This is a genomic window from Nocardia flavorosea, from assembly GCF_015477805.1.
GTDB classification, from domain to species: Bacteria; Actinomycetota; Actinomycetes; order Mycobacteriales; family Mycobacteriaceae; genus Nocardia; species Nocardia flavorosea_A.
The window spans coordinates 860,912-918,582 of the sequence record NZ_JADLQL010000002.1; the positions used below are offsets into that span (position 1 = coordinate 860,912).

The 57,671-nt window shown below is 67.6% G+C and carries 50 protein-coding genes, 4 tRNA genes, 1 other RNA gene and 1 pseudogene (2 of these 56 running past the window's edge); 27 read left to right on the plus strand and 29 right to left on the minus strand.

The features are described 5' to 3' along the window. From IU448_RS12895 to IU448_RS28915, 3 genes are all read right to left on the minus strand, one after another. On the minus strand, window positions 1-1,795 hold the 5' portion of the coding sequence (locus IU448_RS12895; protein ID WP_324188610.1) for a 3-hydroxyacyl-CoA dehydrogenase NAD-binding domain-containing protein. 356 nt of this gene lie to the left of the window's left edge; the window shows 1,795 of its 2,151 coding nt (coding positions 1-1,795); it begins with the start codon at window positions 1,793-1,795; its stop codon lies off the left edge, out of view. A gap of 35 nt (window positions 1,796-1,830) precedes the next feature. Continuing rightward, window positions 1,831-3,042 carry an acetyl-CoA C-acetyltransferase gene (locus IU448_RS12900; RefSeq protein ID WP_195055767.1) on the minus strand — a complete coding sequence of 404 codons (1,212 nt, stop codon included), beginning with the start codon at window positions 3,040-3,042 and terminating at the stop codon, window positions 1,831-1,833. 300 nt (window positions 3,043-3,342) lie between these two features. Beyond that, entirely contained in the window at window positions 3,343-6,426 is a 3,084-nt protein-coding gene (locus IU448_RS28915; protein WP_324188581.1) for a DNA polymerase III subunit gamma and tau, read from the minus strand. 117 nt (window positions 6,427-6,543) lie between these two features. On the opposite strand from IU448_RS28915, the gene IU448_RS12910 reads away from it, so the two are divergent. Both IU448_RS12910 and IU448_RS12915 read left to right on the plus strand, forming a co-directional pair. Further along, on the plus strand, window positions 6,544-8,892 hold the full coding sequence (locus IU448_RS12910; protein ID WP_195055768.1) for an MMPL family transporter: 2,349 nt from the start codon (window positions 6,544-6,546) through the stop codon (window positions 8,890-8,892). After that, entirely contained in the window at window positions 8,889-9,584 is a 696-nt protein-coding gene (locus tag IU448_RS12915) for a TetR/AcrR family transcriptional regulator (RefSeq protein WP_195055769.1), read from the plus strand. The genes IU448_RS12910 and IU448_RS12915 overlap by 4 nt, the downstream gene beginning before the upstream one ends. Before the next feature lies 1 nt (window position 9,585). Here IU448_RS12915 and IU448_RS12920 read toward each other — a convergent pair whose 3' ends face one another. Further along, window positions 9,586-10,416, minus strand: coding sequence for a neutral zinc metallopeptidase (locus tag IU448_RS12920; protein ID WP_228813043.1), 831 nt, complete (start codon window positions 10,414-10,416; stop codon window positions 9,586-9,588). A 401-nt stretch (window positions 10,417-10,817) separates the two neighbouring features. Between IU448_RS12920 and IU448_RS12925 the strand changes: the two genes are divergently transcribed. Beyond that, the gene (locus tag IU448_RS12925) at window positions 10,818-12,416 is read left to right on the plus strand and encodes a DUF2207 family protein (RefSeq protein ID WP_195055770.1); all 1,599 of its coding nucleotides are present in this window, start codon (window positions 10,818-10,820) and stop codon (window positions 12,414-12,416) included. Window positions 12,417-12,542: 126 nt separating this feature from the next. Here the strand turns inward: IU448_RS12925 and IU448_RS12930 are convergent, their stop codons facing one another. Continuing rightward, window positions 12,543-13,823 carry an ROK family protein gene (locus IU448_RS12930; RefSeq protein ID WP_195055771.1) on the minus strand — a complete coding sequence of 427 codons (1,281 nt, stop codon included), beginning with the start codon at window positions 13,821-13,823 and terminating at the stop codon, window positions 12,543-12,545. 663 nt (window positions 13,824-14,486) lie between these two features. Between IU448_RS12930 and IU448_RS12935 the strand changes: the two genes are divergently transcribed. The 3 genes from IU448_RS12935 to IU448_RS12945 all read left to right on the plus strand — a co-directional run bounded on the left by IU448_RS12935 (window position 14,487) and on the right by IU448_RS12945 (window position 17,487). Next, window positions 14,487-14,876, plus strand: coding sequence for a hypothetical protein (locus tag IU448_RS12935; protein ID WP_195055772.1), 390 nt, complete (start codon window positions 14,487-14,489; stop codon window positions 14,874-14,876). Between the two features lie 89 nt (window positions 14,877-14,965). After that, complete coding sequence (locus IU448_RS12940) at window positions 14,966-16,771, plus strand: WXG100 family type VII secretion target (RefSeq protein WP_195055773.1); 1,806 nt, start codon at window positions 14,966-14,968, stop codon at window positions 16,769-16,771. Beyond that, complete coding sequence (locus tag IU448_RS12945; RefSeq protein WP_195055774.1) at window positions 16,771-17,487, plus strand: ESX secretion-associated protein EspG; 717 nt, start codon at window positions 16,771-16,773, stop codon at window positions 17,485-17,487. Before IU448_RS12940 ends, IU448_RS12945 begins: the two co-directional genes overlap by 1 nt. Window positions 17,488-17,499: 12 nt before the next feature. Here the strand turns inward: IU448_RS12945 and IU448_RS12950 are convergent, their stop codons facing one another. Continuing rightward, the gene (locus IU448_RS12950) at window positions 17,500-18,072 is read right to left on the minus strand and encodes an HhH-GPD-type base excision DNA repair protein (protein ID WP_195055775.1); all 573 of its coding nucleotides are present in this window, start codon (window positions 18,070-18,072) and stop codon (window positions 17,500-17,502) included. Between the two features lie 125 nt (window positions 18,073-18,197). Here IU448_RS12950 and IU448_RS12955 point away from each other — a divergent pair, with 125 nt between their 5' ends. Beyond that, window positions 18,198-19,004, plus strand: coding sequence for a methyltransferase domain-containing protein (locus tag IU448_RS12955; RefSeq protein WP_195055776.1), 807 nt, complete (start codon window positions 18,198-18,200; stop codon window positions 19,002-19,004). 4 nt (window positions 19,005-19,008) lie between these two features. On the opposite strand, the gene IU448_RS12960 is transcribed toward IU448_RS12955, so the two are convergent. The 3 genes from IU448_RS12960 to IU448_RS12970 form a co-directional block, all read right to left on the minus strand. Beyond that, a complete protein-coding gene (locus IU448_RS12960) occupies window positions 19,009-20,295 on the minus strand; it encodes an aminotransferase class I/II-fold pyridoxal phosphate-dependent enzyme (protein WP_195055777.1) in 1,287 nt (428 codons plus the stop codon). 312 nt (window positions 20,296-20,607) lie between these two features. Next, window positions 20,608-20,702: signal recognition particle sRNA small type (gene ffs, locus IU448_RS12965), an RNA gene on the minus strand. Window positions 20,703-20,834: 132 nt separating this feature from the next. Further along, window positions 20,835-20,920 (minus strand) — tRNA-Ser (locus IU448_RS12970). Window positions 20,921-21,076: 156 nt separating this feature from the next. Between IU448_RS12970 and IU448_RS12975 the strand changes: the two genes are divergently transcribed. Next, a complete protein-coding gene (locus IU448_RS12975; protein ID WP_195055778.1) occupies window positions 21,077-21,814 on the plus strand; it encodes a hypothetical protein in 738 nt (245 codons plus the stop codon). A 417-nt stretch (window positions 21,815-22,231) separates the two neighbouring features. Here IU448_RS12975 and IU448_RS12980 read toward each other — a convergent pair whose 3' ends face one another. Together IU448_RS12980 and IU448_RS12985 are read right to left on the minus strand one after the other, a co-directional pair. Continuing rightward, window positions 22,232-23,779, minus strand: a complete 1,548-nt coding sequence (locus IU448_RS12980; protein ID WP_195055779.1) for a wax ester/triacylglycerol synthase domain-containing protein — start codon at window positions 23,777-23,779, stop codon at window positions 22,232-22,234. Between the two features lie 96 nt (window positions 23,780-23,875). After that, window positions 23,876-24,154: a DUF397 domain-containing protein gene (locus IU448_RS12985; RefSeq protein WP_324188582.1), complete on the minus strand. Its 279-nt coding sequence runs from the start codon at window positions 24,152-24,154 to the stop codon at window positions 23,876-23,878. 396 nt (window positions 24,155-24,550) lie between these two features. On the opposite strand from IU448_RS12985, the gene IU448_RS12990 reads away from it, so the two are divergent. From IU448_RS12990 to IU448_RS13000, 3 genes are read left to right on the plus strand one after another with little or no spacing between them, the layout of a single operon-like run. Further along, window positions 24,551-25,084, plus strand: a complete 534-nt coding sequence (locus tag IU448_RS12990) for a DUF309 domain-containing protein (protein ID WP_195055781.1) — start codon at window positions 24,551-24,553, stop codon at window positions 25,082-25,084. Next, window positions 25,081-26,031 carry a tRNA glutamyl-Q(34) synthetase GluQRS gene (gene gluQRS, locus IU448_RS12995; RefSeq protein ID WP_195055782.1) on the plus strand — a complete coding sequence of 317 codons (951 nt, stop codon included), beginning with the start codon at window positions 25,081-25,083 and terminating at the stop codon, window positions 26,029-26,031. Before IU448_RS12990 ends, gluQRS begins: the two co-directional genes overlap by 4 nt. Window positions 26,032-26,079: 48 nt before the next feature. Continuing rightward, window positions 26,080-26,769, plus strand: a complete 690-nt coding sequence (locus IU448_RS13000) for an RDD family protein (RefSeq protein WP_195055783.1) — start codon at window positions 26,080-26,082, stop codon at window positions 26,767-26,769. A gap of 12 nt (window positions 26,770-26,781) precedes the next feature. On the opposite strand, the gene IU448_RS13005 is transcribed toward IU448_RS13000, so the two are convergent. Further along, window positions 26,782-27,312, minus strand: a complete 531-nt coding sequence (locus IU448_RS13005) for a DUF4190 domain-containing protein (protein ID WP_195055784.1) — start codon at window positions 27,310-27,312, stop codon at window positions 26,782-26,784. 37 nt (window positions 27,313-27,349) lie between these two features. Here IU448_RS13005 and IU448_RS13010 point away from each other — a divergent pair, with 37 nt between their 5' ends. Then, window positions 27,350-28,123: a queuosine precursor transporter gene (locus tag IU448_RS13010; RefSeq protein WP_195055785.1), complete on the plus strand. Its 774-nt coding sequence runs from the start codon at window positions 27,350-27,352 to the stop codon at window positions 28,121-28,123. 51 nt (window positions 28,124-28,174) lie between these two features. Here IU448_RS13010 and tgt read toward each other — a convergent pair whose 3' ends face one another. From tgt to IU448_RS13035, 5 genes are all read right to left on the minus strand, one after another. Then, a complete protein-coding gene (gene tgt, locus IU448_RS13015) occupies window positions 28,175-29,428 on the minus strand; it encodes a tRNA guanosine(34) transglycosylase Tgt (RefSeq protein WP_195055786.1) in 1,254 nt (417 codons plus the stop codon). 142 nt (window positions 29,429-29,570) lie between these two features. Further along, window positions 29,571-31,478, minus strand: coding sequence for an ABC transporter ATP-binding protein (locus tag IU448_RS13020; protein WP_195055787.1), 1,908 nt, complete (start codon window positions 31,476-31,478; stop codon window positions 29,571-29,573). Then, on the minus strand, window positions 31,475-33,208 hold the full coding sequence (locus IU448_RS13025) for an ABC transporter ATP-binding protein (protein WP_195055788.1): 1,734 nt from the start codon (window positions 33,206-33,208) through the stop codon (window positions 31,475-31,477). The genes IU448_RS13020 and IU448_RS13025 overlap by 4 nt, the downstream gene beginning before the upstream one ends. Next, window positions 33,202-33,744, minus strand: a complete 543-nt coding sequence (locus tag IU448_RS13030; protein ID WP_195055789.1) for an RrF2 family transcriptional regulator — start codon at window positions 33,742-33,744, stop codon at window positions 33,202-33,204. The genes IU448_RS13025 and IU448_RS13030 overlap by 7 nt, the downstream gene beginning before the upstream one ends. Window positions 33,745-33,757: 13 nt before the next feature. Next, window positions 33,758-34,342, minus strand: a complete 585-nt coding sequence (locus IU448_RS13035) for a TetR/AcrR family transcriptional regulator (protein ID WP_195055790.1) — start codon at window positions 34,340-34,342, stop codon at window positions 33,758-33,760. A 265-nt stretch (window positions 34,343-34,607) separates the two neighbouring features. Here IU448_RS13035 and IU448_RS13040 point away from each other — a divergent pair, with 265 nt between their 5' ends. Continuing rightward, window positions 34,608-36,992 carry an MMPL family transporter gene (locus tag IU448_RS13040; protein ID WP_195055791.1) on the plus strand — a complete coding sequence of 795 codons (2,385 nt, stop codon included), beginning with the start codon at window positions 34,608-34,610 and terminating at the stop codon, window positions 36,990-36,992. A gap of 344 nt (window positions 36,993-37,336) precedes the next feature. On the opposite strand, the gene IU448_RS13045 is transcribed toward IU448_RS13040, so the two are convergent. From IU448_RS13045 to IU448_RS13055, 3 genes are read right to left on the minus strand one after another with little or no spacing between them, the layout of a single operon-like run. Beyond that, a complete protein-coding gene (locus IU448_RS13045; RefSeq protein ID WP_280459321.1) occupies window positions 37,337-38,056 on the minus strand; it encodes a maleylpyruvate isomerase family mycothiol-dependent enzyme in 720 nt (239 codons plus the stop codon). Window positions 38,057-38,108: 52 nt separating this feature from the next. Further along, complete coding sequence (locus IU448_RS13050) at window positions 38,109-38,540, minus strand: very short patch repair endonuclease (RefSeq protein ID WP_195055792.1); 432 nt, start codon at window positions 38,538-38,540, stop codon at window positions 38,109-38,111. Then, window positions 38,537-39,670: a DNA cytosine methyltransferase gene (locus IU448_RS13055; RefSeq protein ID WP_195056289.1), complete on the minus strand. Its 1,134-nt coding sequence runs from the start codon at window positions 39,668-39,670 to the stop codon at window positions 38,537-38,539. Before IU448_RS13055 ends, IU448_RS13050 begins: the two co-directional genes overlap by 4 nt. A 279-nt stretch (window positions 39,671-39,949) precedes the next feature. On the opposite strand from IU448_RS13055, the gene IU448_RS13060 reads away from it, so the two are divergent. Then, the gene (locus IU448_RS13060; RefSeq protein WP_195055793.1) at window positions 39,950-41,014 is read left to right on the plus strand and encodes an alpha/beta hydrolase; all 1,065 of its coding nucleotides are present in this window, start codon (window positions 39,950-39,952) and stop codon (window positions 41,012-41,014) included. An 82-nt stretch (window positions 41,015-41,096) separates the two neighbouring features. On the opposite strand, the gene hisC is transcribed toward IU448_RS13060, so the two are convergent. Continuing rightward, window positions 41,097-42,173, minus strand: coding sequence for a histidinol-phosphate transaminase (gene hisC / locus IU448_RS13065; protein ID WP_195055794.1), 1,077 nt, complete (start codon window positions 42,171-42,173; stop codon window positions 41,097-41,099). Window positions 42,174-42,267: 94 nt separating this feature from the next. Between hisC and IU448_RS13070 the strand changes: the two genes are divergently transcribed. The 9 genes from IU448_RS13070 to IU448_RS13110 all read left to right on the plus strand — a co-directional run bounded on the left by IU448_RS13070 (window position 42,268) and on the right by IU448_RS13110 (window position 48,547). After that, window positions 42,268-43,008 (plus strand): dienelactone hydrolase family protein, encoded by a 741-nt coding sequence (locus IU448_RS13070; protein ID WP_195055795.1) that lies wholly within the window; start codon window positions 42,268-42,270, stop codon window positions 43,006-43,008. Between the two features lie 92 nt (window positions 43,009-43,100). Beyond that, a tRNA-Ser gene (locus IU448_RS13075) sits at window positions 43,101-43,190 on the plus strand. 37 nt (window positions 43,191-43,227) lie between these two features. Then, window positions 43,228-43,300, plus strand: a tRNA-Arg gene (locus IU448_RS13080). 248 nt (window positions 43,301-43,548) lie between these two features. Further along, window positions 43,549-43,902 carry a type II toxin-antitoxin system RelE/ParE family toxin gene (locus tag IU448_RS13085; protein WP_324188583.1) on the plus strand — a complete coding sequence of 118 codons (354 nt, stop codon included), beginning with the start codon at window positions 43,549-43,551 and terminating at the stop codon, window positions 43,900-43,902. Then, a complete protein-coding gene (locus IU448_RS13090) occupies window positions 43,899-44,198 on the plus strand; it encodes a helix-turn-helix transcriptional regulator (protein WP_324188584.1) in 300 nt (99 codons plus the stop codon). Before IU448_RS13085 ends, IU448_RS13090 begins: the two co-directional genes overlap by 4 nt. A 257-nt stretch (window positions 44,199-44,455) precedes the next feature. Beyond that, complete coding sequence (locus IU448_RS13095) at window positions 44,456-44,695, plus strand: antitoxin (protein WP_195055796.1); 240 nt, start codon at window positions 44,456-44,458, stop codon at window positions 44,693-44,695. Further along, entirely contained in the window at window positions 44,695-45,009 is a 315-nt protein-coding gene (locus IU448_RS13100) for a type II toxin-antitoxin system PemK/MazF family toxin (protein WP_195055797.1), read from the plus strand. The genes IU448_RS13095 and IU448_RS13100 overlap by 1 nt, the downstream gene beginning before the upstream one ends. Window positions 45,010-45,816: 807 nt before the next feature. Further along, entirely contained in the window at window positions 45,817-47,961 is a 2,145-nt protein-coding gene (locus IU448_RS13105) for an MMPL family transporter (RefSeq protein WP_324188585.1), read from the plus strand. Window positions 47,962-47,965: 4 nt separating this feature from the next. Next, the gene (locus IU448_RS13110; protein WP_195055799.1) at window positions 47,966-48,547 is read left to right on the plus strand and encodes a TetR/AcrR family transcriptional regulator; all 582 of its coding nucleotides are present in this window, start codon (window positions 47,966-47,968) and stop codon (window positions 48,545-48,547) included. 67 nt (window positions 48,548-48,614) lie between these two features. Here IU448_RS13110 and IU448_RS13115 read toward each other — a convergent pair whose 3' ends face one another. Both IU448_RS13115 and IU448_RS13120 read right to left on the minus strand, forming a co-directional pair. Next, entirely contained in the window at window positions 48,615-49,985 is a 1,371-nt protein-coding gene (locus IU448_RS13115; protein ID WP_195055800.1) for an MFS transporter, read from the minus strand. A 193-nt stretch (window positions 49,986-50,178) separates the two neighbouring features. Then, the gene (locus IU448_RS13120) at window positions 50,179-50,898 is read right to left on the minus strand and encodes a TetR/AcrR family transcriptional regulator (RefSeq protein ID WP_195055801.1); all 720 of its coding nucleotides are present in this window, start codon (window positions 50,896-50,898) and stop codon (window positions 50,179-50,181) included. A 231-nt stretch (window positions 50,899-51,129) separates the two neighbouring features. On the opposite strand from IU448_RS13120, the gene IU448_RS13125 reads away from it, so the two are divergent. Together IU448_RS13125 and IU448_RS13130 are read left to right on the plus strand one after the other, a co-directional pair. Beyond that, window positions 51,130-52,257, plus strand: a complete 1,128-nt coding sequence (locus tag IU448_RS13125; protein WP_195055802.1) for an FAD-dependent monooxygenase — start codon at window positions 51,130-51,132, stop codon at window positions 52,255-52,257. Continuing rightward, window positions 52,254-52,718 (plus strand): DUF6640 family protein, encoded by a 465-nt coding sequence (locus tag IU448_RS13130; protein ID WP_280457422.1) that lies wholly within the window; start codon window positions 52,254-52,256, stop codon window positions 52,716-52,718. Before IU448_RS13125 ends, IU448_RS13130 begins: the two co-directional genes overlap by 4 nt. A gap of 181 nt (window positions 52,719-52,899) precedes the next feature. Here the strand turns inward: IU448_RS13130 and IU448_RS13135 are convergent. Further along, window positions 52,900-53,175: pseudogene (locus tag IU448_RS13135) on the minus strand (SDR family oxidoreductase); the annotation flags it as partial. A gap of 312 nt (window positions 53,176-53,487) precedes the next feature. Next, window positions 53,488-54,093: a TetR/AcrR family transcriptional regulator gene (locus tag IU448_RS13140; RefSeq protein WP_195055804.1), complete on the minus strand. Its 606-nt coding sequence runs from the start codon at window positions 54,091-54,093 to the stop codon at window positions 53,488-53,490. Between the two features lie 196 nt (window positions 54,094-54,289). Here IU448_RS13140 and IU448_RS13145 point away from each other — a divergent pair, with 196 nt between their 5' ends. After that, on the plus strand, window positions 54,290-55,078 hold the full coding sequence (locus tag IU448_RS13145) for a ferredoxin reductase (protein ID WP_195055805.1): 789 nt from the start codon (window positions 54,290-54,292) through the stop codon (window positions 55,076-55,078). 27 nt (window positions 55,079-55,105) lie between these two features. Here the strand turns inward: IU448_RS13145 and IU448_RS13150 are convergent. From IU448_RS13150 to IU448_RS13160, 3 genes are all read right to left on the minus strand, one after another. Continuing rightward, window positions 55,106-55,193 (minus strand) — tRNA-Ser (locus tag IU448_RS13150). Between the two features lie 68 nt (window positions 55,194-55,261). After that, window positions 55,262-55,696 carry a nucleoside deaminase gene (locus IU448_RS13155; RefSeq protein WP_195056291.1) on the minus strand — a complete coding sequence of 145 codons (435 nt, stop codon included), beginning with the start codon at window positions 55,694-55,696 and terminating at the stop codon, window positions 55,262-55,264. A gap of 28 nt (window positions 55,697-55,724) precedes the next feature. Next, entirely contained in the window at window positions 55,725-56,264 is a 540-nt protein-coding gene (locus IU448_RS13160) for a tRNA adenosine deaminase-associated protein (protein ID WP_195055806.1), read from the minus strand. 58 nt (window positions 56,265-56,322) lie between these two features. Here IU448_RS13160 and IU448_RS13165 point away from each other — a divergent pair, with 58 nt between their 5' ends. Next, window positions 56,323-57,291, plus strand: coding sequence for a prephenate dehydrogenase (locus tag IU448_RS13165; protein ID WP_280457421.1), 969 nt, complete (start codon window positions 56,323-56,325; stop codon window positions 57,289-57,291). A gap of 93 nt (window positions 57,292-57,384) precedes the next feature. On the opposite strand, the gene IU448_RS13170 is transcribed toward IU448_RS13165, so the two are convergent. Next, on the minus strand, window positions 57,385-57,671 hold the 3' end of the coding sequence (locus IU448_RS13170; protein ID WP_280457420.1) for a putative glycolipid-binding domain-containing protein. 328 nt of this gene lie beyond the right edge of the window; only the last 287 of its 615 coding nucleotides appear in the window; its start codon lies beyond the right edge, outside the window; it ends in the stop codon at window positions 57,385-57,387.

Here is a 57,671-nt window from a genome sequence, read left to right on the forward strand (position 1 = left end):
TCTCCAGACGACCCGGGCGACCCTGCTCGACCATGTAGTCGACCACGTCGATGGCCGGGTGCCGCTCTTTGCCCATGGCGGCATCGCCGGCCTTGGCAGCCTCTTCGGTCTCCCGGGCGATCTTCTGCATGAGCTTCATGTTCAGCTCATCGGTCAGCTGCAGCGGCGGGGCCGGGTAGCCGGCCTGCGAACCGGCCTGTTCGATGGTGGCGGGCTCGATGCCCTCACCCAGCATGGCGATCGCTTCGTTGACGAAGGTTCCGATCACGCGGGAGGTGAAGAAGCCGCGGCTGTCGTTGACGACGATCGGGGTCTTCTTGATGGCGAGGGTGTAGTCGAACACCCGGGCCAGAGCCTCGTCGGAGGTCTTCTCACCCTTGATGATCTCGACCAGCGGCATCTTGTCGACCGGCGAGAAGAAGTGGATTCCGATGAAGTCCTGTTCGCGCTTGACACCCTTGGCCAGGCCGGTGATCGGCAGGGTGGAGGTGTTGGAGCCCAGCAGCGCGTCCGGGGTGACGATGTCCTCGATCTCCTGGAACACCTTGTGCTTGAGCTCGGTGCTCTCGAAGACGGCCTCGATCACGAAGTCGACGCCGTCGAAATCGGCGACGTCGGCGGTCGGCTTGATCCGGTCGAGCAGCGCCTTGGACTTCTCCTCGGTGGTCTTGCCCCGGGACAGCGCCTTGGCCTCGATCTTCTCCGAGTAGCCCTTACCGCGCTCGGCCGCCTCGATGGTGACGTCCTTGAGCACGACCTCGTAGCCGGCCTTGGCGGAGACGTAGGCGATACCGGCGCCCATCATGCCCGCGCCGAGCACGCCGACCTTCTTGATCTCGCGCTTGGGCACATCCTTCGGCCGCGAACCACCGTTGTTGATGGTCTGCAGGTCGAAGAAGAACGCCTGGATCATGTTCTTCGCGACCGGCCCGGTGAGCAGGTGCACGAAGTAGCGGGACTCGATCAGCGAGGCATCGTCGATGCCGACCTGCGAGCCCTCCACCGCCGCCGCCATGATGGCGCGCGGGGCCGGCATATTGGCACCCTTGAGCTGCTTGCGCAGGTTGGCCGGGAAGGCCGGGAGCTGGGCGGCGAACGCCGGGCTGGCGGGGGTGCCACCCGGGATCTTGAAGCCCTTCTTGTCCCACGGCTGCACGCCGCCTTCAGGATTGGCCTTGATCCATGCCTTGGCGGCCGGCACCAGTTCGTCGATCGAGCCGACCAGCTCGTCGACCAGGCCGATCTCCTTGGCCTTGGCCGGCTTGTTGCGCTGGCCCTGCAGCAGCACCTGCATCAGCGCGTTCTGCAGACCGAGCATGCGCACGGTGCGGATGATGCCGCCACCGGCGGGCAGCAGGCCGAGGGTCGACTCCGGCAGGCCGATCACGACGCCGGGGATATCGGCCGCGATCCGGTGATGGGTCGCCAGCGCGATTTCCAGGCCGCCGCCGAGCGCGGCGCCGTTGATGGCGGCCACGACGGGCTTGCCGAGGGTCTCCAGCCGGCGCAGCGCCGACTTGATCTCGCCCAGCTCTTCCATCAGTTCCGGACCGTTGTCCGGGCCGACCTGCATCATGTTCTTCAGATCGCCGCCGGCGAAGAAGGTCTTCTTCGCGGAGGTGAGCACGACGCCGGCGATATCGTCCTTCTCGGCCTCGAGCCGGTCGACGGTCGCCTTCATCGACTTCTTGTACAGGTCGTTCATCGTGTTGGCGCCCTGGTTCGGGTCGTCCATCGTCAGCACGACGATGCCGTCCGAATCCTTCTCCCAACCGATCATGTTGGCTTCGCTCACGGTTTTTCTTTCTCCTTGAATCCGAGTCGGGAGGGTCAGACGCGCTCGATGATGGTGGCCACACCCATGCCGCCGCCGATGCACAGCGTGACGAGGGCGCGACGGGCGCCGCGGCGCTCCAGTTCGTCGACCATGGTGCCGGTGATCATGGCACCGGTGGCACCCAGCGGGTGGCCCATGGCGATGGCGCCGCCGTTGACGTTCAGCTTCTCGTCCGGGATCTGCAGATCCTTCTGGAACTTCAGCGCGACCGAGGCGAAGGCCTCGTTGATCTCGAACAGATCGATATCGTCGACGGTCAGACCGGCCTTGGCCAGTGCCTTATGGGCAGCCGGCGTGGGCCCGGTGAGCATGATGGTGCTGTCGGCACCGCTGGTGGCGGTGGTCACGATGCGGGCACGCGGGGTCAGGCCCGAGGCCTTGCCCGCCTCTTCGGTGCCGACCAGCACGAGCGCGGCACCGTCGACGATGCCGGAGCTGTTACCGCCGTGGTGGACGTGGTTGATCTTCTCGACGAAGTGGTACTTCTGCAGCGCCACGGCGTCGAAGCCGCCCATTTCACCGATACCGGCGAACGACGGGTTCAGCTTGGCCAGATCCTCGAGGGTGGTGCCGGGACGCATATGCTCGTCGCGATCCAGCACGGTCAGGCCGTTCATGTCCTTGACCGGGACGATGGACTTGGCGAAGTAGCCGCCGGTGGTCGCCTTGGCGGCCAGTTCCTGCGAGCGCACCGCGTAGGCGTCGACGTCTTCCCGGGAGAAGCCCTCGATGCTGGCGATCAGGTCGGCGCTGATGCCCTGTGGCACAAGGTAGGTGTCGTAGTTGGTGGCCGGGTCGAGCATCCAGGCGCCACCGTCGGAGCCCATGGGGACGCGCGACATGGACTCGACACCGCCGGCCAGCACCAGATCGTCGAATCCGGAGCGCACCTTCTGGGCGGCCATGTTGACAGCTTCCAGACCGGAGGCGCAGAAGCGGTTGATCTGCACGCCGCCGACGGTGTCGGGCAGCCCCGCAGCGAGCACAGTGGTGCGGGCGATATCGCCGCCCTGGTCAGCGACCGGGGAGACGACGCCGAGGATCAGGTCCGAGATCCGGTCCTCGTCCAGGTTCGGGAAGCGGTTGCGCAGCTCCTGCACCAGGCCGGTGGTGAGATCGATCGGCTTGACCGAATGCAGCGACCCCTTCTTGTTGCGGCCGCGCGGGGTGCGAATGGCCTCGTAGATGTAGGCCTCTGTGGTCATATCGGAGTGTTTCCTTCCTAGGAATACGCCCGCCCGCACCTGGCGGAGCAGACGCGAGTTACCTCGCCGACCGGCCGTTCGACCGACCGTCCGTATTCAGTTGGCATAGCGTCGGCGGGCCGGAGAACCCGCGCGGGCATACGCTGTACAAACCACGGCACGAACCAGCGGACGGGTATCCGGCGGCCCGCTCGTCACGGCCCACCATAGAACCTTGCCTCGCGGAAGTCCGCAGCCACCCGCCCATAGTACCGCCGGATGCGAACTCCGGTTAACTTAACGTGGTCGAAGCGGTGCTTGTCAACCATTCAACGGGGTGGCGCCCAGCTCACTCGCCAGCAATTCCAGAGCGACCTCGTCCGGATCGCGCCGCTGCGCCGGATCGACCGGCTGCGCGGCATCGGCAAGCATCTCCTGCTCCTCTTCCGGAGTAGAGGGCGGAACAGCACCGGATCCGTAACCGTAATCGTCGGGACCGGGGTCGTCCGGGAGGTCCGGATAGTCGGGCGGCGGTATGTCGTCATAGGGATTCCCGCCCGCGGCCGGGCCCGAATTCCCGGCCCCTGCCGCGCCGGGGTCACCGGCGGCCGCACCGGCGCCCCGGGCCTGGCTGGGCCGGGAGAATCGGGGGGCCGCGGCCCGCCGGCCGGACGCCCCCACCGCCCGGTTCGGCCCGCCCTCACCGCTGCCGGTTCCAGCTTGTGTTGCTACCGCGGGCCCGGCGGCCTCCGGGCCGCGGGACTCGCCCGGGCCGGTATCGCCGTCACCGGCTCCGGGCCGGGCGTTCCACGTGCGACGCGGCCCGCCTCGACGTCCCGCTTCGGAATCGCCGGAATCGGAATCGCCGGACCGCCGCCCGCCGCGTTCCCGGCCGCCGGGCCCACGCGAGACCTGCTGACCGGCGACCACCCACCGCACCGGACGTTCGTGCCCGAGCACCGCCGCGACCGCCGACCGGACCGCCCCCATCGGCTGCGGCTGCGACAACCGCTGTACCAGCGCCGCATGGTGGGCGAGAACGATCTCGCCCTGCTCGACCCCGGCGACCGATGCGCCCGAGGTGAGCATGGCGCCGATGGTCGGCCCGAATTCCCGGACCTTCACCTTGATATCGGCCCAGGCGGCCTCCACGGCCGCCAGCAACTCGGCGTCGGATTCCACACCCGCGGGCCGGCCGGGCCCGGTCGATCCGGCAGCGCGCGGTTGGGCGTCATCCGCCGCGGGCCGGTCCGCGTCTGCGCCCGTTGCCGCACCTTCTCGATCGCCCACCCCACCGGACGCCGGCGCCCCCGGGCGGTTCCGCTCGGCTACGCCGGGATCCACATGGTCGCCGGACGCTACGTGGGACAGCGGACGATCATGTGCGCCGGTACCCGCCGCCGGACGATTCCGGTCACCAGCAGACGCTCGAACGCCCGCCTCGGACCCACTGTCCATGCGGTCACTGCCGGGAGTCGCCGCCTGAACGTCCGCATCGGATCCGATACCCGTACGGTCACCGCCGGCCGTCGCGGCCTGCTCACCCGCGCGACCTTCCTCGCCGGCTCCGGCGGGCCGATGATCCTGCTCGCCGGTGCACGCCCGCGGCCCCGCGGCCGCCGTCTGCTCGCTCGCCGGTGCACGATCACGATCATCAGCGGACGCCCGGGCTCCCTGCCGGTTTTCCGCACCGGCACCGGCACTCGAACGGTTCCGCTCGTCCGGCGCTGCCTGCGCGACAGCGCGGGTGCCCGGGCCGGCTTCTCCGGGCGAACGAGTTCCGTTGTCCACACCGGTCGCCGCCCGTGTATCCGCACTGCCCGCGTCGCCCGGGCCGGCTGCCGGGCTGTTGTCCCCGGCTTCCGAAACGCCTTGCGACAGTCCGGAGCTGCCGGATTCGGCACTATCGACCCCCAGCGCACCCGTCGGCCGCGATCGGTCCGGGGGCGGACCGGCCGCCGGCGCCGGGCGAGGTTCACTCCCGGCCGGCGCATCGGCCGACTCCTGCGCCGCAGCGGTTGTTTCGTGCCGAGGATCGGATTCCGCCTGCCGCGGAGAAGGGCCCGCAGTATGGGCGCTCGGCGAGGTGCCGGCGGCGGACGCGCCGGATGTGTGGGCCTTGGATTCGCGCAGCGCAGCCAGGGCCTCGGCCCCGCGCCGGCGGGACGGGTCCGCAGCCGGCCGGGCGGGGGCCGGCGGCACACCGCCCGAAGGCGCCGCGGCAGCGTCGGCCGGGGCCACCGCAGCCCCCGAAGACACCCGCCGCTCCAGCTGTTCCAGCCGCTGCAGGGTCGCGGCGGCGGAGGTATCGGCGGCGGGCAGCAGCATGCGCGAACATACGACTTCGAGCAGTAACCGCGGCGCGGTGGCACCACGCATCTCACCCAGACCGGCATGCAGGAGTTCGGCGCATCGGGTGAGCGTCGCAGGACCCAGACGGGCGGCCTGCGCACGCATCCGGTCCAGCAGATCGCCGGGGGCCGCGACCAGACCGCGCTCGGTGGCATCCGGTACGGCCTGCATCAGGATCAGGTCGCGCAGCCGTTCGAGTAGATCCACCGCGAAACGACGCGGGTCGTGCCCGGCCTCCATCACCCGGTCCACCGTGCCGAACAGCGCGGCACCGTCGCCGGCCGCCAGCGCGTCGATCGCGTCGTCGATCAACGCCACATCGGTCACCCCCAGCAGTGCGACGGCGCGCGCATAGGTGACGCCGTCACTACCGGCGCCCGCGAGCAACTGGTCGAGAACGCTCAGACTATCCCGCGGGGAACCCCCGCCGGCCCGGATGACCAGCGGATACACCGCCTCCTCCACCGGCACGTGCTCCTGCGCGCAGATATCGCCGAGCAGACCCCGCATCGTGGCGGGCGGCAGCAGCCGGAACGGGTAGTGATGGGTGCGCGACCGAATGGTCGGCAGCACCTTCTCGGGCTCGGTGGTGGCGAATACGAAGATCAGATGCGCCGGTGGTTCCTCGACGATCTTGAGCAGCGCGTTGAATCCCGCGGTGGTGACCATATGCGCCTCGTCCACGATGAACACGCGGTAGCGGGACTCGGCGGGCGCATAGAACGCGCGATCACGCAGTTCGCGGGTGTCGTCCACACCGCCGTGGCTCGCCGCGTCCAGTTCGATCACATCGAGGTTCCCGCCACCGCCCGGAGCGAGGGAGACACAGGACGCGCAGGTACCGCACGGGGTCGAGGTGGGGCCGTCCACACAGTTCAGCGATCGCGCCAGGATCCGGGCGGACGAGGTCTTCCCGCAACCACGCGGACCGGAGAACAGGTACGCATGACTGATCCGACCGGTATCGAGCGCAGTACACAGCGGATCGGTGACATGCTCCTGGCCCACTACGTCAGCGAACGTTGCCGGTCGGTACTTCCGGTACAGAGCCACGCGGAGAGTCTAGGACGGACCTACGACGTATGCGGCCGGGCCCTTCGAGGTCCTTCCATCCATGAGTTAACAGCGTTACGCTAACGCCATTAACCTATCGAGTCGGGGGCCCAGCTCATGTTGATCCGCATCGCACAACTCGTTACGAGATTTCCGCGGGCGATACTCGTCGGCGCACTGGCCGTCGCACTGCTGTGCGCCGTCTTCGGCGCCACCGCCGCATCGGGCCTCAAATCGGGTGGCTTCGTCTCCTCGGACGCCGAATCGACGCAGGCCGGGGAATTGCTCGCGGACAATTTCGAAGGCGCCGCACCCAACTACATCCTGCTGGTCGATTCGGCGCAGGGCGTTGATTCGCCAACCGTACGGGCCCGGGCGCAGGCGACCGTCGATACGGTCCGCGCGCACCCCGGCACCACCAGCGTCCAGTCGTACTGGACCGCGCCCTCGCCCGCGGTAGCCGCGGCCCTACGCAGCACCGACGGGAAATCCGGACTGATAGCGGTGCACCTCGACGGTGACGAAACCCAGATGCAGGAAGCCGCGGGCGAGCTCAATGCCCAGGTGACCGGGACAATCGACGGGGTCACGGTCCGGGCGGGCGGCGCGGCCGCGACCTTCCACGAGGTCAACGAGCAGATCACCCACGATCTGGCGGTCGCCGAGGCTGCGGCCATACCGCTGACCCTGATCGTGCTGGTTCTGGTGTTCGGCAGCCTGATCGCGGCGTCGCTGCCCCTATTGGTCGGCTTGTTCGCAATCGCCGCCACCCTGGCGATCCTGCGGCTGTTCACACTGTTCACCGATGTATCCATCTACGCGATGAACCTCACCACCGCACTCGGGCTGGCACTGGCGATCGACTACAGCCTGTTCATCGTGAGCCGGTTCCGGGAGGAACTCGCCGGCGGCCTGGACCCCCGTGCCGCGACCGTGCGCGCCTTGCAGACAGCCGGGCGCACCGTGCTGTTCTCCGCCCTCACCGTGGCGCTGTCGCTTTCGGCGATGCTGGTGTTCGACCTGTACTTCCTGCGCTCGTTCGCCTACTCGGGAGTGGCGGTCGTGGTGGCCGCGGCGGCGGCCTCGGTGATCGTGCTGCCGGCGGCGCTCGTTCTGCTCGGGCACCGGGTGAACGCGCTGGACCTGCGCGCACCGCTGCTGCGCTTGTTCGGACGCGAGCCGGCGCCGCTGGGTGCCATGGTGCCGGAACAGACGGGCTGGTACCGGCTGGTCCTGCGGGTGATGCGATTCGCCGTCCCGGTATCCGTGGTGATCGTGGCGCTACTGCTGGCGCTGGGATCTCCATTCCTGTCCGTGAAGTTCGGCTACCCCGACGAGCGGGTGCTCCCGGAGACAGCCGCCAGCCGGCAGGTCGGCGACGAGGTACGCGCGGAATTCCCACGGGCCGATCCGGGCGGCAACACCACGATCGTGTTGGACGGCTACCGGGACGAACAGGGCATCGGCGCCTACGCTGCCCGGTTGTCCGAGGTCGACGATGTCACGGGAGTGTTGTCCAGCGCGGGTGTGTACGTCTCCGGCAACCGGCTCGCGCCCACCCCGCCGGGGATGGTCAACGACACCGGAACCTATCTGACCGTGAACACCTCCCTCGACCCGTTCTCCCCCGCCGGCGGCGATCAACTGACGCAACTGCGGGCAGTGCCGGCCCCGGCGGCCCCGCTGTTCTCCGGCGCCGCCGCGATGAACGAGGATTCCCTCGATGCACTCGCCGACCGGCTTCCCCTGGCGGCGATCCTCATCGTCCTGGCAACTTTCGTCGTACTGTTCCTGTTCACCGGCAGCGTGATCCTGCCGTTGAAAGCATTGCTGCTGAACACCCTTTCACTGACCGCGGCATTCGGCGCCATGGTGTGGATATTCCAGGACGGCCACCTCGAGGGCCTGCTCGGGTTCACCGCCGTCGGCTATCTGGTGCCGACCATGCCGATCCTCATGTTCTGCCTGGCCTTCGGCCTGTCCATGGACTACGAGGTTTTCCTGCTGTCCCGGATCCGGGAAGAATGGCTGCGGCGCAGTGCCTATCGCGCGCGAGCGGGAGCCCTGCGTGGTGACGCTTCGCTACCGCCTTCGGGCCTGACCCGCGCACGCAGGGCCCATCGCACCGGCAGCGACTTCGCGGCGGAAGACAACACCGCTTCCGTCGCCGTCGGGGTGGCCCGCACCGGCCGGATCTTCACCGCCGCCGCCGTGTTGATGGCCATCGTGATCGGCGCATTGGCCACCTCACAGGTTTCGTTCATCCAGCTGATGGGATTGGGGCTGACATTGACGGTGCTGGCCGACGCCACCATCATCCGGGCACTCCTGGTGCCGGCGCTGATGCGGTTGATGGGTCCGCTCAACTGGTGGGCGCCGAAACCGCTGGCCCGCCTGCACCACCGGATCGGCCTCGCTGAAGAAACCGAGGTCCGACCGGCCGCCGAACCACCGGTGCGGGTATGACCGGGCGGCCGCGGTCACCGCGCGGGCACGGTGGCCGCTTACGCGCGGAAATCATCGCCGCGACCCGGGAACTGCTCGAACGGAAGGGCAGTGTGGAAGCGGTCTCGATCCGCGCTGTCGCGGGGATGGTGGGGGTCAGCGCCCCGTCGATCTACCGGCATTTCGCCGATAAGGACGCGCTGATCGAAGCGGCGGTGGCCGAGGTTTTCGAGGCGTTGAATATCGCCATGCAGGCCGCGGTGGACCCGGCCGACCCCCCGGCGCTACGGTTGCGCCGACTCGGTCTCGCCTATGTCCGCTTCGCCCTGGACCATCCCGAGCAGTACCGGCTGGCCACCATCCCCACGCCCACGCACGGCGCGGTGGATCTCGTCCTCACCAGTGGCGCCTTCCGATTTTTCGCGACCACGCTCGAGGAAGCCATGGCCGACGGGTTGATCGACCGCGGTGACCCCACCCCGATCGTCCTCGAACTATGGGCGACCGCGCACGGTATCGCCTCACTGCTGCTGGCGAAACCGTTTCTGCCGTGGGGCGATCCGATGGCCGTGGCCGCCCGCGTGCTGGATGCGGCCTGCGCTGGACACGTCGTCACGGAATTGATCGGCCCGCAGGCGTCCCCAGCGGATATGACGGACTGGCTCACGCAATTGCGGAACCGCGTGCGCGGAACCGGAACAGCCCGGGACTGATTCAGCTCACCGCATCGTCCGGCGCGGTGAAGGTATTGCACTGGGCCGTCCGGTTGTGTTCGACACCCAGTCCGAACCAGCGCCCGCCGTTCTCCGGTGTGCCGTGATCGCGCATATCGCCGCGCTGATCACCACGGTTGTCGGCGTCGGTCCGCGCCTGCGACATCTGCTCGCCGGTCAGCGAACCGCCGTCTGCCGAGGAAGCCAGATACATGCCATCGAAACAGTTGGCCTGTAGTTCGACCCGGCGCGACAGTTCCAGCCCGTCCGGGCTCTGCACCCCCACATCGACACGTTCGCTGTTGGCCGCGAGCAGGATGCCGGACAGGTTCTGGATGTGGTGGCCGTACTCGTGCGCGAACACCGACAGGTAGACCACCCAGTTGTCGCCGTAGTAATCGGTTTGCAGCTGGCTGATCGGCATGTAGACGGTGCGATTCGCGGGGCAGTAGAAGGCGGCGAAGTTGCTGGTCGAGCCGGTGCAGGGAGTGGAGATGCCCTCGGTGGTGGCAGAGACCTCCACAGTCGGCGGCTCGAAGGGCAGTCCCGCGGCTTCCAGAACCGGCTGCCATGCCGCCTCCAGGCATTTTTCGGCACTCCGGAAAAAGGCGCGAGCCGTCTCCTCATCGGTCGACCACTCGGTGTAGGGGCAATCGGCGGGAACGAGGGTCGCGTCGGTGTCGACGAGCAACGGATTGGTTCCGGTCTCGGCAGGCCCTGTCTCGCCGGAGTCGTAACCGCGGTCGGGTTGCGGGCCGAGCACGCTCAGCCCGTCCGAATCCAGCGCTCCCCGAACCAGTGCCGCCACCACGATCGCGACGACCGCCAGCAAGATCGCGAGCGTCCGGCCGCCGCCGCGCCTAGGTCCGGCCCGGCCGCCACGCGGCGGCCGTTGCGGAACGGGCGGCGGCATCGGCGGGGCCACGATCGGCCGATAACCGGGTATGGGACCGCGCTGCGGCGGCGGGCCGGGCCGCGGCGGATAGCCGGGACGCTGCGGCGGATAGCCCCGTGCGGCCGGGTATCCCGGGCGGGCACCGTGCGACGGTGGCTGCCGCGGCCGTCCGGGCGGAGGACCGTAGGGCGGTCGACCGTGTGGTGGAATCGGCTGTCTACCAGGAGGAACCGGTCCACGTTCATAAGGTGGTCGAGTCACTCCCCCGGTCCCTCTCGAATATTCGGAACACCAACAGCCGCTGACGCAGGATAGCAAGCTGTCTAAGGTTACGAACCATGCTCACTTCTCGGGGGGGCGCCGCGGCGCTACTACTCGCACTGACCGGATTGCTCGCCCTGTTCATGCCCACCGCCCGGGCGCAGGAGCCCGCCGGGGTGATTCTGAACGTGGATATGACCCTGAGTCGTGAAGGCGTCCTCGAAGTGACCGAGCGGGTGGCCGTGCCGCCCGGCGAACAATTCACCATGTCCCTACCGCTGCGGGTGCAGATCAGCGAGGATTCCGAACGCCGGTTCGCGGTCACCGATATCGAAACGACCGGCCCCGGCACCGCGGAGGTGGCCGATGACCTGTTCACCATCGAGGCGGGGCCGGGCGAATCGACTTTCCGTTACTCGGTGCAGAACACGGTCAGCGATGCCGAGGGCAGCCAGGTGTTCCGCTGGTTCGGGGTGCTCAACGTCGATATCGCCGAAATCCACGCGACACTGATCAGTCCCAGTTTCGAAATGGGCATCGTGGAATGCCTGCTGGGCCCCATCGGCAACACCCGGCCCTGCGCCGAGGTCCACATCGAACCGGACGGGGTGCTGTACCTGGACCAGACGAACCTGCACAAGGGCGAATCGGTGGATCTGACCCTGCAGATACCGCCCGGCACCGTGCCGTCGAACGCCGATATCAGCGGACCCGGTAGCTCACCGTTCGCAATCACCGGTCCGGTAATCATCGCCTTCGCGCTCCTGCTGGCCGCCGCGGCCGCGCTCGCCGGCTACCTCCTCTGGGCACGCCGGCAGACCGGCGCCGCCGAACCGATACCGCCGCTGGCCCATGCCGAGGGCCGCACCCAGTTCAGCTCCCCCGCGGGCATCCTGCCCGGTGAAGCAGGAGTACTGCTCGACGGGAACGCCGACACCACCGATATCGCCGCCACCGTCGTCGATCTGGCGGTGCGCAACTACCTCTGGATCGGCCGCATCGGTGAAACCCAGTGGCGGATGGTCCGGGTCAACCCGGCCGACGAACAATTGCGGCCGTACGAGCGAGCGGTTTACGACGCCCTGCTTCCAGCGGGCACCGACGAGGTCACGGTCGCCGATCTGGCTGCCCCGGGCCGGTTGCCGGCCGAGCCGCTGCGCCGGACGATGCTCACCGACGCGGTCGAACGCGGCGCGTTCATCGACCCCGGCCGCCGCCGCGTACCGCTCTGGCTCGGCGCAGCCCTGATCGTGCTCGGCGCCGGAGTGACCGTCGCCGCCGCGCTGCTTTCCGGCCACGCGCTGGTAGGGGTCGCCATCGCAGTCGCCGGCGCCGGATTGCTCGCGGTCCAGCGTTTCCTGCCGGCCCGCACCGCCTACGGGCGTACGCTCACCGGCCAGGTCCGCGGACTGCAGCAGGGCCTGGAACAGGTGAACAGTGCGCAGATCCCCGCCGGCGACCGGGAACTGGTGTTCTCCCGCGGCCTGCCCTACATGATCGTCTGGAGCCGCGCCGACAACTGGGTGCGCACGTTCCGCGATATCGACCCCTCCGCCGACGACGATCCGGGCCTGTACTGGTTCGGCGGTTTCGAGGGCGACCGTGATCTGCACCGGTTCGCGGGCCATTTCCCCTATTTCATCACCGCGGTGGAGGGTGTGCTCTCGGCCCGCTGAGGTGCGGAGCCGGCCCTTGGTCCGCACGCCGGCGCGCCGCCACCTGCAGACGAAGTGCAGACGCCCGCTGCTTCACCGAGGGGAGCCGTCCGCTACGCGGCCGGGCTTGCACGCTGCGTTTCACGGTCAAGCCTGGCTACGGCGCAGCGCGGCGACGGGGTCGGCGTAGAGGGCGCTCAGCGAAGTGACCACGGCCGCGAACTCCTGCACCTTCGACGAGTAGCCGGTGACACGGATATCGGTGGGCGGCAGCACGGTCGCCTCGTTGAACGATCGCGCCACATGCGCCAGGCCGGGGCGATAGGTGGTGAATGCCTGTCCGCCGAGCACCACCCGGTCCGGGTTGAGCATATCCCGCACCAGGGCGACGGTCCGCCCGAGCACGGTGGCGCGGTCGGCGAGCAGTTCGCGGGCCGGTTCCGAACCACCCACCGCGGCACGATAGAGATCACCGATGGTCGAGCTGGCTTTTCCGTTGTGGGCGGGAACGATTCCGCGGCCCACCGCGCGTGCGTGCAGCGCGCGATCACCGACGGTGGCCTCCAGGCAGCCGCGCCGGCCGCATTGGCATTCGACCTCCGATCCGGTCGGCAGATGCGCGATCGAACCCGGGCCGTTGCTCGGGGTGTGCACACGACCGTCCAGCGTCACCGAGATCCCCGCTGTTTCACGGACGTAGAAGTACAGGCTGCTCCCGTGCACGTGCGCCGGCTCGGGAACGTCCGCCGGATCCGGCTGCACGCCGGGTAACAACAACTCCGCGGCCGCCATCGCCTCGACATGCGGCGCCACCGAGATCGGAAGGCCGAGCACCTCGCTGAACACCGCCCCTACCGGGGCCTCTCGCCAGCCGAGCTTCGGATGGTCGACCACACCGGTACCCGGGTCGACCCGGCCACCGATCGCCACCCCGACCCACAGCGGGGTGCGCCGATACCAGCGCTGCAGAAAGGATTTCGCACTGTGCGCCACGGTCTTGACCGCGAATTCCTGGCCTGTTTGCGGAGTGGCGATGGTGAGACCACCGAGGATACGCCCACGAAGGTCGGCGACCACGATACGAGTGGAGGTGGAGCCGATATGAACGCCCAGCGTGCCGAAGTTGTCGATATCCACCTCGAACGGGACGCGCGGCCGGCCCACCGCGCCGGAGGCGGTGAGGTCGGCACGTTCGCGCAGCAGCCCGGCGGTGAGCAGCGCGGACACTTGCCGATTGACGGTCGCGATACTCAACCCGGTGACGCGGGCGGTGTTGTCCCGGAACACCGGCCCGGTAGTGGCCGACCGCAGCACGGCGGCGGCGGGATTATCGGAGATCCGCAGGTCCGGGGGGACCACGGGGCGGGGAGCGCGGGTACGGGTGGTGGAAGCCTGCGACGCGATGCGTTCGGCGGTGCGGACAGCCATATGATTTCCTCGATTATTCCGGCCGGCGCCGGTATATGCCTACAAATGCTGCAGCGAGGCGGCGAGTGGATCGGAATCGCTCAACCGCGGCGGCGGGAGCAACACAACTCGCGGGTGAGCGGCAAGCGCAGACCGAGCGCTGCGGTCACATATGTGACCGGCTTCGGTGCGGTGCCGCTGGTAGACATAACAAATAAATTAACACCGGGTACGGCGCCACACCAAGAGGTTCGTCCGCGGCGCACCCCAAGTCCGGGCGTTTCCCCAGCTCGGGGCCGCATTCTCCGGCGATTCCCCGAAGCGCGCCAACACGCGGTCCGCCCGGACCGGCAACGAAAAGCATTCGAGACGGATGCCTGTTCGAGAGGCCGAACCAGTCGTCGTGCCCGGCGACCGCGAACACGTGGTGAATCGCGGACGCCGCACCCGAAATCATTTCCCGCAAATTGCCGGAGAATTATCGTCCGGGATCGATATCGAGTAATTGTCCGGAATTATGCGGAGAATACCGTTCCCGGCCGTACGGGGGATCGGCGCGCATACGCGGACCGGAGTCACCCGAACTCGGTGACTTTCCCCGCACCGCATACATCGCCCCTGGTCCGGGATCTTTTCCGCTGCTATGCTCCGACCACGAGGCGGGGAGTCCGAAGGGGGAAGGCGATGTCCGTACCAGATCTGGGGCAGCAAGCGGGGATTCGGTTGTACGAAGCCGCGCGGGCGGGAGAATTCCATATGTCGGCGGATGTCGCCCGGGAACTCGCCTCCTCCTGCGATCGGCTCGTGGAACGAGTGCAACAGGCCAGAACCGGCGCCGCGGACCTCACCCACGTAACCGGGTTCCCGGATCTACCCTCGGGCCGCGCGCTCGCAGCGGGATTCGGCGCGAAGGGCCGGCAATACCTCGAGGTACTCGACGCATTCGAGCAGGCCACCCTCCGGCACAAGGCGGCCTACCTGGCCGCTGCGGCTCTGTTCGAGGAGGCCGACGCGGCGAACAGCGCCGCTCTGGCCGCTGCGCTGGCGGATACCCCGTGGGATACGGCATCATGACGAAATACGCAGGGGTGCAAGCTAATTGAAACCATCCGGTCCGTACCGCATATCCCGCGGCCACGGGCCGACAGGCAAGGGGGCCGACCGTGACATATCAGGGGCAGGCCGGTACGACCGATACCGGCACCGATCCGGCCTACGTACCGGATCGTGAAGTGTTCGATGCCTATACCCATCAACAGATCTGGGACCTCGCCCACGAACGGCTGGCCCCGGCCGAGCTACTCCGGGCAGCCGATGCGTGGGGTCACGCCGCCGACACCTTGGAATCGGCGTTCGACGACCACGCCCGCGCAATCGGCCGGCTGTCCGGCGAATGGTCCGGTAGCGCGGCGGCCGCCGCCGCGCATGCCGCGACCGCGCTGGTACTCGCCGGCAGCGATACGGCCGGAGTCTGCCGGGTGCTCCGCCGGCTCATGACGGCGAATTCCGACGCCGCCGAATCGGTCCGGGCGGCCATCCCACCACCGCCGCAACCGTACCGGCCGGATCCGGACCCCGCCGTCGAAGCAGCAACGGGAGCACCGCGCCGCACGGCATACAACGCCGCGGCGGCCACAGCTACGGCAGCCGCCCAGGACGCCATGACCTTCGGTTACAACCCGACCATCGCGGCGAGCGGCGACAGCGTTCCCCGGTTCCCCGTCGTGGTCGCCGCGGCGCCGCAACAGCCGGGTGGTTCGGGGGGTCCGGGCCCACGTGAAACCACGGCGCCACCGAATACAGAGCCCGGGGGCACCGCCGGATCACGCCCCGGGACAACCGCGGGCACGGAACCCGAATCATCGCAGACCGATTCGCCGGGATCCCCGGCTTCGAACGGCGAGGAGGATACTCTCCCTGCCGGCGCGCCCGGTCTGCCCGGCGCGGAGCCGCAACCACTGCTCGGCAACAATCCGGCACCCCCGCAGACCCCGGGTGCAGTGGAGACGCAATCGCCGGATAAACCGACGGAAGAGGTATCACCGGGCGGCACCGCTTCACCGGACGACACCGCGGAATCACCGGACGACGCCTCGGGTTCACCAGGCGACGCCTCGGGATCACCAGACGACACCGCTCCACCGGACGACACCGCGGAATCACCAGGCGACGCCTCGGGTTCACCAGGCGACTCCGCAGCATCACCAGGCGAATCTCCGCGCCCGGCGAATGCTTCGGAATCCGAGACATCACAGTACGGGAACGCTACGGCACCCGCGGCCGGGTCGGTGCCGGACACTCGACCCGCCCACGCGGACCCTGCGATACAGCCTGCCGCGGCACCGGTCGATCGCGGGGTAGGCCCGGTCGGTGGCCCGGCTGCCACCGATCCCGCGCCGCGCCCGCCGGCCGGTCCGGTCGGCGGCACTCTCCCCTCGATCCCGGCGGCCCCGGGCCCGGCCCCGTCCGGCCCTGTTCCAACCCCGTCGCCCGGCGTGACGGGTGGTGGGGTCTCCGCTCCGGGGAACAGCAGCCCACCCGGCAACGTTTCCGGTCCCGGGCACCCACCGGTGACCAATACTCCTCAGCAGCGGTCTGCACCGGCGTTCCCCGAGCAGGCCACCGCCCGGCCCCCGGCGGGCCATACCGACGCGGTGGCCCGTCCGCCACAGCGCGTCGACCGGGAAGCCCTCGGCCCCGCGGGAACAGTGCCGGACAGGTCCGGAACGGAACGAGACGAACATCCGGGGCAACGGCCGCCGCGTCTGATGCCCGCCGGTGTGCCCCTGTCCTCCGCCGGTGGCGCACCCCCGGCCCGCCCGGCCGGATCCGAGCGGACCAGCCCCGGCTATCTACAGGCACGGAACGAGGAATTGACCGCGACCGATCCCAAGGTGCCCCCGGTCCTCGGCGAATACACCGATGCGGAACGAGCCGAACGCATCGACCCGGGTGGCGGGAGCCGCTGATGGAATGGGTGTTCACGCCGGACGAGTTCAGCTACATCTGGCAGACCGAGACAGGACTCGACCGGCGGCCCCACCCCATCGATCTCGCCCCGCGCGCCACCGCCGCCACCGAGAGCGCCCGGTCGGCGTTGGAGCTGGAACACCGCTTTCCGCCCAACGGCGATCCCGATCTCACCGGAACTCTGCGATTCCTCGCCCGGACCGATGTCACACGGGTGACCGTATTCGGGGACGATTTCGACGGAACGGGCAATCGCGGCGATCCCGTACTCGCGGTCGCGGTCGGATTCGGCAACTGGGGCGCACTGGTGCGCGCGCGGAACGGGGAGATCACCCTGATCGCCTGCCATGCCCGGACCGTCGGCAAACACCTGGTCGCCACCCTCGGCACGGCCCGGGCCGGGCGCCTGCCCGCGATGCGCGAACCCCGTGCCACGGTGCTCTGCCCGGAGCAGGGCCCCGGCGCTCCCGGCCCCGCGGAGATCCGGGCGCGCCGGCTGCGGGAAGCGCTGCACCGGCCGATCGACGCCCGCGGTTTCTTCACCATCACGATCGCGCCGGAGAATCCGATGTCGCCGCCACCGATCCATCGCACCTGGCTGGATTTCACCGGCGACGGGCGCTACCTGCTGGCCGCGGGTGCCGACCTGTCGCTCACCCCGGTCGGCGATGCCGGTCTGGCCGCCGAACTCACCCGGCTCGCACGCCTGCGCTGATCGGCGCAGCGTTCATTTCTGTTTGGCCGCGGCCTTCATCTTCTTCTTGAAGGCGCGGACCTCGAGCAAGGTCTCCCCATCGACGATATCGGCTGCCGAACGCCGCGATCCCGGCTCGGCGTAGTCACCGGCCGCCGCCTCCCAGCCGGACGGCCGGATATCGAGCTGTTTGCCCAGGAGGGCGAGAAAAATCCGGGCCTTCTGGTCGCCGTACCCCGGCAGCGCCTTCAGCCGACGCAGCACCTCTTTGCCGTCCGGATCGCCGGCGGTCCAGATCGCCGCCACATCACCGTCGTAATGTTCGATCACATAGCGGGCCAGATCCTGGATCCGCCGGGCCATGGACCGGCCGTAGCGGTGAATGGCGGGCGGGGTCGCCGCCATGTCCTCGAATTCGGCCTGATCCGCCGCCGCGATCGCATGGATATCCAGGCCGTCCATCCGGTCGGCGATCTTCTTCGGACCGCGGAAAGCGTGTTCGAGCGGGTACTGCTGGTCGAGCAGCATCCCGATCAGCAGCGCCAGCGAACTCTCCGACAACAGCCGGTCCGCCTCGGGTTCCTGCGCGAGACACAACTTGGCCATGGACTGCTCTCCTCACTGCGCTCATGCTCCGGACTACCAGCGATCATCCCACGGCACCGAGTTAGGCTCACCAGATGCCACACACGGCGATACACCCACCCACCACACTGGATGGACACGGACCCATGGACAGTTTCGGGTTACGCCCCGACCGATTCGATGCCGCCGGCCAGGATCAGCTGGTCGATATCCGCGACCTACAGGCGACGCTCCCCGGACTCGACCGGTTGCGGGACTGGGCGCACCAGGCACTCGCGCTGCAACCAGGTGAGCGGGCCGTGGATATCGGCTCCGGCACCGGCTCCGAGGTGATCGCCTTCGCGGCGGCGGTCGGCCCCACCGGTTTCGCCGCCGGGGTGGAACCCGACCCGCACCTGCTGGCCGCCGCCGAACGCCGGTCGGCCGAAGCACATTCGACCGCGACCTTCTACTCCGGCGACGCCTACGGTGTGCCGTTCGGCCCCGATACCTTCGACGCCGTCCTGTGCGAACGTGTCTTCCAGCACCTCACCGCACCCGGGCGCGCTGCCCGCGAGATCGCCCGGGTCCTGCGGCCGGGCGGTCGGGCGGTGGTGATGGATGCCGACTGGGGTTCGGCGATCGTGCACCCCGGCAACACCCGGGTGGTGCGCGAGGTCGTCGACACGCTGATATCGGCGACCACCAATCCCTATTCGGGCCGCCGATTGCAGGGTTTGCTCACCGCCGCGGGCCTGGAGATCGAGGGCACCGGGTCGCATGCGCTGGTCCAGGAGCGGTCGGTGGGCGCCGGCGCGCTGGTCAGCAGGATCTCCGCCATGGCGGTGGCGCGCCGGGTGATCACCGAGGCCGAACGTGAACAGTTGCTGGCCGACCTGGCCGCGGGCGCCGCGAGCGGCGATATCCACCTCTCGGTGACGATGTTCGCCGTGCACGCCCGCAAACCGGCCTAGCCCCCTACTTCAGCAGTTTCTCGGTCGCTGCCAGCAGCACGCAGGTCGCCAATCCGTCCATGGCCTGTTCCAGCTCCGGCAGCGCCGGGAAGCTGGGGGCGATCCGGATGTTCTTGTCGTCCGGGTCCTTCTTGTACGGGAAAGCCGACCCGGCGGCAGTCAGCGCGATACCGGCGTTCTTCGCCAGTTCGATGACCCGGGCCGCGGTGCCCTCCAGCACATCGAGGCTGACGAAATAACCGCCTTTCGGCTCGGTCCACGAGGCGACCTTGGACGAGCCGAGGCGTTCCTCGAGGATCCGAAGCACCAGCGCGAACTTCGGTTCCAAGATGGCGCGATGCTTCTGCATATGGGCCCGAACCCCGGCGGCATCGCTGAAGAACCGCAGATGACGCAGCTGGTTGATCTTGTCCGGGCCGATGCTCTTCTTCGACGCATGGCCCAGGTACCAGTTCAGGTTCTCGGTCGATGCGCCGAAAAAGCTCACCCCCGAACCGGCGAAGGTGATCTTCGAGGTGGAGGCGAAAACCAAGGGCCGGTGCGGGTTTCCCGCCGCCGCGGCGAGCCCGAGCACATCCAGCACCGGCGCGGCGGTATCGGTGAGCGGATGCACGGCGTAGGCGTTGTCCCAGAACAACCGGAAATCGGGCGCCGCGGCCGGCATCGAAACCAGTTCCCGCACGACCTCTTCGGAGAAGACCACACCGGTCGGGTTGGAGTAGTTGGGCACCGCCCACAAACCCTTGATCTGCGGGTCGGCGGCCAGCAGTTCGGCGATCATCCGGGTATCGGGCCCGTTGGGTCCCATCGGGACCGTGATCATCTCGAAGCCCAGCGCTTCGGTGATCGCGAAATGGCGGTCGTAGCCGGGGCTGGGGCACAGGAACTTCACCACCGGTTCGTCGGCCCACCGGCGCGGCGAATCGGGCAGGCCGTACAGGGTGGCGTAGGCGATGGTGTCATGCATCAGTTCGAGGCTGGCATTGTTACCGGCGATCAGATTGTCGACGCCGATACCGAGCAGTTCGCCGAAGATGGCACGTAGTTCCGGAAGCCCGTGCAGACCACCGTAGTTACGGCAGTCGGTACCGGTGCCGTCCCGGAAATCGCCGTCGCCGGGCAGCGAGAGCATTGCCGAGGAGAGCGCGAGTTGTTCCGGCGAAGGCTTTCCCCTGGTCAGATCGAGGGTGAGCGCAGCGGCCTGCAGTGTCGCGTAGTTCGCGGACTGGAGTTCGTGCTCGGCGGCGAGTTCCTCGGGACTCATCAAACCGATCTGGGTTTGCCGGGGCATCCTGGACAGCCTTTCCAACGACCTGGGAGTGAATGCACTTGCGGACGGCCGCTGGTGGCGGGCCGCCCCGAGCCACGTTACCCGGACGTCCACGACGGCCGGGAGGTGTTGGGATTCTCGGTTGATCCACGCTGCGCCGGGGTCGCGGTATCGCAGCGGGAACGCCGCGCTCACCGTGGTGGGCGGGGATCGAGCCCGCGGCGGTGGCGAACGTGGACGCGTCGCCGATCCGCCACTTCCGGTGTTTCAGGAACGCCGACGGGAAATATCATCGCGCGGGTTTCTCCGGTACGGCCGGTCGGCACCGGGCGAATAAGGGGACCCCGCGCACCCGGCAGAGCCCGTTGACCCTTGCTGCCTTCCGGCCCTGGGGGAGTTCACAGGATGCGCGCCGCGCGGGATCCGTGGGCCAGTGTAGCCGCACCCGCGGGCACCGCGCAGCCGGGGCCGCACCGCGGGGAGCACGAGACCGCCGGCGCGCAGGGGGCCGGAACAGAAAACGGCCCCGCCGGTGGAATGCTCCACCGCGGGGCCGACTGCGGAGGATGCGGGATTCGAACCCGCGAGGGCTGTTAACCCAACCCGCGTTCCAGGCGAGCGCCATAGGCCACTAGGCGAATCCTCCGCCGAGCAGCATACCCGCCACCCCGGCGCATCGTGAAAACGCCCGCTCATTCCGGCCGGCGCGAGCGGTCCGCCACCGCGACAACCCGGCGTCCATAGCACGAAACACTTTACCCCGCAAGATATCCAATGATTCAGCCCCGCTGAGCACTCAATTGTGACGGCCGTCGCGCCCGACCGCGACGACGGTGCCATTATGGGCGCCGTGGATCCCCAGGTGATCGAGATCGTTCAGAGTTCCCCGGCCTGGTGGCAGTCGTGGCTGCCGCTGCTCGGTTCGCTCGCGCTCGGTGGTGCGGCGGTTATCGCCGTACTGGTCAACAATCGGACGAACCGGGATGCGATCGCCGCCGCCGACGAGCGGGCCCAGCGGACACTGTCCGTCGCGTCCCAGCACCAGACCGTCAGCGCACAGCAGCAGGCCGATACCGCCCGGCTCCAGCTCGACGCCGCCCACCACCAGGTCGAATCCGCCCACGCCGTGGCCTTGGTCCAGGCAAGCGAGCACTGGCGACGGGATGCCGTCACCGGCGCCGTGGCCGATTCGCTGGGCATGTCCAGCCGGATCTGCCAGGCCCTGCGCCGCGACGAGGACTGGACCGACGAGCTGATCGGCGATCTGATCCACGACTTGGAAGCCGGCTCGGATCGGGCCAATGTGCTGCGGCTGGTCGGCTCGGATCCGCACTACAAACAGTGGCGCCGGCTGGCCGATACGCTCTCCGACGTACTGCTGTCCGCGCTCACCCTGCAGCGTAAGAAACTGCAGGACGCACCGCCGGAGGAGATCCGGGCGGCCCGCGACCACAAAACCCAGATGCTGGGCGAGGTACGCGTCGCCGAACGCGACCTCATCATCGCCACCCGCGAAGAGCTGGGCATCGACCCGAACTGACCTATCGGCAGGCCCTATGCGCGTCGCCGTCGCGCGAGAACGCCCGCGGCCGATCCGGCATCGGCCGTTGCGCCGGTATACGGCCGGGCCTCGGGCGGTGCCGGCTGGGGCGATCACCGAGCACGGGCGGTCGGGTTCGCCACCACGATCCCGAAAATCTGCATCGGATCCGGATCGCAAGGCCGTCGGCCCGCTGCTTCGACCGCCCGACGCCGCCGGGGGAAGATCGCGCCACTCGCCGGAAAACCCCGTGACGAACCCGGGCACCAGGACCTGGGCGGCCCCGGCCTCGGCTCGGCGCCGCCCGCGAAATCGGCTGGGCATCGGTGCCGTCTACACGAGGCCGGTCGTCGGAGTGGTTCCACCGGACGCGTGACGAATGAGACCGACTCCGGACAGTGCCTCCAGCAGATTCCGTCAGTCGCGTAGCCGAGGCAGTTCACGCAGGGCGTCTCGTAGGTGGCCGGCATAGACATCCGGATCGACGACACCGGGGTCGGCGTGCACCGAGAGGGTGACGGTCTGGCCCAGTCCGTGGATCCCGTGGGTGAGATGCATCACCGACCCGAGCGCCGGGAAGCCGCCGGTGAACCGTACCGGTGCGCCGCCGAACCGCAGATCCGCCGGTCCCCGGTTCACGCTGGAGACCACGGTATGCCCGGTGACCTGCTCAGGGATGCTGTCGATCGGATAATCGCGTACGTCCCGGCGCAACAGGAGCGGCGGCAATACCGCATCGACGGCGTCCTGCGCATCGAGCAGCGGATGCCGGGCGCGCTCGCGGCGAGCAGTCAGTTCCGCCGCGATCAGGGCAGCCCGGCGCCGTGGGTCCTGTTCGCCGGCGGCGAGGTCCACGCCGAGACTGCGATAGTTGTTCCGGACCCCGCGACGCGGCGGCAGCGCCATCGGCACCTGCGCCCCCAGCCGGGTGACCTGCGCACCGTACGCCCGCAGGTACCGCTCGACCGCGATCGATACCACCGTCAGACCCACCACGGTGACGCTGAGTCCGGGAACACGGAAATCGTCGGCCGGGCACACCAGTAACCGCACGGCATGCCCGGTCACCTCGGCGGGACCGTTGAGCGGCCCCGGCGGATATCCGGTCCCGGGCGGCGGCACCCGGCCCGCCGTGGTGAGCGCCGCGAGTTCGTTGCGCGCCCGGGCGGCGGCCATACCGCGTCGAACCGTACGGGCAATACCCACGGGCAGCGTCACGGCGGCGCGCAGCGATGCGAGAGGAACCGCTGGAATGCCCGGCGACCTGGCACCCCGGTCCGCCGGCAACCCACCGATGCGGGGCACCGGCGCGAATTCATCCGCGCCCGGGGGCCCGAGTGCCTGTTTCGCAGACGCGGGTCGCGCGGATCGACCACCCTTCGATTCCGGCTCGCCCGCGGCGGATACAGGCCGGCACTCCGCCGGCGCCGTTCCGGGCGGAGGGGTCTCTCCCACCGGCTCAGCCCCGGGCGACGCGGACCCGGCCTCCGGCGGGGTGGGTTCGGTGAACAGTGCCCGCGCGATCCGCGAAGCGCCGCGACCGTCGGCCAGTGCATGCGATATCTGCAGCACGACCACTGTCGCCGGTGAACCGCATACCGGTCCGTCGCGGACCTCACGGAAGATATGCAATCGCCAGGGTGACTCCCGCGCGTCCACGCCCGTGCCGGTCAGCCGGCCGACTGCGGCGAGTAGTTCCGGCCAGTGCGGCGCGGGGAGCCGGTGCTGTTCGATCTGCGCTGCCGCGGGCTCGGCGGGTATCCACCTCGGATAGGCCAGGCCCGTGGGGTCGTCGTGTAGGCGCAGCCGCAGTTCCGGGACGGCGGCGCAGCGTTGCAGTATTTCGGCGCGTAATGCGTTGTCCGTCCGGCCGGACTCCGTGAAGCAGTAGAGGAGGAACTGGTCGTTGCGGGTACGCCGGGACAGCCAGTACATGGTGGCGTCCGGGGCTGCCAGCGAGATCACCGCCCGACCCTAGCTGCCACCGCGTTCGCTCCCGAGACAGGCAAAGGCCCCGGGCCGATCCGCCCCGGGGCCGTACTGCCTGATATAGGGATAACCTCAGGCGCCGCGGAGATCTCCCGCCGACACGTCGGACAGGAACTCGGCCCATTCGCCGGGCGCGAAGGCCAGCACCGGCCCGTTTCCGCGATCCTTGGTATCCCGGACCGCCACGTTGCCGTCTACGAGAAATGCCACCTCCACGCAGTTCCCGTCCGGGCCACTGTATGAGCTTTTCCGCCACACAGCACCCGTCATATCCACCTTCACGGCACTGCACTCCTTCGCTGCGTCGATAACGATATTCGTATCCTGCATAGTTCTCGAACTAGCTGGCATTCGGCGAGTAACACCGAATACTTTCGATGCACGCGCAGATAGCGAGCAAAATTCCGGTTTGCCGGGTTCGGTCTATCGGACTCGCACTGTCCGCGAACACACCTAACGCGGTGACTCAAACCCCTTGTGAGCGGCCCCGCATCGGGAAGACTAGCAGGTTCACAGCTAATTTGCCCACCTCTTGCCAACCGAACCAATAGCCTTGCCAATTCCGCTAAGATGCGCCATTGCCACGCAATTGCGGACTTATAAGGATGACTTTGCTCGAAAATGTCCGGAATGGTCTGGACGGAATGGTCCGGAAACTCCGGACGTGATTGTTACGTGATCGCTTATTCATCCGATGTCAATCCCCCTGACGCACACTCCCGGCGCATGGAGCGCAATGATGGCCGCATGCCCGAACGCGATCGCGACGATCAGGGACGCGCCACCAATGCCCGGCCACGCGACCGGCTGGGACGCCCGCTACCGCCGGGTTCGCCCGGAGTCCCGCGCATCCCCGACGATCTGGACCTCCCGCCCGGCGAGGCACTCGCCTATGCGCAGCAACTCCTGGACCAGGGGTTGGCCTTCAACGCCCACGAGGTGCTGGAATCGGTCTGGAAGAACGGCCCGGCCGCGGAACGCATGCTGTGGCAGGGCCTCGCGCAGTACGCGGTCGGGCTGACTCATATCCAGCGCGGCAATCCGAAGGGCGCCCGGACACTGCTGCGCCGCGCGCTCGAGCGCATCCGGGCATTCGATCCGGCCGCCGCCGGCCATCCCGCCGGCGCGCTCCCCTACGGTCTCGACGGCCCGGGCCTCATCGCCCATGCCGAAGTGCTGCTGGCCGAACTGGACGAACAGGTGCCGACGCGACCGGGAACACCCACATCCCCCACCGAACGCGCCGGTCTCATGCCCCGCCTCACCGGCGACCTACCATGACGGCGATGCCCACCGACCCCGTGCCCAGCACGCCCGCCACCGGCGCCGGCCGGTACGCCCCGAGCCCCTCGGGCGATCTGCACCTCGGCAATTTGCGGACCGCGCTGCTGGCGTGGTTGTTCGCCCGCAGCACCGGCCGCCGTTTCGTACTCCGCGTCGACGACCTGGACCGCGTACGGCCCGGGGCCGAAGAACGACAGATCGCCGATCTCGCCGCCCTCGGCATCGACTGGGACGGCCCGGTACTGCACCAGTCGGATCGGCTGGGACGTTACGACTCGGCGGTCGGCCGGCTCACCGAAGCCGGCCTGACCTACGAATGCTTCTGCACCAGAAAAGAGATCCAGCAGGCCACCACCGCCCCACACGGCCCGCAGGGCGCCTACCCGGGCACCTGCCGCGACCTGACCCCCGCCGAACGCGAGGCACGTCGCGCCACCGGACGCCCGGCCGCGATCCGGTTGCGGGCCGGGCGTCCCGATTTCGAGATCACCGACCGCCTGCACGGAAAGTATCGCGGACCGGTGGACGATCTCGTGCTGCGCCGCGGCGACGGGATCCCGGCCTACAACCTGACGGTCGTGATCGACGATGCCGAACACGGTATCGACCAGGTCGTGCGCGGCGACGATCTGCTGCCCTCCACCCCGCGGCAGGCCTACCTCGCCACCCTGCTCGGACTTGCCGTCCCCGAGTACGCGCACGTCCCGCTGGTGCTGAACACGGCCGGACAGCGACTGGCCAAACGGGACGGCGCCGTCACGCTCGCCGATCGGCGCCACCACGGCGACTCCGTACGCGATGTGGTGGCCATGTTGGCTGCGTCACTGGGATTGTCCGGTGGCAGCGCGGACGAACTGCTCACCGGATTCGATCCCGACCGGCTGCCGCGGACCCCGTGGATACTGGACCCCGACAGCTTGGTATGCGCGGCCGGCGGTCCGTAATCTGGCCTGCGACCGGGTCTTTACGATTTTCGAGTTCAGGCAGGCGAGATGACCAGTGGCGGGTACGACCCCAGCAACCACCCCCAGGCCGGACAGCCGTACGGGCAGCCGCCGCAGTACGGCGCCCCCGGACCGTACGCACCGCCCCCGGGCCCGCCCGGGCAGCAACCACAACCGCCGCATCCTTACGGGCAGCAGCCCCCGCCTCCCCCTCCGCAACCCGAGCGGCCGCTGTATCAGCAGACCGTGCACCCGCAGCCGCAGTACGGCGGCCACCGGTACGGCCAGTTCGATCCCGCTTTCGGCGTACCCGGCAAGGTGTGGCCCCGATTCACCGCCCGGCTGATCGACAACCTCATCGTCGGGCTCCCACTGGCGATCCTGCTGAATTTCGTCATCATGCCGAATATGAGCGGTCTGTCCGGTATGTCGGTCAGCTACGCGATCGTCTTCGCCGCGGTCCTGCTGTACTTCGTGCTGATGGAGAGCCGGACCGGCGCCACCCTGGGCAAGAAGATCATCGGGCTCAAGGTCGTAGCGCCCAACGGCGCACCCACCGTCCCGCCGCTGGTCGCCCTGAAACGTAATGTCTACCTGGCCGTATCGATCATCCCGTGCGTCGGCTGGCTGGCCGGATTCGCGCTGACCATCTACATGGGCGCCACCATGGACAAGGACCCCAACAAGCAGGGGTGGCACGACAAGCTCGCCGGCGGAACCCACGTCCTCGAGGCCTGAACGGGGTACCGGCTAGGACGCGGCGAAGATCAGCACCATGTACAACACCCAGAGCACGATCCAGCCGACACCGACCCAGATCCCGGCCAAGGCCATTCCGCGACCCTGCTGACCGTTCTCCCGGATCTGGCCGAGCGCGATCACGCCCATGATGATTCCGGCAATCGCCCCGATACCGCAGCCGACCCCCACCAGTGAGGCGATCAGCGAGGCGATCGCCAATCCGTTGGTGCCGTTGGCCGCCGGATAGCCGTAGGGCTGATAGCCCATCGGATATCCCGGTCCGGGAGGCGTGCCCGGGTACGACGGATTCGCGGGATACGCGGGCATCGCCGGATAAGGGCTGGGCTGCGGGGCCGGTGTGGGCGGTACCCCGTACGTCGGGGTCGCGGGCGGCGGCGTGGGAGCGGGCGCCGGAGCCGAGGGGTACGACGGATAACTGAACGGTTCGCCCGCGGACGGCTGCGCGTTCGCGGGGTCCGACGATACGCCCGACCCCCCGTACTGCTTCCACCATTCGTCGGAGTTGCCGGGGTTCGTCATGCCTACACCCTATTCGAGAGTTTGATTGGATAGCCGGGTGGAAGAGTCGAACAAACCCCCGTTACCCGGCAAGTCTGGACACCCCGCGCCCCAGCATGTGGCATTCGCCCAGGTGGCGCGGGGGTACTACACGCCGATCGTCGTGTTGTTCACGGCAACACTGCTCATTTCCAATATCTGCGCGACCAAGGGCGTGCAGTTCTTCTCCGGTAGTTCGCTGAGCCTGGGCCCCCTCGAGATCCTGCCCATCACCACCGACGCCGCGTTCTTCCTGTTCCCCCTGGCCTACGTCGTCGGCGATGTGCTGAGCGAGGTCTACGGATTCCGGGCCACCCGGCATGCCGTGTTCTACGGCTTCACCGCACTGCTGCTCATGGTGGTGTGCTTCGCCGTGGCCATCCAGTTGCCGCCGGCGGTGTTCTACGAGAACCAGGAGGCGTTCCGCAGCGTTATCGGCACCACCCCGCAACTGGTGGCGGCCGGGCTCGCAGGCTATGTCGTCGGCCAGTTGCTCAACTCCGCGACCCTGGTGCTGATCAAGGAACGAACCCGTGAGAAGCACCTGTGGGCCCGCCTGATCGGTTCGACGGTCGTCGGCGAACTCGCCGACACCCTGATCTTCTGCTCCATCGCCGCCACCGCGATCGGTATCGACAGCTGGGGCCAGTTCGTCAACTACGTCATCATCGGTTTCCTGTGGAAAACCCTGGTCGAAGTCCTGATGCTCCCGGTCACCTATCAAGTCATCGGCCGGCTCAAAAAGCACGAACCCACCTACGCCCCCAGCGGAACCACCCCGTTGCGTTCCTGATCCGCCCCGTTGCCCCCGGCCTCCTGCCGGGGGCAACGGGTACCGCGCAGCTCAGGGCGCAGTGATCCGCCCCTGCCAGCGTCCCATCGTCGCCGCCCGGAACTCGTCGAAATACCCACCGTCGATACTGGCCCGGATCCGGTCCACCAGTCGAATCGTGAAACGCTCGTTGTGGATCGTGCACAGGGTCGAAGCCAGCATCTCCTTGGCCTTGAACAGGTGATGGATATAGGCGCGGGTGTAGTGCGCGCAGGTATAGCAGTCGCAGGTTTCGTCGATCGGCGTGAAATCCCGTTTGAATCGCAGGGTATCGATATTGAACCGGCCCGCGTCCACATAGATCCCACCGTTGCGTCCCACCCGGGACGGATTCACACAGTCGAAGGTGTCTGCGCCCGCCTCGATCGCGGCGAACATATCCTCCGGTTCGCTGATTCCCAGCATATGGCGCGGTTTGTCCTCGGGCAGCTCGTCACAGCACCAGCCGACGATGGTGCCGAGATTGTGTTTCTCCAGCGCGCCGCCGATACCGTAGCCGTCGAATTCGGTGCCCTCGCAGCCACGAATCTCGGCGAGATCGCGCGACGCCTTTCGCCGTAGGTCCTCGTACTGCGCGCCCTGCACGACCGCGAACAGCGCCTGGTAGGGCCGGTGGGTGCGGGCAGCGGTGAGCCGTTCGTGCTCGTCGATGCAGCGCTGCGCCCACCGGTGGGTGCGCTGCACCGATTTCTCCTGGTAGCCACGGGTGTTCATCAACGTGGTGAGTTCGTCGAAGGCGAACATGATGTCGGCGCCCAACTGATGCTGGATACCCATGGAAACCTCGGGGGTGAACCGGTGTTTCGACCCGTTCAGATGCGACCGGAAGGTGACCCCTTCGTCGTCCACGGTGGCCAGCCGTTCCTTGCCCTTGGCGATCACATCGTCGTTCTGTACGTCGACGGTTTCCATCGCCAGCACCTTCTTGAACCCGACGCCCAGCGACATGACCTGAAAACCGCCGCTGTCGGTGAAGGTGGGTCCGGGCCAGTTCATGAACGCCGCCAGCCCACCGGCCTCGTCGACGATATCGGGGCCGGGCTGCAGATACAGGTGGTAGGCGTTGGCGAGCAGAGCCTGCGCCCCGAGGTCGCTCATCGCCTCGGGCAGTACGGCTTTCACCGTAGCCTTGGTGCCCACCGGGATGAACGCGGGCGTGGCGACGGGACCGTGCGGGGTCTGGATGACTCCCGTTCGGCCGTGCCGGCCGTCGAGGCGGGTACCGATACTGAAGGAGAAGCCGGCGCTGTCGGACACGCCCGCCATCCTCGCAGGCCCTGGTTCGGGCAGTGTTCATCGGGCCTGCTCCGCTGCCGCCCCCGGGCCTGACCCGCTCAGGCTGTGTCGATGAGCCTGAGCGAGGGCCCTACGTGGTCACGCTTCGCTGCCGCCTCCGGGCCTGACCCGCTCAGGCCTCGACCGCGGCCGCCGCGAACTGCGCGCTGTAGAGGCGGTAGTACGCTGCCTGCCGGGCCAGCAGTTCGTCGTGGGTGCCCTGTTCCACGATATGGCCGTCCTCCATCACCACGATCAGGTCGGCGTCGCGAATGGTGGAGAGCCGATGGGCGATGACGAAGCTGGTGCGGTCACGGCGTAGTTCCGCCGTGGCCTGCTGCACCAGCAGTTCGGTGCGGGTGTCCACGGAGCTGGTGGCTTCGTCCAGTACCAGGATGGTGGGTTTGGCGAGGAACGCGCGGGCGATGGTGATGAGCTGTTTCTCGCCCGCGCTGACACCGGTGCCTTCTTCGTCGATCACGGTGTCGTAACCGGCGGGCAGGGAGTGCACGAAACGGTCGACGTAGGCGGCTCGGGCGGCGGCGAGGATATCTTCCTCGCCCGCGTCCGGGTCGCCGTAGGCGATGTTCTCCTTGATGGTGCCCTTGAACAGCCAAGTGTCCTGCAGCACCATCCCGATCCGGGAGCGCAGCCGGTCGCGGCCGATGGCGGTGATATCGACCCCGTCGATACTGATCGTGCCGGAGTCCAGTTCGTAGAACCGCAGCAGCAGATTGACCAGCGTGGTTTTCCCGGCGCCTGTGGGCCCGACGATGGCCACCACGTGTCCCGGTTCGGCCACCAGCGAAAGGTTCTCGATCACCGGGGTTTCGGGTTCGTACCGGAAGCCGACGCCGTCGAATTCCACCCGCCCGCGCTCGAGCGGCGTGGCGGCTTCGTGCGCCGGATCAGGGCTCTGTTCCGCGGCATCGAGGATCTCGAAGATCCGCTCGGCGGAGGCCACGCCCGATTGCAGCAGGTTCGCCATGGCGCCGATCTGGGTGAGCGGCTGGCTGAACTGGCGCGAGTACTGGATGAACGCCTGCACCTCGCCCAGCGACAGCTGACCGGAGGCGACCCGCAGCCCACCGATCAACGCGACCAGTACATAGTTCAGATTCCCCAGGAACATCGACGACGGCATGATCAGCCCGGAGATGAACTGGGCCTTGTAGCTGGACCGGAACAGATGCTCGTTGCGCTCGTCGAATTCGGCGCCGACCTGCTTGCTGCGGCCGAAGGCGGTAACCACCTCGTGCCCGGTGTAGGCCTCCTCCACCTGGGCGTTCACCAATCCGGTGTACTTCCACTGGTCCACGAAATGCGGTTTCGAGCGTTTGGCGATCTGCGCGGTCACGATGATCACCGCGGGCACGGTGAGCAGGGCGATCAACGCGAGCAGCCAGGAGATCCAGAACATCATCCCGAGAATGCCGAGCACAGTGAGCAGCGAGATCAACAGCTGGCTCATCGTCTGCTGCAGGCTCTGCGAGATATTGTCCACATCGTTGGTGACGCGGCTGAGCACATCGCCGCGAGGTGCGGAATCGAAATAGCTCAGCGGCAGCCGGTGGATCTTGTCCTCCACCTCGGCGCGCAGCCTCTTGATGGTGCGGTTGATCAGGTTGTTGAGCAGGTAGGCCTGCAACCAGCCGAACAAGGCTGCGCCCAGGTACAGCACCAGCACCAGGATCAGCACCCGGCCGACGGCGTCGAAGTCGATTCCGGTACCCGGAACGACCGCCATCCCCGACAGCATGTCGGCGAAGGTATCCTGACCTTGGGCGCGCAAGCCGGCGATGGCCTCTTCTTTGCTCAACCCGGCGGGCAGTTGCCGGCCGACGACACCGTCGAAGATCAGGTTGGTGGCCTTGCCCAGCAGATAGGGCCCGGCGATGTTGAGCACCACCGAGACGACGCCGAGGGCGATGATGATCGCCACCAGCATGCGTTCCGGGGCGAGCCGGCCCACCAGCCGCTTCAGTGAGGGTTTGAACGATTTCGGTTTCGCATCGGGGGCTCCCGGCGTACCCGGTCTCATCGCGCTTCCTCCACACTCAGCTGGGACTCCACGATTTCCCGGTACTCGGCGCAGTCACCGACCAGCTGGTCGTGGGTGCCGAGGCCGACCATGGCGCCGTCCTCGAGGACCACGATCTGGTCGGCGTCGCGGATGGTAGCGATCCGCTGGGCCACGATGATCACCGCGGCGTTCGCCGTTTCCGGCCGCAGGGCCGCCCGCAGCCGCGCGTCGGTGGCGACGTCGAGTGCGGAGAAGGAATCGTCGAACAGATACACCCGCGGCGTGCGCACCAGGGCGCGGGCGATGGCCAGCCGCTGCCGCTGCCCGCCCGAGACCGTGGTCCCGCCCTGCGCGACCGGTGTTTCGAGGCCCTGCGGCATGGCGCGGACGAAGTCGGCGGCCTGGGCGATCTCCAGGCATCGCCACAGTTGCTCGTCGGTGGCGTCCGGGTCGCCGTAGCGCAGATTGCTCGCCACGGTGCCGGAGAACAGGTAGCCCTTCTGCGGTACCAGCGCGATCCGGGACCGCAGCTCGTTCAGGTCGAGGTCGCGGACATCGGTGCCGCCGAGCAGGACGGCGCCCTCGGTGGCATCCATCAGCCGCGGGATCAGATTCAACAGGGTGGTCTTACCCGCGCCCGTCGAGCCGACGATCGCGGTGGTCTGGCCGGGTTCCACCCGGAAATCGATACCGCGCAGCACCGGCTTTTCCGCCCCCGGGTAGCTGAACCCGGCGTCACGCACCCGCACATGGGCCGGATCACCCTGGAACGGCTGCGGTTGCTCGGGTGAGCGCACCGACGGTTCGGTGCTCAGCACCTCCGAGATCCGGTCCGCCGAGACCGCGGCGCGCGGCGCCATCATGGCCAGGAACGAGGCCATCATGACCGCCATCAGGATCTGCATGATGTAGGACAGCATCGCTGTCAGCGATCCGATCTGCATCTCGCCGGCGTCGATCGCCTTTCCACCGAACCAGATCACGGCGACCGAGGTGATATTGCTGATCAGCATGACCGTCGGGAACATCAACGCCATCAAGCGGCCGACCCGCACCGAGATATCGGTCAACTCGGTATTGGCGACCTCGAACCGCCAGATCTCGAGCCGTTCGCGGACGAACGCGCGCACGACCCGGATACCGGTGATCTGCTCGCGCAGCACCCGGTTGACCTCGTCGAGCCGGGTCTGCATCAGGCGGAAGGCGGGCACCATCCGGGCGATGATCAAACCCATACTCAACGCCAGCGCGGGCACCGCGATCAGCAGCAGCCAGGACAGGCCGAGATCTTCACGCAGCGCCATCACGATGCCGCCGACGCACATGATCGGCGCCATCACCGCCACGGTCGAGGCCATGACGACGAGCAACTGCACCTGCTGCACATCGTTGGTGTTGCGGGTGATCAGCGACGGCGCGCCGAACATGCCCATCTCCCGCGCCGAGAAGGTGTTCACCCGGTGCAGCAGTGCGGCGCGCAGATCGCGGCCCGCGCCCATCGCGGCCTGCGCGGCGAGCAGGACCGAGGAGGCGGACGCGACGATCTGCACCGCCGATACGGCCAGCATCCGCAGGCCCGCGGTCCAGATATAGCCGATATCGCCTTTGGTGATGCCCTCGTCGATCAGGTCGGCGTTCAGGCTGGGCAGGTACAGCATGGCGATCACGGAGATCAGCTGCAGCACCACGATGCCGGCCAGCTGTTTCCGGTACGGGACGAGGAAGTCGCGCAGCAGTCCGATCAGCATGATGATCGAACGCTACCGTCTGTTTTCGCGGATCGCCCGGTAATTTCGGGCGGGTCCGGTGGGGCCGGATCGCCGGGTTCCCGGCGCGCCCAGGCGCCCGGGTCGGCGGTGAGGTCCGCCACGAAATCCGGTAGGGCACCGCCGGCGATATCGGCCAATGTCACGTTCTCCAGGACGGCCCGGATGTTCACACGTAATGCGATCCACACCTGCTGCAGCGGTTCGGCGGGCCCCGGGTAGCGCACCTCTTCGGGACGCATCCCGCGTACCGACGCGAGGGGTCCCTCGATCGCCCGGATGACATCGGCGATCGAGATATCGCGCGCCGCGCGGGCCAGCCGGTAGCCACCGTCGGGTCCGCGCCGGCTCGTGACCAGTCCGGCACGGCGCAGTTCGGCGAGAACGCTCTCCAGCACTTTGGGCGCGATCTGCTGGGCGGCGGCGATGGCCTCCGCTTTCACGGCCGCGGCTTGATCGGCCGCCGTGATCTCGAGCAGTGTGCGCACGGCATGGTCCACCTTCGCGGTGATGTGCACGAAACCTGACCTTTCATTCCGCCAGCGCCGCGAGCGCGGCATCCAGCAGCGTCGACTCCACCACATCATCCCCCGCGTCCGGTGCTATCTCGTTCGAAATCAGGGCGACGGTCACCACCTCCATGGCCGCGCTGGCCCGCAGCAGTCGCACCGGTGTGGGTTCGGGACCGGCCAGCCAGTCCCGTACGGCCTTGTGGGCGTCCACTATCACGGGGTACTGATCGGCCACCGCGTTGATGATGGCCACGGCATTGCGGACCATCATCTCCCCGGCATCCCGGTTCCGGATCATGGCCCGGATATAGCTGCGCAGCACCGCGCGGCGGCCCTCGGGATCGGGCGCCGGCATAGCGTCGACCTCGTCGGCCAAGGCGCGTAATTCGTCCAGTAGTGGATTGATGACAGCGACCAGAAGGTCGAGTTTCGACGAATAATGATAGTAGAGCGACGGTTTTGTGATTCCGACCGCATCTGCTACCTCGCGCAGGCTGGCCTGTTCGAAGCCTTTGTCCACGAACAGTCGCACGGCGGCGTCCAGGATGGCCTTCTTGGTGTCCCGACCTGCGGTAACGTTCTCGTCAGTGCGCCGATTCGCCATGCTCGGTCCTCTCGTTCTCCCGGCCGTCGAACACGGTAGGCGACCGGAAGTCGAGCTTGTTCCTCCGTTTAACCTACCGGTAGTCTACCTACCGTACGGTAGATAGATGGCGTCCACCGTGTAGGCGGACCTCCCACGATTACGCGACGCGAGGCCGCACCTCCAAAGCGTGATCCGGTCCGCGAAAGCGACGTCGGCCGTCAGTTCGTCACAGCAGAAGCACATACGACCAAACCGTCTCGGCCTCGCCTAGGAGAAATCCCTCGTGTCCGTATTCCTGTACAGATGGGGAAAGTTCGCTTTCCGCCGGAAGTGGATAGTGCTGCCCATATGGGCGCTGATACTGGTGTTACTCGGCGGGGCCGCGGGCGCGCTGGCCAAACCGTTCCAGGACAGCTTCGAAATGCCGGGCCTGCCCTCGGAACGGGCCACGGCCATTCTCGAAGAACATATGCCGCAGATGGCGTCGATGTTCAGCATCGACGCCGTCACCGGCCAATATGTCATTGCCGCACCGAACGGCACATTGACCGACGAACCCAATATGACGGCGCTGAACGCACTGGTCCAGCGGCTGAACGAACTCGACATCGTCGACCACACCGAACCGGTCGTCAACCCGGTCACCGCGACCGCGATGATGCCGGCCAGCCAAGAAGCCGCCGCCGAACAGGCCGCCGCAGCCGCCACCCTCGAGCCCGGCCAGGCCCCGCCCATGCCGGAACCGAACTGCCTCGACGGTCGGGACTCCCCCGATTTCAAGGCCCTCTGCGGCGGTGCGCCGCTGAACGTGCTCAGCGACGACCGGCCGCAAACGGTCGCCGTAATCGACGTGAAATTCACGATGCCGAGCTTCACCGACGTCACCGAGGAGCACCGGCAGGCGGCCGAGGCCATCGCCCAGGAGGGCCGCAACGCCGGACTCACCGTCGAGATGAGCGGCGCCATCGCCCAGACCCAGCCCGAAACCGGGCAGGCCGAAATGATCGGTATCGGGGTCGCGCTGATCGTCATGATCATCGCCTTCGGCGCCATCGTGGCCGCGTTCGTACCCATCGTCACCGGAATCGTCGGCGTCGCCTGTGCGGGCGCACTCATCCTCACCGGCACCTCACTGACCGAGGTCCCCACCTTCACGCCGATCCTGGCATCGATGATCGGCCTGGCGCTGTCCATCGACTACGCCCTGTTCATCGTGTCCCGGTACAAACACGAACTCGTCGTCCAGGATTCGCCGGAAGAAGCCGCCGGGGTCGCGGTGGGCACCGCGGGTTCGGCCGTCGTCTTCGCCGGGCTGACCGTGGTGGTCGCACTGCTCGGCCTGTCCGTTGTCGGGATCGGCTTCCTCACCATGATGGGTATCGGCGGCGCCATCGCGGCCGGGTTCGCCGTGCTCGCGGCCACCACCCTGATGCCGGCCCTGCTCGGCGCGCTCGGCAAATCGCTGTTCAAACCTGAACTGCCGCTCATCGCCCAGCACGATCCCGAGGACGACAACTCGGTCACCAACGGCATGCGTTTCGCCCGGCTCATCGCCCGGGTACCGGTGCTCACCCTGATCCTCAGCGCCGTGGTGCTGGGCGCGCTGGCCGCCCCGGCCACCCAACTCAACCTCGGCCTGCCCGGCGGCGACAGCATGCCGGAGGACTCTTCGGTCCGCAAAGCCTACGAACTGCAGACCGCGGGCTTCGGCGAAGGTAAGAACGGCACGCTCGTGGTAGCCGTGGACCTCTCCGAAACCCCCGCCGACCAGCGCGAAGCCGCTCTCACCGCACTCCGCGACAAACTGGCCGGCTACGACGGCGTGGACTACCTCAGCGTCGCGCAGCCCAGCCGGGACGGCCAGGCCGCGCTCTTCCAGGTGGTACCCGAAACCGGGCCCAACAGTGCCGAAACACAGGATCTGGTCGAACACGCCCGCGACGCCGAAGCCGCACTGCAGGACCAGTACGGCATGGAATACGGCATCACCGGCCAGACAGCCATCTACGCCGATGTCAACAGCGTGCTGCTCGACAGCATCATCCCGTACATGGCCATCGTCGCGGTGGCGGCGTTCATCCTGCTGCTACTGGTGTTCCGGTCGATCCTGGTACCGCTCACCGCCGCGCTCGGCTTCCTGCTCTCGATGGCCGCGACCTTCGGCGTCACGGTGCTGATCTTCCAGGAGGGCGCCTTCGGCCTGGTCGACGACACCCACCCGATCATCAGTTTCCTGCCCATCGTGCTGATCGGCCTGGTATTCGGCCTCGCCATGGACTACCAGGTCTTCCTGGTGACCCGGATGCGCGAGGAATACGTGCGCGGCAAGGAACCGAAAGAAGCGATGGTCGACGGCTACCATCACGGCGCCCGCGTGGTCGCCGCCGCGGCCGTCATCATGATCTCGGTCTTCGGTGGTTTCATGCTCTCGCCCGACATCACCTCCAAGTCCATGGGATTCGCGCTGGCCGCAGGCGTTTTCTTCGACGCCTTCCTGGTGCGGATGGTGCTGATTCCCTCACTGCTGGTGCTGCTCGGCAAATGGGCCTGGTGGATGCCGGCCTGGCTGGACCGGATCCTGCCGGATATCGACGTCGAAGGGTCGAAGCTGCGCGAACTCCAGGATCGCGCCAAGACCGAAACCGCCGAGGAACCCGCCGGAGTCTGATCCAGGCGATACGCAACCGGCCGGCACTCGTGTGGGTGCCGGCCGGTTGCGTTCACCGCCGCCGACCGGCACCCGCCGAAGGACGCCGGCCGGGCGAAACCAGCGGCAACGGTGCGCGGCACCCACACATATCCCAGCGAGCACGCACCCTCGGCGGCTGCTACCGGTGCCGGGACCGACTCGGTAGGCGGGACCACCGCGGTTCCACCGGGTGCGATGGTGGACACCGGTATCGGGAGCCGGCTACCTATCCCGCCAACGCGGACAGGCACTCACTCGCCCGCGCGAGCCGACTTGATGACCATGAGCACATGCCGTTCGATGCGGGCAGGTAGACGGGCCGGTCAGCGCCAATCGGGCAACGGCGGCAGCTCTGCCGGCAAGGTCTCGTCCGCACCACGACCCAGCAGCCAGGCCAGCAGTGACGCGGCCGGTGCCGTCACCTTCCGGTCGCAATCACCGGTGCCGACGGTCGCGCCGAAACCGGTGTCGGTGGCCTGGATTTCGAACGGTTGCACGTCCGGGCGCGCACCCAGATCGGCGGCGACCTCCGCGAGCAGTTCCGCCACGAAGTCCGCCGGCCAATCCGCCGGGACGTAACCGGCGTTCAAATCCACATGGTGGATCCGTAACTCCTGCAACCGCATCCAGGGAATCCGATACGCCGGTAACGGCCGGCCCTGCCTGGTGCGGACCTCCACCTGCCACTGCTCGGCAGTAGGTACTCGCGCCATTCCGATCAGCCGCTCCGCCGATTCGACCAGGTCGGCCCGCTGTTCGCCGAGCGGACGCGGCGCCCCCAGCTCGATATCGGTATCGCGCAGCGCGGCACTCGCGTACTGCGGTGTCTCGACTCCGGTATGCGCCCAGAGCAGCAGATTGACCAGGCTGTCGGCATTACGTGAGATATGCGCCAGCACATGCCCCCGGGACCAGCCGGGAAGCGCGGACGCGCCGGTGAGCGCCGCGTCGTCGAGCGTGTCTACGGTGACGAGCAGTTCGGTGGTCGCCTCGGCGACCTGCTCCATCCGGCTGGTGAGCGATTCGATGAGATCCCTGGCCACGACACCGACCCTAATGCTGTGCCGTCACGGCATGCCACGAATGACCTTCGCTTCAGCGCCCCAGAACTGCTTGGACCCGGTCCGCGGCACATACCGGGTCTTCGTGTTCCCATATCCGCACCACCTGCCAGCCCGCATCGACCAGCGCCGCGTCCGTGGCCCGGTCGCGCGCGACATTGCCGGCCAGTTTCTCCGCCCACCAGGCCGCATTGTTCTTCGGGTCGGTCGCATGGAGTGGGCAACGATGCCAGAAACAGCCGTCCACATAGACCGCCACCCGACGCCGCGGAAACACCAGATCCGCGCGCCGCCGCTGCCCCCGGATCGGCGCCCGGTCCACGAAGTAGCGGATACCGCGCCGGTGCAGTTCCCGCCGCAAGGCCAGTTCCGGCGCAGTATGCGCCCGCCGCTGCCGCGACATCCGCGCGCTGGTCACCGGGTCGGTGGCCGGGCGGTGGCTGCTGCGGGCGGGGTCGCCGGTCATGCCGCCGAGCCGCCCATTCGCACCAGATGCGCCTGCACATCGTCGAGGAAGCCGGCCGGGAAACGCAGTGTTCCCATCCCGGTCCGGCGCAGGAAACCGGCCGTCGCCCGGGCCGAGAGCAACCGCGTATCGGACAGGAAGAACCGCAGGTCCTCATAGGGTTCGTGGACCGGCCACGGCGACAGCGGCACCTCGAACACCTGACCGGAATGCCCCCACGCCGCCCCCGGCCACGCACTTCCGGACGGCAGCGGAATATGCCCGGGAATCGGTTCACCCGGTATCCGCAACCGCGACCCCACCCACGACGCCATCCGCACACTCACCGCATTTCCCACCAGCCGCCACCGCTGACCGGGCCGGAAACCCGGTACCGCCAGCGCCGGTTCGGTCCAGCCGGGGGCGAACCCCTGGAGCCGTTCCCCGTCGGTGATCCCCGGCGTCACTATCTCCCCCGAAGGCAACCGCACCGCGGGCGCGCTCGGGATACCGAGTCCCGACCCGCCTTTGAGTGTGGGCACTGCGTTGACCACCCAGCCCAGACCACGGACGCCTTCGGTCCAGTAGAAACCGCACGGGTCGCTCTCGACGCAACCCAGCAGTCGCGGACCGGCCTCGTCGGCGAACAGAACGGTGCGCGGATCCTCGGTTCGGGAAGCCAGCATGAGCACCCGGTTACGCCGCTGCGGCAGGCCGAACGCCCGCGCGTCCACCACCCGATAGGCCCAGGTGTAGCCGAGTTCTTCGAGAGCGGCGGTGATATGGCGCATGGCCGCACCGCGTCCGAGTTGCAGCATGAACGGCACGTTCTCGATCAGTAACCAGCGCGGCCCACGTTTGCGCCGTACCAGCCGGAACACATGGTCGACCAGACTCGACCGGGTCCCGGTGATTCCGGCGGTGCGCCCGGCCTGAGACAGATCCTGGCACGGGAAACCCGCCGCCACCAGCTCGGTTTCCGGCGGCAGCGCACGTAACCGGGTGATATCCGTGCGGAGTTCGGCATCGGGGAATCGCGCCGCCAGTACCGCCCGCGCACCGGGGTCGATCTCGCACAGCAGTGTGCTGTCCCAGCCGTGCGCCGACAGCCCGAGCTCCAGCCCTCCGATCCCGGCGAAAAGCCCCACCATCCGCGCGCCCGTCACGAGGTCCTCTCTCCATCCGGTCCGGCTCCCGAAGCGAGATTACTCCGCGCGTCCGGCCGGTCCGCCGGGTCCGGGTGAGCACTCGCACACCGACCGGCCGGACCACCGCTGACCGGCGCGAACGATACGGTCCGCGTCCGCGAGTCGATCATCACCACCCGAGAACCGTTACGCGGCAATACCATCGAAAGCGCTGGTCAAAGCCTATATAGGGCGCTTTTTCGATCCCCGGCGCACGGGTTGTGGTCTGGCAGGATGGGCGCCATGAGGTATCGCGTCGGCCTGGCCACCGTCGTATCGGGCGCCGTCGCCCTGTGCGGCGCTGTCGCGCCCGGCGCAGCGCAGGCGGATCCCGACGGGCTGCACACCGCGCCCACCCAACCCGGCACCGGATCCGCGGAAGACCCCGGCCCGGTGGAACGCCCGGAGGCGGTTCGGGCACCACGGGCAGCCATCGTGGGCGTGGAACCGGTGCACGACCGCCTGATGCGGGTGTTCGTCGACTCGCCGGCCATGCATCGCACCGTGCAGGTCCTGGTCCTGCTACCGGCCGACCGCAGCAAACCCCGCCCCACCGTCTATATGCTCGACGGCCGCAGCACTCAGATCGACAGCAACAACTGGCTCGACCGCGGCGGCGCCGCCCAGTTCTACGCCGACAAACCGGTGAACGTGGTCTTCACGGTCGGCGGCCCCGCCAGTTTCTACACCGACTGGCAGCGGCCCGACCCAGTACTGGGCATCAACAAATGGGAGACCTTTCTCACCGAGGAACTACCGCCGCTGCTCGACGCCGAATTCGCCGGCAACGGCCGCAATGCCGTGGTCGGAACCTCCATGGGCGCCGAAGGGGCCATGATGCTGGCCATCCGCAAACCCGAACTCTATTCCGCCGTCGGCGCCCACAGCGGCTGTTTCTCCACCGGCACCGACCTCGGCCAGGCGCAGGCCCGCATGGTCGTCTCGACCTTCAAGGGCAACCCGGAGAACATGTTCGGCCCGCCCGACGATCCGGCCTGGCTGGCCCACGATGTCACCCTGCACGCGGAAGCGCTGCGTGGGAAGAAGCTCTACCTCTCCACCGGCAGCGGACGCCCCGGTGTGCACGATGTGCTGACCAACCCCGAAACCCCGGTGAGCGTGCTGATGGGCGGCCCACTGGAAGCCGCCACCGATTTCTGCACCCGCCGGCTGGCCCAGCGCCTCGACACACTCGATATCGACTACACCGCCCACTTCCGCCCACACGGCACCCACTCCTGGCCGTACTGGGCCGACGAACTGGTCGCCTCCTGGCCCACCATCTCCGCGGGCCTCGGTATCGACTGAACCGCCTCGTACGACCGGGCGCGGGCGACCGAGGGCTGCCGGCGAGACTGCACCCCTGCGGCAAGGTTGCGTGCCGGCTCGGTCAGGCGCCTGTGAAGCGGGCGACCGTCTCCGCGGCCGTGGCGAACTGCAGGAACAGATCGTTTTCGTGCGGATCGCCCGCGGTGACCCGCACGCCCTCGCCCGCGAACGGCCGGACCAGCACGCCTGCTTCCGCGCTCGCCTCGGCGAACTCGGTCGTCCACGCGCCCAGATCGATCCAGACGAAATTCGCCTCGCTCGGCGGCACGCGATACCCCGCGGCCAGCAGGCCGGCGCGCATCCGGTCCCGTTCCGCGATCACCGCGTCGGTGCGGTCGAGCAGTTCGTGCTGGGCCTCCAGCGAAGCCATGGCCGCCGCCTGCGCCACCCGGCTCACGCTGAACGGGATATGCACCTTCAGCAGCGCCGCGATCACTTCCGGCGCGCCGACCGCGTACCCCACCCGCAGACCGGCCAGGCCGTACGCCTTCGAGAACGTGCGCAACACCACCACATTCGGCCGTGACCGGCCCAGCTCCACACCGTCGGGGTGATCCCCGGGAATGCGCAGGTACTCGTAGTACGCCTCGTCCAGCGCCACCAGCACACCGGCCGGCACCCGGTCCAGGAACCGGGTCAGTTCCGCCGCGCCCGCCGCGGTACCGGTCGGGTTGTTCGGATTGCAGATGAACACCAGCCGCGTCCGGTCGGTGATCGCGGCCGCCAGGGCGTCCAGATCGTGCACGTTGTCGCTGAGCGGCACTGTCACCGCGGTCGCGTTACCGACCTGCGTGATGATCGGGTACGCCTCGAATGAACGCCATGCGAAGAGCACCTCGTCGGCAGGGTCGGAGCAGGTTATCTGCACCAGTTCCTGACACAGCGCCACACTCCCGCAGCCGACCGCGACATTGGCCGGCGCGACGCCGAGAAACTCCGCGAGTGCTGCTCGTAGTTCGCCGGACTGATTGTCCGGATACCGGTTGGCCAGCTCCACCGCCTCGGCGACGGCTTTGCTCGCGGCGGGCAGCGGACCGATGGTCGTTTCGTTGCTCGCCAATTTGACCGCGCCGGGATGGCTGCGGCCGGGAACGTACGCCGGAATGGAATCGAGGTCCGGCCGGATGTGCGCGGTCACGTATCGAGCTTAGTTCCGATCTCGATCGCGCCACGTTCGGGCTGTTCACCTGCTAGTTCTTCCCGCCCCGCCGATATCGCCCTACGCTGGGAACATGTCGGGCACTTATGACGATATCGCGCCCCTGCGGCGCCACGAGCCGGAACCCACCGGCCCCGATCAGGAGCCGGCAACCGCCGCCACCAGGCCCGCAACCGACGAACACGTACCCATCACGGTGATCGAACCGGAGGGCTACGCCCGCGGCGGGATCGTGCTGCTGCACGAATCCCGCGAGTTCACCGGATCGTTGCTGGAGTTGATGCGCGCGCTCGCCGGCGAAGGCTGGCTGGTGGTCGCACCGAACCTCTTCCACCGGGCCACCGCCTCGTCGGCCGGGGTTTTCGGCGACGAACTGTTCGAAGATTTCGACGCCTGCTTCGATTGGCTCACCCACCGCGGGGTCTTCCCCGACTGCATCGGCGCCCTCGGTTTCGACACCGCCGGCACCGCGGCCTTCCTGGTGGCGACCAACCGGCCGATCGGCGCCGCGATCAGCGTGGCCGCCCCCGGCATCTCCGCCCCCCTGGCCGAACAGGCCGAAGCCCTCATCACCGCCGCCCCTCGGCTACAGGCTCCCTGGCTCGGCCTGTTCGGTGCAGAACCCACCACTCCCGCCGACGAGGTCGACCGGCTCCGCGACGCCACCGCCCGCGCCGCGGTCGCCAGTCTGGTGGTGACCTATCCCGGCCGGCTGCACCGCGCCGACCGCCCCGGCGACAACGAGGACGACGCCGACGAACTCGTCGACTCGCAAACCCGCATCTTCGACTGGTTCGACAGCCACTTACGCTGATCAACCAGCCGTTTTGCAGTTTCGACCCAAGCTCGGGTAGCCTTTCTGCTCGGCGGTTCGAAAGGACCGGTGCCCTCGAAGAGAAGGCTCCAGGAGGCGTGCCAGAGCGGCCGAATGGGACTCACTGCTAATGAGTTGTCCCTTCACGGGGACCGGAGGTTCAAATCCTCTCGCCTCCGCCACACCCGGTTCACCGGGTGACAACTGAATAACGCGTATGCGCCCGTAGCTCAACGGATAGAGCATCTGACTACGGATCAGAAGGTTAGGGGTTCGAATCCCTTCGGGCGCACTCCACTCGATGACCGGCCCATGCCCAGCAACGGCGTGGGCCGGGTCTCGTTTCATCATATTTTGTGGGGCGCAGCCCCCACACCCCACCCGGCGGGCTTTGCCCCCGGACCCCCACGGATGGTTGCGTTTCGTAGAAAATCGCTCGGCAAGTGGGCCGCAGCAGCGCAGTGAAGCGAAGTCGGCCCCTGTTCAGGCCCTACCATTATTCCTCTTAAGAATATTCCGCCGATGATATATTCTGGTCATGTGGCGGATCGAGTACTCCGAGGAAGTGGGAGCACGTGGCTGCAATCGCTGAGCGCCGCCGATCTCGCGGCTGCTCAGCGCAAGCTCGACCTATTGGCCGCCGAAGGCCCGATGTTGCACATGCCGCACGCGAAGTATCTCGGACAGAAGCTGTACGAGCTGCGATTCGCCGCGGAAGGAGTCAACCGGCGCATCACCTACACGTTCGATCCACCGCGGAAAGTGATCACCTTGACCACCTTCCGCAAGCAACGGCAGAACGAGGTTCGTGAGGTCGCTCGTGCACGCAAGGCTTTGAAGCGCTACCGCGCGGCACGGCCGGAGAACGACGAGGGAAAAAAGGAGGACCGATGAACACGATGAGCCATGACGAGGTGTTCGGCGCCCGGCTGGCACAGATGACCGATGCGGAGCGCGCCGAGTACGAAGCTGCCTACGAAGAGGCAGGCTTGGCGCTCCGGATGGCCGAGTTGTTCTATGCCGCGCGTACCGGTGCCGGATTGACCCAGACCGAACTCGCCCGCCGTATGGGGACCACGCAACCCACGATCGCCAAGATCGAGGGCGGCGGACGCGTACCGACCGTCGACATGCTCGACCGACTTGCCCGCGCGGTCGGCCAGCGCCTCGAGGTCTCACTGGTCGCATAAACCAGGAAACGGCGTGATGTAGCCACGGGCATGTCGAGCAGCCCGAACCCGATCATTCATGCCGATCGACCGTGGGCGAAGTTCTGCGACTACCTGAGGCATACATATGCCGACCATCAACAAGCACACCGACAACACGGACTAGACGACCTCGATCCCGCGGTCACACCAGTGGGTGGCCCCACCGAAGTGTCCCGTCGTCGATCTGTGATCGTAACGACCTACAAAACCAATCCCGTTTCGAATACCATAACGGTATGGCTACACAGCAGATTGCGGTACGGATACCGGAAGCACTAGTCCAGTTCGTCGATAGCGAGGTCGCGGCCGAACACGCGGCCTCGCGCGCCGATCTCATCGCCCGCGCGCTGCGCCGGGAACAACGCCGACTCAAGGCCGAACGAGACGCGGCAATCTATGCCGCTCTCGCGGGCGAGCCGGACGAGTTCGAGGCAATGACGGCACATGCCTCGCGCACACCGCTGGATATCGACTGATGCGGGCGATCCACACAGCGCGGCTGGACAAGATGCGGCCGGTACTCGTGCTCACCCGTGAAGCGGTGCGGCCGGTCCTGCGCAAGGTCGCGATCGCACCGATCACCGGTACTGTGCGCGGGCTGAGCACCGAAGTCGCGGTCGGCCCCCGCAACGGGCTCGACAAGCCCTCGGTGGTCAGTTGCGACAACATCCAGACCATCGCCACCGAGGACCTCGGGAAACTGATCGGGTACCTGTTCGATGACCAGGAACCTGCACTGGCAACCGCAATCATCGAGGCGTTCGACCTCGATGCCGAGCACGTTCCCTAACAGCGCACGAGCACCCAAGACCGGTTTCGACCTTCGATATCTGCGGCCTGGTGGCCGGTCAAGCAGCCAAGGTGCCCACGATCGGACACCAACCGGACCGAGAAGATCAGCGATTCGCAGCCCAGACGCCGACCACGGTCATCGGGCCATGCGCGATCCTCGCCCACAAACTCCGCTCCCCCTGACCTGGGTACGGGCGTTGTATCCTCATCCCTGTCCCGAGGTGGTTGCCGAATTTCGCCATACAGGATCAAGAGGCGCCGGCGCTGCGTGCCGCCGCCCACGCTGCGACGCGCAGCGCGCTCCCTGAACGGCGGTCGCCGGCGCGTCGGCGGCACGCTGCGCCGTCACCACCGATCCGCGATTGCTGAATTTTCTATAGCCGGAGAAGTGTGGGCACGACGAGAGCCGTACCCGGCTTATCTCCCGCAGTAAGCCCACGCCGACGTCGAAAGTCCGTACCGGCGTTGCTTGTACGGCCGCAATCCCTGCCCAGGTCATTCCCGCGCGCTGGCGGACGTCGGATTGCGCGCCACAGTCGTCGGATTCGAGTTCGTCTTACGACGGCTGCAAGCCGTTGTCCTCGACGGCCCATCGCCCAGCCTCGACCTCAGCCGGCGACTTGTTCCCGGTTGCCGCCGGCCAGCAGGTTCGAATCCAGCCAACCGGCGGTCTTGCCCACCGACAAACTGGAAGTTACTCTCAAAAAACAGTAACTTCCAATAAAGAGAGGCTGTCATGTCGGCCCTGCTCTATCGGATCGGGCGATACAGTTTTCGCGCTCGACGACTCGTTCTCCTGCTCTGGGTGCTCCTCGTAGCTGTCCTGGGCGTGGGCGCGGCCACCTTGGCCGCGCCGTCCGCGACGACCTTCAACCTGCCCGGAACGCAATCCCAGGAAGCTTTCGATCTGCTCGAAGAACGGTTCGCCGACCTTCCCCTCGACGGCGGGTCGGCGCAGATCGTGTTCGTCGCCGAGAACGGCACGGTGACCGATCCCGCACAGCGCCGCAGGATCGACGAGGTGGTGCATGCGGCTGCGGGGGCAGCGGAGGTCGCCGGTGTCACAGGGCCGTTCCAGAACGGGCTGATCTCGGCGGATCAGCGGATCGCGGTCGCCGAGGTGACCTATGCGGTCTCCTTCGAAAGCGTGCGTGATTCGAGCCGCCAAGAGCTGATGGAGCTGGTCGAGCGGAGCGGTTCGACGGATCTGCGCATCGCGGTGGGCGGAGACGTGATGGAGCTGATGCCGGATGTGAGCAAAGAACTCATCGGCCTGCTCGTCGCCGCCGTGGTGCTGGTGATCACGCTCGGCTCCCTGGCCGCCGCGGGAATGTCGTTGATCGCCGGGGTCACCGGCGTAATGGTCGGGCTGCTGGGCATTCTCACCGCCACGGCGTTCATGGACCTCGGTGTCACCACCCCGATCCTCGCGCTCATGCTCGGGCTGGCCGTCGGTATCGACTACGCGCTGTTCATCGTTTCCCGCTACACCCATGAACTGTCCCGGAACACCGACCCCGGGGACGCCATCGGACGGGCGGCGGCCACGGCCGGATCCGCGGTGCTCTTCGCCGGGATGACCGTGGTGATCGCGCTCGCCGGGTTGAGCGTGGTCGGGATCGGGCTGCTCACCGAAATGGGTCTCGCCGCGGCGGCGACGGTGGCCGTCGCCGTGCTGGTGGCGCTCACGTTGCTGCCGGCACTCCTCGGATTCGCCGGGCACCGGGTACTGCGGCGCGGGCAGCGAGAGCAGCCTGTGGAAGCTGCCGAGAAGACCGGCCGAGCCCTCGCACCGCACTGGGCGTCGCTGACCACCCGGCGGCCGGTGGCGACCCTGGCCGTCGCGCTGCTCGGCCTCGGCCTCCTGGCCCTCCCCGCGCTGGACCTGCGACTCGGCATCCCGGACCAAGGCACCTACCCGGAACACACCACCCAGCGCCAGGCCTACGACGCAATCTCCGAAGGTTTCGGTCCGGGATTCAACGGGCCCCTGCTGGTCGTCGTCGATCTGGCCGGCTCTTCGCATCCCAGAGACACCGCGGAGCGGGTCCATACGGAATTGGCCGGGACCGAGGGGGTTGCCCTGGCCGCGCCACCGGAGTTCAACACGGCCGGTGATACCGCAATCATCGGCATCGTCCCGCGCGGTGGCCCCGACAGCGAGGAAACCGAACAGCTGGTGCAGCTGCTGCGCGGCAACGTCACGGATACCGTGGCGGCGTTCGGGGCCAGGATCGCCGTCACCGGAACCGCGGCCATCATCATCGATTTCAGCGACCGGATGGCCGACGCCTTGTGGACCTACCTCCTGGTGGTCATCGGCCTGTCGTTCGTCCTGCTGATGACCGTGTTCCGGTCGATCGTCGTCCCGCTCAAAGCGACGCTGGGTTTCCTGCTCAGCCTCGGCGCGACCTTCGGCGTCATGGTGGCCGTATTCCAGTGGGGCTGGCTGGAATGGCTGGGCATCCACACCACCGACGTCGTGGTGAGCATGCTGCCGATCTTCATCATCGGCGTGGTGTTCGGCCTGGCCATGGATTACGAAGTGTTCCTGGTGACCCGGATGCGGGAGGAATACGTGCACGGCGCTGCGGCGACCGCGTCGATCCGGACCGGTTTCGGGCACGGAGCGCGCGTCGTGTCCGCCGCCGCGATCATCATGGTGAGCGTATTCGGCGGGTTCGCCTCCGGCGATGCCAGCGATATCGTGCAGATCGGTGTTGCGCTGGCGGCTGCCGTGGCCGTGGATGCCTTCGTGGTGCGGATGACCATCGTCCCGGCCGTTCTCGCGCTGGTCGGCGACAAGGCGTGGTGGCTGCCGAAATGGCTGGACCGGATCCTGCCGGACCTGGATGTGGAGGGCCGCAATCTCGGCGGTGATCCCGGACAGAACGCGGGCGCGGAACCTTCGCGGTCGTTTGTCGAGCCGGTGGAAGGTTCGGCAAGATGATCCTATGAGTACCGGTGGCCTGCGAGAACTCAAGAAGAAGCGCACGCGTGAAGCCATCCAGGATCACGCCTTGCGCCTCTACCGGGAGCAGGGGTACGCGAACACCACGCTGGAGGAAGTGGCGGCGGCTGCGGAGGTCTCGCCGAGCACGCTGTTCCGCTACTTCCCCACCAAACCGGATACGGTGCTGTTCGACCGGGTGGACCCCATTTTCATCGAGAAGTTCCTCGCAGAGCCCGCCGAACTACCGCCGCTGCAGGCCGCACGCAACGCGCTGGTCGCCGTACTGAACAGCACAGACGTCAATATGGCCGCGCTGGAAACCACTCGGATGAAACTCATCGCCACGGTGCCGGAGCTCCGCGCGGCCGTGGTCACGAAGGTCGAGACGGATATGCCGCCGTTCATCGAGGCATTCGCTCGCCGGATCGGCCGAGCACCCGATGATCCACGTGTCCGGTATTGGACCGGTGCCGTCGCGGGTGTGGCAGTGATGGCCTATCTGCGTGCGGTCGACAACGACGAGGACATCTACACCGTCGTCGACGAAGCCCTGGAGTTCCTGGATAACGGAATGCCGCTCTGACACAGCAGAACCGCCGCCCGGCCGAGGCGCGGGTAGCGGTTCTCCTGGGCTACCGGGCCGTCGCCTGCTATCGGAAAGCGCTGCCCTGTTCCCGGTCGAGTGCCGTCTCGCTCTTGTTCTTCAAGGCGAAGAGATACACCAGCAGCGAAGCGAAGACGACGACCGTCACATACCCGATGAACAAGGTCACGTGACCTCCGTTCTTCGCGGCCTGGTAGATCATCGGCGCCGTCCCGCCGAACGCCGAATTCGCCAGTGCGTATCCGACGCCCACGCCCAGCGCCCGGATATGCGACGGGAACAGTTCGGCTTTGACGATGGCGTTGATGGAGGTGTAGCCGGTGAGCACGATATAGCCGATACCGGTGACCAGCAGGGTCGCCGCGATGGAGGTCGCGTCCTGCAGGTAGGTGACGAGGAACCAGGTGTAGGCGACGCCGCCGACGCCGAAGAACACCAGGACGGGTTTGCGTCCGACCTTATCGCTGATCATCCCGCCGATCGGCTGCAAGAGCATGAGGAAGATCAGTCCGGTGAGGTTGATCCAGGTGGCCGTCATACCCCGGTCGCCGAATGCGGTCTTGATCATGGCGGGGGCATTCACGCTGTAGACGTAGAAGGCGAGCGTGCCGCCCATGGTGATCAGGAAGCACAGCAGCAGCGGACGCCAGTGGTTGCGGGCCAGTTCCCGCAGCGAACCCGATTCGGAATCCTCACCGCGCTGGACGGCTTCGAGCTGCTCGGTGCTGAGCGATTCATCCATACTCCGGCGCAGCCAGAACACGACCACCGCGGCGACACCGCCGAGGAAGAACGCGATACGCCAGCCGAAATCGGAGATCTCCTGTTTGTCCAGGAACAACTGCAGCACCAGCAGGGTGAGCTGGGCGAGCACATGACCGCCGACGAGGGTCACGTACTGGAAGGATGAGAAGAAACCGCGGCGTTCCCGAGTGGCGGCTTCGGACATGTAGGTGGCCGAGGTGCCGTACTCGCCACCGGTCGCGAATCCCTGCACGAGCCGGCACAAGATCAGGATCGCGGCCGCACCCACACCGATCACTTCCCGGCCCGGAACCAGCGCGATCACCAGTGAGCACGCTGCCATGAGGGAAACACTGAAGGTGAGCGCCGCACGCCGGCCGTACCGGTCGGCGTAGCGTCCGAAGAACCACGACCCCACCGGGCGCATGAGGAAGGTGACCGCGAAGATCGCGTACACGTAGACGGTGGAATTCTTGTCCGCCGAATCGAAGAAATGGCTTTCGAAGTACGAGGCGAACACCGTGTAGACGTAGACGTCGTACCACTCGACGAGATTGCCGGACGAGCCGCGCAGGGTATTCCAGACGGCGCGGCGAGTCGCTGCCCGCGACGATTTCGGTTCGCCCGCCGGCTCCCTGGGGGCGGCCTGGTCTGCGGTGGTGGTTTCGGACATTCGCGATTCCTCCCGTTCACCGGTGCGCGCCGGCGTGCCGCCTGCGCCGCTGCACGATAAGTGTGCAGGCAGGAAGCGGAATTGGGAGCCGACTGCGGGATTTCGGGCAGCAGCGGGGTCCTACACCGCCGAAATCTCGACGACAGGCACGGGCAAGCCGGTGTCCGGCTCACGGTCGGCGCTACCGGCGCGGCTACCGTGCGTCGGGGCCGGAGTACGGGAAGCCGAGCAGGCCGGACAGGTCGCGCAGGCATTCCTCGTAAACAGGTTCGAGGTTGCTGTACGCGAAGTCCACTTGGCGCAGGACTTCCATGCACAGCAGGCCGTAGAGCCGGATCCAGCAGGACAGGAAGACGTGGGCGGCCGCGGGCGGCAGCCGGTTGTCGATGGTGGCGCAGTATTCCCGGAGTTGCCCGGATAGCGATTCGGGAAGTTCGCCGGGAACCGGGAACGGCCGTTGTTCCCACAATTCGACCGTCAGATCCAGCAGGACCCGTTCGAACCGCAGTGCCGCCTGGTGCCGGACCGATTCCGGCCGCCGCTGCGGCGCGCCGACCGGAGCGGCGAAGATCCAGCCGAATTCCGCCGGATGTCCGACCGCCCAGGAACGCATGGACCGGCACACCGCCAGAATTCGGTCGCCCACCGGGCGATCACCGACCGTATCGCGCGCGCTTTCCATTTCGGCTGCCAGCTCATCGAAGAATGTGGCGGTCACCGCGCCGACGAGCTCCTCGTGCCCCCGGTAGTAGTGGTACAGCGCGGGGCCGCTCATGCCCATACGCCTGGCCACCCCGTTGATGGTGACCGCTCCGGACCCCTGTTCGACCAGTAGATCCCGTGCGGTCCGGTGGATTTCACGCAAGGTCGCGGCGCGCAGCCTGGCCTTCCGGCCGCCGGCGGGCACGGTCATCCTCCCGACCTCCTTTCGTCCTTGACATCTTACACGCTCTATGGATGCTTAATAGCATTAAGTAAACCGAAGACCTATAGGGGAAGCTATGGTTGTGCTGTACTGGATTCCGGTGGTGTTGCTGCTGGTGACAGCGGTGTGGTGGCGGCAGTCGAGAAGGGGCCACCTGCGCGGGCGCCCGGCCCCGTTCACTCGGTCGTCCCGGAAAGACTCGGGCGAGGGGCAGCGGTCGTGAAAGTCGTGATCGTGGGCGGCGGTATCGGCGGGCTGGCCACCGCCGCGGCATTCCACCGGCAGGGCTGGGAGGTCGAAATCCTCGAAAGAGCCGCCGAATTCACCGAAGTCGGCGCGGGCCTGACCATCCAGCCCAATGGGCTGCGCGCGCTGGATCTGCTCGGTGTCGGCGAAGTGCGGCGGATAGGCCGGGTTGTGGACCCACCCTCGGGAATACGCGCCGAAAACGGGACCTGGCTGATCCGAAACGATATCGGCGCATTGAAAGAGCGGTTCGGGCAATGGGTCACGGTGCACCGCGCCGAACTGATCGCACTACTGCTCGCCGAACTGCCCGCCGATACCCTGCATTCCGGCGCCGAAGTCCGGCAAGTTCATCCCGACGGGACGGTCGAGCACACCGCGGGAACGACATCCGGCGACCTCGTCGTCGGATCGGACGGCCTGCGCAGCGTCACCCGGCGCTCCCTGTGGCCCGCCGGTCCCGAACCCCGCTACGCGGGTTACACCACCTGGCGCTTCCTCGCCGAAAACCGGACCGTTGCGCAGAGCGTGGAAACCTGGGGCAGCGGAGCCCGATTCGGCCAAGTCCCGATGCCCGGTGGCCGCGTCTACTGCTACGCGATGGCGAACGCACCGGCCGGTTCCCGGATGGGCGCAGCCGACCTTCGCGACCGGCTCCGGCGGTGGCACGACCCGATTCCGGCCCTGCTCGACGCCGTCGTGGACGAGTCGGTGCTGCAGCACGACACCTACGAACTGCCGGCGCTGCCCAGCTTCGTCACCGGCCGGGTCGCGCTACTCGGCGACGCGGCCCACGCCATGACCCCCAACCTGGGGCAAGGTGCCTGCCAGGCGCTCGAAGACGCGGCCACCCTCGTCGAACATGTCACCGCGCTCGGAATTGCCGAGGGCCTGGCGGCCTACGACCGGGCTCGCCGGGCCCGCACCCGGATGGTGGTTCGCCGTTCCCGCCAGGCCGGCGCCCCCGCACACTGGACCAACCCGGTCCTCACCGCCCTGCGCGATGCCGCGCTCCCGCTCATCCCCGGAGCCGTCTTCGGGCGTTCCATCACCCCCGCCTACGCATGGCCGGACCGAACCGATTCGAGGAAACCGCAGTGAAATATTCCCGTATGACGCTCGCCGTGGTCGCGGTACTCACCGCGGCCGGGGCCGTATTGGCCGACCTGGTGGTTCCCGATCTGGCCGCCCAACACGCGTTCAACGACAACTGGCCCCCGCACGCCAAATTCCACGACGCCCAATACATGGCGATGACCGTGCTACTGGGCGTTATCGGCCTCGCCCTGCTGCGTCGCGGACCGAACCTGCGCGGCCGGTTGCTGTGCGCGGCGGCCGTTCTCGCCACGCCCTGGATCGGCATGATCGCCGCGCTCACCTTTCCCGGCACGGCCACCTACGACCCCGAGTTCCACGATCGCACCCTGTTCATCCTCGGTGTGCACGGCCAGGTCTTTCTCGCGATCGTCCTGCTGGCCGCCTTGACCGCCGCCGCCGCGGGGGTATTGCGTACACCGGCGAACATCGCCCGCGCGCGGCCATCGGATGCCGAGCGAGATTAGTTGCCTCCGGATCCGACTGCGCCCGGTCACCGACCGGGGGCCGACCCCGCGTCGTCGACAACGTCGAACACCTCTCCCGCCGGCAACTGCACCGCAGCACGCCCTGAGAGAAACACGGCGATACGTCTCGTGGCCCGCGCCGGCGACCCAGCCGGCGGGCCGGTCCGCGGCGGTCGGAGGGTCAGCCACGCATGGCCGCGCGCACGGTAGCGACAACTCCACCGTCGACGAGCAGGTCGGTGCCGGTGACGAAGCTACTGACCGGGTCGAGCAGGAAGGCAGCCGCGGCGGCGATGTCCTCGGCGGTGCCGACCCGACCGGTCGGGGAACTCTCGACCATCTGCCGCATCCGTGCGCCCGACTCACCGGCCAATTCGTCCTGCCCCATCGCAGTGGAGATCACGCCCGGGCTGATCGAATTCACCCGGGCTCCCGCGCGCCCCCACGCACCGGCCGCGGGTCCGAGCGGATCCGGTTACAAAGCAACCCCCATTTCGCCGCCATGGTCCGCGGCCTGACCAGCGCGGCGGCAGACAACACCGCCGACGCCGAACGCCTGTACACGCTGTTGACCGGCCCACAGCGCGAGGCGCTCACTCGTGTACGGGATCATCGTCCGCTGAACCACTTCGCCCGGTCACTGCGAACGCGGCCGGATTCTCCCCCCGGAAGGGCTCCTCCCCGCGAGCGACAGCTGCGGCCACCGTGCCGCAAGAAGGCCGGCGATGTTCCGCTGTGCCGACCGCGATTCCGGCCGACGCCCCGGATATCAGCCGGTGACCATAGGGACCACGTAGGTCCGGGCGAATTCGTCGAGTTGTTCGTCGGATTCCAGCGGGATCAGGCCGGAGGGACAGAGAATGCAGGAGTGGACCACCCGGCACACCAGTTCCGCGCGGGTGAGCAGATCGGCCGGTTCGGCGAGTAGGCCGGAGTCGGCGGCGCGGCACAGGGCGGTGTGGGCGGCGGCGACCGACATCGCGAATACCGGGCCCCCTTCGATGGTGAGTTTTTCCAGGATCCGCTCCGGTTCCACGTCGAGCATGCGCCGGACCAGAACGTGTTCGCGCCACCGGGTGATGATGGTGACGAAAATATCGGCGACCATATCGTCGAGGCGTTCGTGGCGAGTGGATATCGCATCGACCTCGGTGAGGACAGCGGCCACCTCGCGACTGACGACGGCCTGAACCACATCGTCACGTGAGCCGACGCGGCGGTAGATTGTGACGCGGTCGACCCCGGCCTGGCGGGCGATGTCTTCGATGGTGGTCTTCTTGACGCCGAACTCGCCGAATCTGATCAACGCCGCGTCCAGAATGCGGGCTTCGATGCCATCCTGCAGCCCTGGGGACGACGTGTACGCGGCGGACATGACATAACGCTAGCAAGAGCGCCGTCGGCGCAGACAGCTATCGGCCAGGACACAAAACGCCTATCCTGCACTCGCAATATTGCAACATTGCCATGAATTATGTTGCGGTGTAGATTCGCCGAATGGTGCAGACCACCCAAGCAGCCGCTTGTTTCGCACTGGTGTGTCTTCCGGCCCGACTATCGGGGCACAGCTGATGGGCACCCAGACACCGGCTCGCGGCCTACAGATGATCGGCGCGGCAGTGGACGCCTGCCGATCGATATTCGTGACGCACCGGCCCACATCGGTGTTGCCGCGGTCGACAATGCTCTGGCACAGCGGTTTCAACCGCCGGCTCGTCGTCGCCGCCATCCAGCGCGAAGCCGTCGATGTGGTCGCCGTGGTCCTGGTCGATCCCGAGGGAGATCCATTACCGGCCTGGCTACCCGGCGCCCACATCGACGTCTTCCTGCCTTCCGGCCGGCAGCGGCAATACTCGCTGTGCGGAGATCCCCGCGACCGCTCCGCCTATCGGATCGCCGTACGACTTATGCCGCACGGTAACGGCGGCTCGATCGAAATCCACGAGAATCTGCGCAGCGGCGATATTCTCCGCGTCCACGGCCCCCGCCACACCTACCCGTTCGTCGACGCCGAGGACTATCTCTTCCTCGCCGGCGGGATGGGCATCACCGCGCTCCTGCCCATGGCGCGGGCCGCCGGCCGGCGAGGCACGCTCATCTACACCGGCCGCTCCGCAGAGTCCATGCCGTTCCTCGACCGGCTACCCGACGCCGTCATCCGGCCCGACGACGAATTCGGGCGGCCGGATATGACAGACCTGCTCGCCCACGCCAACCCGGGCGCCGCCGTCTATGTCGCCGGACCTCCGGCAATGCTCGAAGACGCCACCAGCGCCCTGCCACGGGTGAATCCGCTGTGCTCACTACACCTGGAACGCCATCCCGGAGCACGGACGGCTGCGAACACGAAAAATCCCTGACCCGGAAATTCCGGATCAGGGATCAAGCGGTGGCGGAGGGATTTGAACCCTCGGAGGGGGGTTACCCCTCACACGCTTTCGAGGCGTGCTCCTTAGGCCGCTCGGACACGCCACCGCCCGTCACAATACCGGACCGGTCCCCGATCCTCGAAATCGGGCTTCGACCTGCGGCTCGGGTGCCGGTCAGCGCTGGGAGCGGAAGAACGCGTCCAGAATCGCCGCGCATTCGTCCTCCAGGATCCCCCCACGAACCTGGGGCCGGTGATTGAGGCGGCGGTCGCGGACCACATCCCACAGCGACCCCACCGCCCCCGTCTTGGGCTCCCACGCACCGAACAGCAGCCGATCCACCCGGGCTGCGACCAGGGCGCCGGCACACATCGTGCACGGTTCCAGGGTCACCGCCAGGGTGGTTCCGGTGAGGCGCCAGCCGTCGCCGTGGATCGCCGCGGCCCGGCGCAGAGCGACTACCTCGGCATGGGCGGTGGGATCGCCGGTGGCCTCACGCGCGTTGGCGGCGCGGGCCAGTTCCCGGCCCCGGCTGTCGAACACCACCGCGCCGACGGGTACATCGCGCGGATCGGCGGTGCCGGCGGCGGCCAGCGCCGCCCGCACCATCTCGGTATCGGAGAGCGAGCCGCCCACCTCAGCGTTGCAGTTTGTCGAGCACCGCGGAGAACTCCGCGGCGAACCCGAGCCGTTCGGCGATCATCGCGAGCTGCTCGTCCGGATAGAGGTCGGTTTCGGCGAGGATCACGCTGAATACCGGTTCGGGGAGACCCAGATCGGCCAGAATGCCGAGGTCACCCTCCTCCCACGGTTCGGTATCGTCCAGATCGTCGGGGTCGATATCGGGGATCTCGATATGCAGTTCTTCCAGGACATCGGCCGCGATGTCGTAGTCGATCGCCGCGGTCGCGTCCGACACCAGTAGCCGAGTGCCACTCGGTGCGGGCCGGACCACGATGAAGAACTCGTCGTCGACGTCCAGTAGTCCGAAGACCGCACCGGATGAGCGGAGTGCCTTGAGTTCGTTCTCCGCGGCGGACAGTGTGGTGAGCGCGGCCGTGGTCAGCGGACTGCATTTCCATGTACCGTCTTCCCGGACAACGGCCACCGCGAACCCCTCGACGTCGTCGTAATCGTCCGACGTCGCCCTGTTCGTGCCCGAGCGCTGTGCTGCCATGGGCGCAACGGTAGTCGGCCCGAGGCCGTTGGATGAACTCGTATGCGAATCTGTTCCGGTGACGGCTGACAACCATACGGCGCTCTGTGTTCTCGGGACGGGTTTGATCGGCGGCTCACTGCTGCGTTCGGTGACCGCGGCGGGCTACACCACCTGGGGATACAACCGGTCGGCGCCGGGCGTGGCGGCCGCCCGGGAAGCGGGTTTCGACGTCTCCGGCGACCTCCCGGCAGTGCTGGGCCGCGCCGCCGAAACCGATGCCCTCATCGTGGTGGCCGTGCCGATGCCCGCGGTGAACCCGATGCTGGACGCGATCGTCCGGTATGCGCCGCAATGCCCATTGACCGATGTGGTGAGCGTGAAATCCCCGGTCGCGGCCGCGGTCCGCCGATACGGCCTGCAAGATCGCTATGTGGGCGGGCACCCGATGGCCGGGACCGCTGAATCGGGCTGGCAGGCCACCGATCCGAACCTGTTCCGCAGCGCGGCCTGGGCGGTCGGCGTCGATCCGGGTACCGACCCGCATGCCTGGACACGGGTCACTCGGCTGGCCCTGGACTGCGGTTCGGTGGTGGTCCCGGTGACCGCCTCGGAGCACGACCGCGCCGTCGCCCGGATCTCGCATCTGCCGCATGTGCTGGCCGAAGCGCTGGCGGTGGCCGGGGCACGCGGCGGCGACCTCGCACTGGGGCTGGCAGCGGGTTCTTTCCGCGACGGCACCCGGGTCGCGGCCACCGCGCCGGAGCTGGTGCGCGCGATCTGCGAACCGAACTCCGATGCGCTGCTGGCGGTGCTGGACGAAACACTCACCGCGCTGACCGAGGCGCGGGAGGCGCTGAGCACGCACACCTCCCTTGCCGAACTCACCGTCGCCGGGCACGCGGCGCGGCAGCGTTACGAATCCGCGCAGCGCTGGGAGATCACCGATATCGAACCGGGCGCGCCGGGCTGGCTGGAGAAGTTGCAGGAAGCCGGCCGGACCGGCGGGGTGATCACCGGACTCGGCACCGGGGCGGAGCCGAACTGACCCGCGGTATCGGTTCGGCGAGCGAGCGGCACCGATGCCTCGGTGCCTTCCCGAACGGTCTGCTCGATACTCTGCCGCGGCCGAGCCGAGTGGTCAGATTCGCTCGGCCAAGCCCGGATAGTCCAAGACGAAACCGTCGGGATCGACGGTGAGCGTCGCACTGGACACCGGCGACAGCACGCTGATCCCGTCGCCCGCGCTGCTGTAGGTGAGATCGGCTTCCTGCACTGTCAGATCCGGCAGGCTCACATAGACCACCGGAACTTGGACATCCTCCATCGCGTGCTGCAACCCGAAACGGCGAATCGGCAGCGTATTGAAGAACGGACTCAGCACCACATCGGCGTCCAGCGCCCCGCCGAATGCCGAACGGACATGCG

Bases quoted from the DNA above. Each gene is read 5' to 3' on its own strand.
- IU448_RS12900 (WP_195055767.1), bottom strand. From the start codon at position 3,042: ATGACCACAGAGGCCTACATCTACGAGGCCATTCGCACCCCGCGCGGC.
- IU448_RS12910 (WP_195055768.1), top strand. From the start codon at position 6,544: ATGTTGATCCGCATCGCACAACTCGTTACGAGATTTCCGCGGGCGATA.
- IU448_RS12915 (WP_195055769.1), top strand. From the start codon at position 8,889: ATGACCGGGCGGCCGCGGTCACCGCGCGGGCACGGTGGCCGCTTACGC.
- IU448_RS12925 (WP_195055770.1), top strand. From the start codon at position 10,818: ATGCTCACTTCTCGGGGGGGCGCCGCGGCGCTACTACTCGCACTGACC.
- IU448_RS12930 (WP_195055771.1), bottom strand. From the start codon at position 13,823: ATGGCTGTCCGCACCGCCGAACGCATCGCGTCGCAGGCTTCCACCACC.
- IU448_RS12935 (WP_195055772.1), top strand. From the start codon at position 14,487: ATGTCCGTACCAGATCTGGGGCAGCAAGCGGGGATTCGGTTGTACGAA.
- IU448_RS12945 (WP_195055774.1), top strand. From the start codon at position 16,771: ATGGAATGGGTGTTCACGCCGGACGAGTTCAGCTACATCTGGCAGACC.
- IU448_RS12950 (WP_195055775.1), bottom strand. From the start codon at position 18,072: ATGGCCAAGTTGTGTCTCGCGCAGGAACCCGAGGCGGACCGGCTGTTG.
- IU448_RS12955 (WP_195055776.1), top strand. From the start codon at position 18,198: ATGGACAGTTTCGGGTTACGCCCCGACCGATTCGATGCCGCCGGCCAG.
- IU448_RS12960 (WP_195055777.1), bottom strand. From the start codon at position 20,295: ATGCCCCGGCAAACCCAGATCGGTTTGATGAGTCCCGAGGAACTCGCC.
- IU448_RS12985 (WP_324188582.1), bottom strand. From the start codon at position 24,154: ATGCCAGCTAGTTCGAGAACTATGCAGGATACGAATATCGTTATCGAC.
- IU448_RS12990 (WP_195055781.1), top strand. From the start codon at position 24,551: ATGCCCGAACGCGATCGCGACGATCAGGGACGCGCCACCAATGCCCGG.
- gluQRS (WP_195055782.1), top strand. From the start codon at position 25,081: ATGACGGCGATGCCCACCGACCCCGTGCCCAGCACGCCCGCCACCGGC.
- IU448_RS13000 (WP_195055783.1), top strand. From the start codon at position 26,080: ATGACCAGTGGCGGGTACGACCCCAGCAACCACCCCCAGGCCGGACAG.
- IU448_RS13005 (WP_195055784.1), bottom strand. From the start codon at position 27,312: ATGACGAACCCCGGCAACTCCGACGAATGGTGGAAGCAGTACGGGGGG.
- tgt (WP_195055786.1), bottom strand. From the start codon at position 29,428: ATGGCGGGCGTGTCCGACAGCGCCGGCTTCTCCTTCAGTATCGGTACC.
- IU448_RS13020 (WP_195055787.1), bottom strand. From the start codon at position 31,478: ATGAGACCGGGTACGCCGGGAGCCCCCGATGCGAAACCGAAATCGTTC.
- IU448_RS13025 (WP_195055788.1), bottom strand. From the start codon at position 33,208: ATGCTGATCGGACTGCTGCGCGACTTCCTCGTCCCGTACCGGAAACAG.
- IU448_RS13035 (WP_195055790.1), bottom strand. From the start codon at position 34,342: ATGGCGAATCGGCGCACTGACGAGAACGTTACCGCAGGTCGGGACACC.
- IU448_RS13050 (WP_195055792.1), bottom strand. From the start codon at position 38,540: ATGACCGGCGACCCCGCCCGCAGCAGCCACCGCCCGGCCACCGACCCG.
- IU448_RS13055 (WP_195056289.1), bottom strand. From the start codon at position 39,670: ATGGTGGGGCTTTTCGCCGGGATCGGAGGGCTGGAGCTCGGGCTGTCG.
- IU448_RS13060 (WP_195055793.1), top strand. From the start codon at position 39,950: ATGAGGTATCGCGTCGGCCTGGCCACCGTCGTATCGGGCGCCGTCGCC.
- IU448_RS13070 (WP_195055795.1), top strand. From the start codon at position 42,268: ATGTCGGGCACTTATGACGATATCGCGCCCCTGCGGCGCCACGAGCCG.
- IU448_RS13090 (WP_324188584.1), top strand. From the start codon at position 43,899: ATGAACACGATGAGCCATGACGAGGTGTTCGGCGCCCGGCTGGCACAG.
- IU448_RS13095 (WP_195055796.1), top strand. From the start codon at position 44,456: ATGGCTACACAGCAGATTGCGGTACGGATACCGGAAGCACTAGTCCAG.
- IU448_RS13100 (WP_195055797.1), top strand. From the start codon at position 44,695: ATGCGGGCGATCCACACAGCGCGGCTGGACAAGATGCGGCCGGTACTC.
- IU448_RS13110 (WP_195055799.1), top strand. From the start codon at position 47,966: ATGAGTACCGGTGGCCTGCGAGAACTCAAGAAGAAGCGCACGCGTGAA.
- IU448_RS13115 (WP_195055800.1), bottom strand. From the start codon at position 49,985: ATGTCCGAAACCACCACCGCAGACCAGGCCGCCCCCAGGGAGCCGGCG.
- IU448_RS13120 (WP_195055801.1), bottom strand. From the start codon at position 50,898: ATGACCGTGCCCGCCGGCGGCCGGAAGGCCAGGCTGCGCGCCGCGACC.
- IU448_RS13140 (WP_195055804.1), bottom strand. From the start codon at position 54,093: ATGTCCGCCGCGTACACGTCGTCCCCAGGGCTGCAGGATGGCATCGAA.
- IU448_RS13145 (WP_195055805.1), top strand. From the start codon at position 54,290: ATGGGCACCCAGACACCGGCTCGCGGCCTACAGATGATCGGCGCGGCA.
- IU448_RS13155 (WP_195056291.1), bottom strand. From the start codon at position 55,696: ATGGTGCGGGCGGCGCTGGCCGCCGCCGGCACCGCCGATCCGCGCGAT.
- IU448_RS13160 (WP_195055806.1), bottom strand. From the start codon at position 56,264: ATGGCAGCACAGCGCTCGGGCACGAACAGGGCGACGTCGGACGATTAC.